Source organism: Microbacterium istanbulense, assembly GCF_037204145.1.
Taxonomy (GTDB): domain Bacteria; phylum Actinomycetota; class Actinomycetes; order Actinomycetales; family Microbacteriaceae; genus Microbacterium; species Microbacterium istanbulense.
Genome location: NZ_JBBDGN010000002.1, coordinates 284744 through 341015, shown reverse-complemented (window position 1 = coordinate 341015; position 56272 = coordinate 284744). Strand labels below are relative to the sequence as shown.

Annotated in this window: 50 protein-coding genes and 1 riboswitch (2 of these 51 cut by a window edge); of the genes, 23 read left to right on the top strand and 27 right to left on the bottom strand. The window is 69.9% G+C overall.

Going from position 1 to position 56272, the window contains the following annotated elements; genetic code table 11:
* The 7 genes from WDU93_RS04550 to WDU93_RS04520 all read right to left on the bottom strand — a co-directional run.
* Window positions 1-488, bottom strand: the 5' portion of a protein-coding gene (locus WDU93_RS04550; RefSeq protein ID WP_337318002.1) for a DUF501 domain-containing protein. 43 nt of this gene lie to the left of the window's left edge; the window shows 488 of its 531 coding nt (coding positions 1-488); it begins with the start codon at window positions 486-488; its stop codon lies beyond the left edge, outside the window.
* Between the two features lie 35 nt (window positions 489-523).
* Window positions 524-1069, bottom strand: coding sequence for an FtsB family cell division protein (locus WDU93_RS04545; protein ID WP_337318000.1), 546 nt, complete (start codon window positions 1067-1069; stop codon window positions 524-526).
* Window positions 1070-1107: 38 nt separating this feature from the next.
* On the bottom strand, window positions 1108-2388 hold the full coding sequence (eno, locus tag WDU93_RS04540; RefSeq protein WP_337317999.1) for a phosphopyruvate hydratase: 1281 nt from the start codon (window positions 2386-2388) through the stop codon (window positions 1108-1110).
* A 75-nt stretch (window positions 2389-2463) separates the two neighbouring features.
* Window positions 2464-3123, bottom strand: coding sequence for an O-methyltransferase (locus WDU93_RS04535; RefSeq protein WP_337317998.1), 660 nt, complete (start codon window positions 3121-3123; stop codon window positions 2464-2466).
* A gap of 4 nt (window positions 3124-3127) precedes the next feature.
* Window positions 3128-4084, bottom strand: a complete 957-nt coding sequence (locus tag WDU93_RS04530; protein ID WP_337317996.1) for a CPBP family intramembrane glutamic endopeptidase — start codon at window positions 4082-4084, stop codon at window positions 3128-3130.
* 2 nt (window positions 4085-4086) lie between these two features.
* Window positions 4087-5115, bottom strand: a complete 1029-nt coding sequence (locus WDU93_RS04525; RefSeq protein WP_337317993.1) for a DUF1648 domain-containing protein — start codon at window positions 5113-5115, stop codon at window positions 4087-4089.
* A complete protein-coding gene (locus WDU93_RS04520) occupies window positions 5112-5459 on the bottom strand; it encodes a GntR family transcriptional regulator (RefSeq protein ID WP_337317991.1) in 348 nt (115 codons plus the stop codon). The genes WDU93_RS04525 and WDU93_RS04520 overlap by 4 nt, the downstream gene beginning before the upstream one ends.
* 98 nt (window positions 5460-5557) lie before the next feature.
* On the opposite strand from WDU93_RS04520, the gene WDU93_RS04515 reads away from it, so the two are divergent.
* Entirely contained in the window at window positions 5558-6037 is a 480-nt protein-coding gene (locus tag WDU93_RS04515) for a PaaI family thioesterase (protein ID WP_337317989.1), read from the top strand.
* 23 nt (window positions 6038-6060) lie between these two features.
* Entirely contained in the window at window positions 6061-7290 is a 1230-nt protein-coding gene (locus tag WDU93_RS04510) for an APC family permease (protein ID WP_337317987.1), read from the top strand.
* Here the strand turns inward: WDU93_RS04510 and hisS are convergent.
* From hisS to WDU93_RS04495, 3 genes are all read right to left on the bottom strand, one after another.
* The gene (gene hisS / locus WDU93_RS04505; RefSeq protein WP_337318095.1) at window positions 7274-8521 is read right to left on the bottom strand and encodes a histidine--tRNA ligase; all 1248 of its coding nucleotides are present in this window, start codon (window positions 8519-8521) and stop codon (window positions 7274-7276) included. The genes WDU93_RS04510 and hisS overlap by 17 nt on opposite strands.
* 267 nt (window positions 8522-8788) lie before the next feature.
* The gene (locus WDU93_RS04500) at window positions 8789-9379 is read right to left on the bottom strand and encodes a nucleoside triphosphate pyrophosphohydrolase (RefSeq protein WP_337318092.1); all 591 of its coding nucleotides are present in this window, start codon (window positions 9377-9379) and stop codon (window positions 8789-8791) included.
* Between the two features lie 41 nt (window positions 9380-9420).
* Window positions 9421-10587 (bottom strand): Na+/H+ antiporter NhaA, encoded by a 1167-nt coding sequence (locus WDU93_RS04495; protein WP_337317985.1) that lies wholly within the window; start codon window positions 10585-10587, stop codon window positions 9421-9423.
* Window positions 10588-10652: 65 nt separating this feature from the next.
* Between WDU93_RS04495 and WDU93_RS04490 the strand changes: the two genes are divergently transcribed.
* Window positions 10653-13328, top strand: coding sequence for a phosphoenolpyruvate carboxylase (locus WDU93_RS04490; RefSeq protein ID WP_337317983.1), 2676 nt, complete (start codon window positions 10653-10655; stop codon window positions 13326-13328).
* A 45-nt stretch (window positions 13329-13373) separates the two neighbouring features.
* Complete coding sequence (gene gdhA, locus WDU93_RS04485; RefSeq protein WP_337317981.1) at window positions 13374-14741, top strand: NADP-specific glutamate dehydrogenase; 1368 nt, start codon at window positions 13374-13376, stop codon at window positions 14739-14741.
* Between the two features lie 21 nt (window positions 14742-14762).
* Here gdhA and WDU93_RS04480 read toward each other — a convergent pair whose 3' ends face one another.
* Window positions 14763-15365 carry a gamma carbonic anhydrase family protein gene (locus WDU93_RS04480; protein ID WP_337317978.1) on the bottom strand — a complete coding sequence of 201 codons (603 nt, stop codon included), beginning with the start codon at window positions 15363-15365 and terminating at the stop codon, window positions 14763-14765.
* A 199-nt stretch (window positions 15366-15564) separates the two neighbouring features.
* On the opposite strand from WDU93_RS04480, the gene WDU93_RS04475 reads away from it, so the two are divergent.
* The gene (locus WDU93_RS04475; protein ID WP_337317976.1) at window positions 15565-16422 is read left to right on the top strand and encodes an SDR family oxidoreductase; all 858 of its coding nucleotides are present in this window, start codon (window positions 15565-15567) and stop codon (window positions 16420-16422) included.
* Window positions 16423-16557: 135 nt separating this feature from the next.
* Here WDU93_RS04475 and mfd read toward each other — a convergent pair whose 3' ends face one another.
* Entirely contained in the window at window positions 16558-20154 is a 3597-nt protein-coding gene (gene mfd, locus WDU93_RS04470) for a transcription-repair coupling factor (RefSeq protein WP_337317974.1), read from the bottom strand.
* 82 nt (window positions 20155-20236) lie between these two features.
* Here mfd and WDU93_RS04465 point away from each other — a divergent pair, with 82 nt between their 5' ends.
* Window positions 20237-21100, top strand: coding sequence for an Fpg/Nei family DNA glycosylase (locus tag WDU93_RS04465; protein ID WP_337317972.1), 864 nt, complete (start codon window positions 20237-20239; stop codon window positions 21098-21100).
* Here the strand turns inward: WDU93_RS04465 and WDU93_RS04460 are convergent.
* Window positions 21093-22466, bottom strand: a complete 1374-nt coding sequence (locus tag WDU93_RS04460; RefSeq protein ID WP_337317970.1) for a DUF222 domain-containing protein — start codon at window positions 22464-22466, stop codon at window positions 21093-21095. The genes WDU93_RS04465 and WDU93_RS04460 overlap by 8 nt on opposite strands.
* A 116-nt stretch (window positions 22467-22582) precedes the next feature.
* Between WDU93_RS04460 and WDU93_RS04455 the strand changes: the two genes are divergently transcribed.
* The 7 genes from WDU93_RS04455 to WDU93_RS04425 all read left to right on the top strand — a co-directional run bounded on the left by WDU93_RS04455 (window position 22583) and on the right by WDU93_RS04425 (window position 27507).
* Window positions 22583-23002 carry an SRPBCC family protein gene (locus tag WDU93_RS04455; RefSeq protein ID WP_337317968.1) on the top strand — a complete coding sequence of 140 codons (420 nt, stop codon included), beginning with the start codon at window positions 22583-22585 and terminating at the stop codon, window positions 23000-23002.
* On the top strand, window positions 22999-23475 hold the full coding sequence (locus WDU93_RS04450; protein WP_337317966.1) for a MarR family winged helix-turn-helix transcriptional regulator: 477 nt from the start codon (window positions 22999-23001) through the stop codon (window positions 23473-23475). Before WDU93_RS04455 ends, WDU93_RS04450 begins: the two co-directional genes overlap by 4 nt.
* Window positions 23476-23513: 38 nt before the next feature.
* Window positions 23514-23652, top strand: a riboswitch (FMN riboswitch).
* Window positions 23653-23704: 52 nt separating this feature from the next.
* Complete coding sequence (gene ribD, locus WDU93_RS04445) at window positions 23705-24730, top strand: bifunctional diaminohydroxyphosphoribosylaminopyrimidine deaminase/5-amino-6-(5-phosphoribosylamino)uracil reductase RibD (RefSeq protein WP_337317963.1); 1026 nt, start codon at window positions 23705-23707, stop codon at window positions 24728-24730.
* Window positions 24730-25359 (top strand): riboflavin synthase, encoded by a 630-nt coding sequence (locus WDU93_RS04440; protein ID WP_337317961.1) that lies wholly within the window; start codon window positions 24730-24732, stop codon window positions 25357-25359. The genes ribD and WDU93_RS04440 overlap by 1 nt, the downstream gene beginning before the upstream one ends.
* Window positions 25356-26624 carry a GTP cyclohydrolase II gene (ribA, locus tag WDU93_RS04435; protein WP_337317959.1) on the top strand — a complete coding sequence of 423 codons (1269 nt, stop codon included), beginning with the start codon at window positions 25356-25358 and terminating at the stop codon, window positions 26622-26624. The genes WDU93_RS04440 and ribA overlap by 4 nt, the downstream gene beginning before the upstream one ends.
* Complete coding sequence (gene ribH / locus WDU93_RS04430; protein ID WP_337317957.1) at window positions 26621-27103, top strand: 6,7-dimethyl-8-ribityllumazine synthase; 483 nt, start codon at window positions 26621-26623, stop codon at window positions 27101-27103. The genes ribA and ribH overlap by 4 nt, the downstream gene beginning before the upstream one ends.
* 47 nt (window positions 27104-27150) lie before the next feature.
* Window positions 27151-27507 carry a Fe-S protein gene (locus WDU93_RS04425; RefSeq protein ID WP_337317955.1) on the top strand — a complete coding sequence of 119 codons (357 nt, stop codon included), beginning with the start codon at window positions 27151-27153 and terminating at the stop codon, window positions 27505-27507.
* A gap of 169 nt (window positions 27508-27676) precedes the next feature.
* Here WDU93_RS04425 and WDU93_RS04420 read toward each other — a convergent pair whose 3' ends face one another.
* The gene (locus tag WDU93_RS04420; protein WP_337317953.1) at window positions 27677-28708 is read right to left on the bottom strand and encodes a S66 family peptidase; all 1032 of its coding nucleotides are present in this window, start codon (window positions 28706-28708) and stop codon (window positions 27677-27679) included.
* Window positions 28709-28807: 99 nt separating this feature from the next.
* On the opposite strand from WDU93_RS04420, the gene WDU93_RS04415 reads away from it, so the two are divergent.
* On the top strand, window positions 28808-30691 hold the full coding sequence (locus WDU93_RS04415) for an ABC transporter ATP-binding protein (protein ID WP_337317951.1): 1884 nt from the start codon (window positions 28808-28810) through the stop codon (window positions 30689-30691).
* Between the two features lie 298 nt (window positions 30692-30989).
* Here the strand turns inward: WDU93_RS04415 and WDU93_RS04410 are convergent, their stop codons facing one another.
* Complete coding sequence (locus WDU93_RS04410) at window positions 30990-32861, bottom strand: phosphoenolpyruvate carboxykinase (GTP) (protein ID WP_337317949.1); 1872 nt, start codon at window positions 32859-32861, stop codon at window positions 30990-30992.
* Window positions 32862-32971: 110 nt separating this feature from the next.
* Between WDU93_RS04410 and WDU93_RS04405 the strand changes: the two genes are divergently transcribed.
* Window positions 32972-34414 carry a helix-turn-helix domain-containing protein gene (locus WDU93_RS04405; RefSeq protein WP_337317946.1) on the top strand — a complete coding sequence of 481 codons (1443 nt, stop codon included), beginning with the start codon at window positions 32972-32974 and terminating at the stop codon, window positions 34412-34414.
* A 298-nt stretch (window positions 34415-34712) separates the two neighbouring features.
* On the opposite strand, the gene WDU93_RS04400 is transcribed toward WDU93_RS04405, so the two are convergent.
* The 5 genes from WDU93_RS04400 to WDU93_RS04380 form a co-directional block, all read right to left on the bottom strand.
* On the bottom strand, window positions 34713-35501 hold the full coding sequence (locus WDU93_RS04400; RefSeq protein WP_337317943.1) for a thioesterase family protein: 789 nt from the start codon (window positions 35499-35501) through the stop codon (window positions 34713-34715).
* A 12-nt stretch (window positions 35502-35513) separates the two neighbouring features.
* Window positions 35514-36617 carry a winged helix DNA-binding domain-containing protein gene (locus WDU93_RS04395; protein WP_337317940.1) on the bottom strand — a complete coding sequence of 368 codons (1104 nt, stop codon included), beginning with the start codon at window positions 36615-36617 and terminating at the stop codon, window positions 35514-35516.
* 34 nt (window positions 36618-36651) lie between these two features.
* A complete protein-coding gene (locus WDU93_RS04390) occupies window positions 36652-38100 on the bottom strand; it encodes a glyceraldehyde-3-phosphate dehydrogenase (protein WP_337317936.1) in 1449 nt (482 codons plus the stop codon).
* A 108-nt stretch (window positions 38101-38208) separates the two neighbouring features.
* On the bottom strand, window positions 38209-39315 hold the full coding sequence (locus tag WDU93_RS04385; RefSeq protein WP_337317934.1) for a hypothetical protein: 1107 nt from the start codon (window positions 39313-39315) through the stop codon (window positions 38209-38211).
* A gap of 89 nt (window positions 39316-39404) precedes the next feature.
* Window positions 39405-39920 carry a hypothetical protein gene (locus WDU93_RS04380; RefSeq protein WP_337317932.1) on the bottom strand — a complete coding sequence of 172 codons (516 nt, stop codon included), beginning with the start codon at window positions 39918-39920 and terminating at the stop codon, window positions 39405-39407.
* 72 nt (window positions 39921-39992) lie between these two features.
* On the opposite strand from WDU93_RS04380, the gene WDU93_RS04375 reads away from it, so the two are divergent.
* The 4 genes from WDU93_RS04375 to WDU93_RS04360 all read left to right on the top strand — a co-directional run bounded on the left by WDU93_RS04375 (window position 39993) and on the right by WDU93_RS04360 (window position 44268).
* Complete coding sequence (locus WDU93_RS04375; protein WP_337317930.1) at window positions 39993-40586, top strand: TetR/AcrR family transcriptional regulator; 594 nt, start codon at window positions 39993-39995, stop codon at window positions 40584-40586.
* Window positions 40587-40663: 77 nt separating this feature from the next.
* Entirely contained in the window at window positions 40664-42661 is a 1998-nt protein-coding gene (locus WDU93_RS04370) for a primary-amine oxidase (RefSeq protein WP_337317928.1), read from the top strand.
* Between the two features lie 113 nt (window positions 42662-42774).
* Window positions 42775-43731, top strand: a complete 957-nt coding sequence (locus WDU93_RS04365) for an AraC-like ligand-binding domain-containing protein (RefSeq protein ID WP_337317926.1) — start codon at window positions 42775-42777, stop codon at window positions 43729-43731.
* Between the two features lie 21 nt (window positions 43732-43752).
* Window positions 43753-44268, top strand: coding sequence for a GNAT family N-acetyltransferase (locus WDU93_RS04360; RefSeq protein ID WP_337317924.1), 516 nt, complete (start codon window positions 43753-43755; stop codon window positions 44266-44268).
* Between the two features lie 36 nt (window positions 44269-44304).
* On the opposite strand, the gene WDU93_RS04355 is transcribed toward WDU93_RS04360, so the two are convergent.
* Window positions 44305-45210: an aminoglycoside phosphotransferase family protein gene (locus tag WDU93_RS04355; protein ID WP_337317923.1), complete on the bottom strand. Its 906-nt coding sequence runs from the start codon at window positions 45208-45210 to the stop codon at window positions 44305-44307.
* A 121-nt stretch (window positions 45211-45331) separates the two neighbouring features.
* Between WDU93_RS04355 and WDU93_RS04350 the strand changes: the two genes are divergently transcribed.
* A complete protein-coding gene (locus WDU93_RS04350; protein WP_337317921.1) occupies window positions 45332-45982 on the top strand; it encodes an HAD-IA family hydrolase in 651 nt (216 codons plus the stop codon).
* Between the two features lie 24 nt (window positions 45983-46006).
* Here WDU93_RS04350 and WDU93_RS04345 read toward each other — a convergent pair whose 3' ends face one another.
* Entirely contained in the window at window positions 46007-46804 is a 798-nt protein-coding gene (locus tag WDU93_RS04345) for an SDR family NAD(P)-dependent oxidoreductase (protein WP_337317920.1), read from the bottom strand.
* 43 nt (window positions 46805-46847) lie between these two features.
* Window positions 46848-47609, bottom strand: a complete 762-nt coding sequence (locus WDU93_RS04340) for an SDR family NAD(P)-dependent oxidoreductase (protein WP_337317919.1) — start codon at window positions 47607-47609, stop codon at window positions 46848-46850.
* 200 nt (window positions 47610-47809) lie between these two features.
* On the opposite strand from WDU93_RS04340, the gene WDU93_RS04335 reads away from it, so the two are divergent.
* From WDU93_RS04335 to WDU93_RS04325, 3 genes are read left to right on the top strand one after another with little or no spacing between them, the layout of a single operon-like run.
* Window positions 47810-49255, top strand: coding sequence for an APC family permease (locus tag WDU93_RS04335; RefSeq protein ID WP_337317917.1), 1446 nt, complete (start codon window positions 47810-47812; stop codon window positions 49253-49255).
* 38 nt (window positions 49256-49293) lie between these two features.
* Complete coding sequence (locus WDU93_RS04330) at window positions 49294-50124, top strand: molybdenum cofactor biosynthesis F family protein (RefSeq protein WP_337317915.1); 831 nt, start codon at window positions 49294-49296, stop codon at window positions 50122-50124.
* The gene (locus WDU93_RS04325; protein ID WP_337317913.1) at window positions 50121-51764 is read left to right on the top strand and encodes an amidohydrolase; all 1644 of its coding nucleotides are present in this window, start codon (window positions 50121-50123) and stop codon (window positions 51762-51764) included. The genes WDU93_RS04330 and WDU93_RS04325 overlap by 4 nt, the downstream gene beginning before the upstream one ends.
* Before the next feature lie 99 nt (window positions 51765-51863).
* Here WDU93_RS04325 and WDU93_RS04320 read toward each other — a convergent pair whose 3' ends face one another.
* The 4 genes in view from WDU93_RS04320 to WDU93_RS04305 are tightly spaced (each overlapping or abutting the next) and all read right to left on the bottom strand, a layout consistent with a single transcriptional unit that may run on beyond the window.
* The gene (locus WDU93_RS04320) at window positions 51864-54176 is read right to left on the bottom strand and encodes an arylsulfatase (protein WP_337317911.1); all 2313 of its coding nucleotides are present in this window, start codon (window positions 54174-54176) and stop codon (window positions 51864-51866) included.
* Window positions 54177-54965 carry an ABC transporter ATP-binding protein gene (locus WDU93_RS04315; protein WP_337317909.1) on the bottom strand — a complete coding sequence of 263 codons (789 nt, stop codon included), beginning with the start codon at window positions 54963-54965 and terminating at the stop codon, window positions 54177-54179. It abuts the gene before it with no gap.
* Window positions 54962-55798 (bottom strand): ABC transporter permease, encoded by an 837-nt coding sequence (locus WDU93_RS04310; RefSeq protein WP_337317907.1) that lies wholly within the window; start codon window positions 55796-55798, stop codon window positions 54962-54964. The genes WDU93_RS04315 and WDU93_RS04310 overlap by 4 nt, the downstream gene beginning before the upstream one ends.
* A protein-coding gene (locus WDU93_RS04305; RefSeq protein WP_337318090.1) for an ABC transporter permease crosses the window boundary here: on the bottom strand, window positions 55798-56272 show its 3' portion. It continues 302 nt past the right edge of the window; the window shows 475 of its 777 coding nt (coding positions 303-777); the start codon falls outside the window, past its right edge — the gene reads right to left on this strand; the stop codon is at window positions 55798-55800. Before WDU93_RS04305 ends, WDU93_RS04310 begins: the two co-directional genes overlap by 1 nt.

Sequence of the window (56272 nt, the reverse complement as noted above, 5' to 3'; positions counted from 1 at the left end):
GCGCAGCGCTCGGGCGACCAGGAGGCGCGTGCGAGCGCGGCGTCGCCAATCGGGTTGACTCCGGGACCTGCCGCCAGGGCGTGTCCCGCGAGGGCGTGCAGGCACTTCACGCGGGTGGGCATGCCTCCCGACGAGATGCCGTCGATCTCGGGCACGTCTCCGTACTGGCGACGGTCGTCGAGGAAAGACTCGTGCGCGGCGAGATACGCCGCCGCGACATCCTCGTCGTCGAGCATCTCGGCCAGCTCGGGCATCACATGCTCGGCCTCGAGGGTCGACATCGCTGCCGCCGCCGCCGGGTGGGTGAGGTAGTAGAAAGTGGGAAACGGGCTGCCGTCGGTCAGGCGCGGCGCGGTGGCGACGACCGTCGGGTTGCCGCACACGCAGCGGGCCGCGATGCCGACGACGCCGCGGGCCTCACGACCGAGCTGTGCGGAGACCACCGCGATCTCGGCGTCGGACGGGGTCGGGAAGGGCGGTCTGCTCACCCCTCCAGCGTACGGGAGGCTGGCTGGATGCGGCCTCAGCGTGCCGGGGCCTCGACCGCGTTCTGCGCGAGGCCGGCGGTGACGACGCCGCGCAGCAGCTGCGGCATCCAGTCGGACTCGCGCTCTTCGACCTCATCGCTGACGGGCCCCTGCTCGGGCGGCAGATCTGTGGCCTCGAGGTCGTCGTCGATGAGGTAGACGACCTCGCCGGGCTTCACGTAATAGAGCCGCTCGCGGGCCTTCGTGGTGATGAACGCCGGGTCGTCCCAGCGGGTGCGCTCCGCCTCGAGCGCCGCGATCTCATCCGTGGTCAGCTGCACCGATGATTCGAGGGCGGCGATGCGCTGGCGCTGCTCGAGGTAGGTGCCGAGCGTGGGCACGAGCACCCAGGTGCCCAGCACGACGAGCGAGAGCATGATCACGGCGAAGCCGGAGAGGCGGATGCCGCTGGTCCACTCCCGCACGTCGACCGAGCGTCGGGGGCGCCGTGGCTCCGCGGACGTGGCGGCGCGACCGGCAGGTTTCGCGGGCTTGGCGGGTTTCGCCGTGGATGCCGAAGGGGGAGCCGGGCGTCGGGCCATGGCTCCCCCTTCGTTCAGGTCGTACGGTTCAGCTGCGCTCAGCCGCGGAAGCGGGGGAACGCGGAGCGACCGGCGAACTCGCCGGCGTCGCCCAGCTCCTCTTCGATGCGCAGAAGCTGATTGTACTTCGCGACGCGCTCGGAACGAGCGGGCGCACCGGTCTTGATCTGACCCGAGTTGGTCGCGACGACCAGGTCGGCGATCGTCGTGTCTTCGGTCTCACCGGAGCGGTGCGACAGCATGGCCGTGTAGCCGGAGCGCTGGGCGAGGCTGACCGCGTCGAACGTCTCGCTGAGCGTGCCGATCTGGTTGACCTTGACCAGCAGCGAGTTGCCGACGCCGCGACGGATGCCCTCGGCGAGACGCTCGGGGTTGGTCACGAACAGGTCGTCACCGACGAGCTGCACCTTCGAGCCGAGCTGGTCGGTGAGCAGCTTCCAGCCTGCCCAGTCGTCCTCGGCGAGGGCATCCTCGATGGTGACGATCGGGTAGTCGTTGACCAGACCGACGTAGTACTCGATGAGCTCGGGGCCCGTCCAGTCCTTGTTGTCGAGGCGGTAGACGCCGTCGTTGAAGAACTCCGTGGCGGCGACGTCGAGACCCACGGCGATGTCGGTGCCGGGGGTGAAGCCCGCCTTCTCGATAGCCTTCAGCAGGAAGTCCAGGCCCTCACGGTTGCTGGGCAGGTCGGGGGCGAAGCCGCCCTCGTCGCCGAGGCCGGTCGCGTAGCCGGCGGCCTTCAGCTCGCTGCGCAGCACGTGGTAGGTCTCCACACCCCAGCGCAGGGACTCGCTGTAGGTGTCGGCGCCGATCGGGGCGAGGAAGAACTCCTGCATGTCGATGCCGTTGTCGGCGTGCTCGCCACCGTTGATGACGTTGAACAGCGGAACGGGCAGCAGGTGCGCGTTCGGGCCGCCGAGGTAGCGGAACAGCGGCAGGTCGGCCGAGTCGGCGGCGGCCTTGGCGACCGCGAGGCTCACGCCGAGGATGGCGTTGGCGCCGACGCGCTTCTTGTTGTCGGTGCCGTCGACCTCGATGAGGATCTCGTCGATGATGCGCTGCTCGCTGGCCTCGACGCCCTCGATCGCGGGGCCGAGCTCGTCGATGACGGCCTCAACGGCCTTGAGCACGCCCTTGCCGCCGTAGCGGCTCTTGTCGCCGTCGCGGAGCTCGTACGCCTCGAAGGCGCCGGTGGATGCACCGGAGGGGACGGCGGCGCGCTGCACGATTCCGTCATCGAGGAGCACCTCCACCTCAACGGTCGGGTTTCCGCGCGAGTCGAGAATCTCGCGTGCGCCTACAGCCTCGATCAGTGCCACGAATGTGCTCCTTGTTCAAGAGGAAAGGGGTTGGGTGGAGCGGCGTCGGTCCGCTCTCAGTGTAGCGATGCGCGCTCAGACGACTAGAGCGATCGCGACACCATCCCAACCCTTGAGTCCGACGGTCTGCAGGGCGGTCGCGTCGAACCGTGGATCCTCCCCCAGCATCTGCAGCGCATCGCGGGTTCCGATGACCATCGGATCGGTGCTGTCGGCGCGTGCGATCTCGCCCTCGCGGCCGATGTTGTCGAGGACGACGACCGTCCCGGGGTGGCCGAGACGCGCGGCCCAGTCGAGGTAGACGGTGTTGGATTCCTTGTCGGCGTCGATGAAGACAAGGTCGAACCCGCCGACGAGCGTCGGCAGCACGTCGGCGGCGCGGCCGACGCGGATCTCCACCCGGTCGCCGACCCCGGCAGCGTCGATGCTCGCTCGCGCGATGGCGGCGTTGCCAGCTTCGGCCTCGACCGTCACCACCCGCCCGTGCTCCCCCACCGCGCGGGCCATCCAGATCGTGGAGTACCCGCCGAGAGTGCCGATCTCGAGCACCCGACGGGCACCGCTGATCCGCACAAGCAGGTTCAGCAGCTTGCCGCTGACGGGAGCAACCTCGATGTCAGGCAGGCCAGCCGCCCGCTGCGCGCTGAGTGTGGCCTCCAGAGCCGGATCATGGCCGACGAGAGTATCGGCCAGGTAGTCATCGGCGGCACGCCAGTTCTCGGGTGTTGATCGCATGGTTTCAGCCAACCCCGCGCGAGCGGAGGCGGTCAAGCCCACCACCGGCGAGCGGCGGCTGGATCCGGAACTGCCCGGCCACCAGCAACACCACGATCACGAGCGCGCAGACGATCCACCCGGCCACGCCCAGCGGGCCGGCGAGCGCAAGGTCGGGTGCGCCGGCCGCGAAGAGCAGGACCATACCGCCTGCGGCGTTCAGGGCGCCGTGGGCGATCACGGCCGGCCACACCGACCCCGAGCGCAGACGCAGCCATCCCAGCAGCACTCCCCACATCACGCATCCGACGACCATGCTCAGCACGCCGGTGAGGTCGGTGCGGCCGAAGTTGTAGCCGAGCAGGATGACGGGCGTGTGCCAGACGCCCCAGATCGCGCCGCTGAGCAGCAGCGCAGGCCACGTACCGAGCGGACGCAGCGCTGGCAGCAGCCACCCGCGCCAGCCCAGCTCCTCGCCGAACGCGAAGAGACTGTTCACCAGCGCCCCCACCGGGATTGCCGCCAGTTGGGCACCGATGAGTAGCCCGATCGGCGGCATCGGCGTGCCGGCCGGCAGCACCTGTTCCAGCTGCCTGGCCAGGGCGGATGCTCCGGGGTCGATGATCACCCAGCCCAAGAGCCAGGCCACGAGCACGCTCGCCGCCACGATCACCGGCGGCACCAGCCACCCGGCGACCATCAGCCAGACCACGCGTCGTGCCGGGCGCAACGGCCACAGCCCCAGACCGCGGAGCCGGTCGCCGCGAGCGGGCGTGCGCCACAACCCGAGCACCACGAGCACGGCCAGCGCAGGGGTGAGCATCATGGCCGGTAACAACAGCGGCGCCAGCGGATGGGCGAGCCCATCGCCGAGCCAGAGCGGCAGACACACCAGCCAGGCCAGAACACAGGCCAGCACGGTGAAACCGGCAACGGCGCCCCAGGGCACCCGTCCGCTGGGCCTTCCGAAACCACCGTCCATGCTCACTCCTCTCGGCCGCGCTCCACGTCGCCTCGTTCCGCCGTGCGCCCGATCAGGGCGGCGAGCACGGCAGCCGCGTCGCCTGCCCCCTCGACGGTCGCCACGTATACCCGCCCGTCGTCGGCCGTCACCTGCAGGGCTTCCCCGGCGCGCAGCACGGCGCCCCGCCGGCCGTCCAGACCGATTCGCCACCCCCAGCCACCGAACTCTGCGAGCGGGGAGATGTGCACCGCGCGCGCATCGGCGATCCGAGCGAGCGGCAGCGAGACGCCGGGCCAGCCGAGCACCGAGCGCAGCACGAAACCGCCCGGTCCCACCCGGACACGGAATGTCAGCGTGGCCGCCATCGCGAGCGCAATCAGCACCGCGGTCACCGCCACCGGCCACCACGCGCCCACACCGGCCAGCAGCAGCGCCACGGCCGTCACCACCAGCACACCCAGCGTGAAGGCCAGCACGATCACACCGGCCCGACCGACCGTCGCGGTGCCGACCCACGCCACACGATCGCCCGAGCGCAGGGCGATCGGCCGCACGGTCTCAGCGCCGTCACCTAGCGAGGGCAGCACGCGCACTGATGGCTGCACGAACCAGGCCGCGGCGCCCGCCACCAGCGCCCCGCCGAACGCCACGCCCACCACGGGCAGCACGTCGGGAGCATCCGCGGCGTCGGTGAGCCCCCGCTGAATCCACAGCGACCCGGGGAAGGCGACAGCGAAGAACGCCGAGAGCCCGGCCGCGACGGCACCGAGGAACCGACCGGTGACGCCCCAGCTGTCACGCGACGAGGCGAGGACGGAGAGGGACAGTACGACCGGCAGAGCGAGCCCGACTCCGAGCAGCATCCAGACATACGCCCACGGCGTCGCGAAACCGTCGGCGCCCGACGTGCCCCAGTGCGTCGCAGCAGGGTCGGGCACGAGCGGGAGAAGGCCCAGCACGATGACGAGCGCCACGACCGACAGCACGACGGGCACGAGCACCCCGACGAGCAGGAAGGCGCGGCGGGCACGCCGAAGATCGGAGGTCATGAGGTCTCCTTCACGAGGGCCGCGAGGGCTGCGGGTGAGAGGCCAAGGCCGGCTGCGCGGCGGACGAGGTCTGCGACCTCGGCGCGGAGGGCGACGAGGGGCGCGGCGGCGACGGTGACGACCGCACCGCGGCCTCGGCGCAGATCGATGAGCCCCTCGTCGCGCAGCTGCTGGTAGGCGCGCAGCACGGTGTGCACGTTGATCTCCAGCGCCGCGGCGATCTCCTTGGCGGGGGGAAGCCGGTCACCGGGCACCAAAGAGCCGCCGGCGAGCTCGGCGCGCACGGCGCCGGCGACCTGCTCGAAGAGCGGCCGACTGCTCTCGGTGTCGATCTTGATCAGCATCGCTCCCCTTTCTCATAAAACTCTAGTTCAACTAGAACTATTGTCAACACCCTCACATCGAATCGCGCCGCCGTGCCGGGATCCGACATTCTGAGGCCATGCGCATCACCCCTCGCCGCCTCGCCGTGGGCATGAGTCTGTGGTTCCCGAACCTGTTCAGCGGTATCCGCGTCCGTCGTTTCAGCGACGACTGGACCCACGCGACGGTCGAACTGCACGTCAACCTGCTCACGCACAATTACGTCAAAACCGCCTTCGGCGGATCAATGTCGGCGATGACCGACCCCTACTTCTTCATGCTGGTGATGCATCAGCTCGGCCGTGACTACGTCGTGTGGGACACCCGTGGCGAGATCGAGTTCCTCAAGCCCGGCCGCGGCGTGCTCACGGCTGAATTCGAGGTGTCGAAGGAGCACGCCGACGACATCCGCCGCCGCGCGCACGGCGGCGAGAAGGTGCTCGAGTGGTTCGAGACGGTCATCACCGACCGCGAGGGTGACGTCGTCGCCAAGGTGCGCCGCGAAGTCTACGTGCGTGAGAAGCAGCGCGTGACGGCCGCGCGCGACGGCGTCCGTTAACCTCGGGATGCGACGATAGCGGGATGCCGCTCGCCCGCCGCCTGTCCCTCGCCGATGCCGTCGCCATCGGGCTCGGCTCGATGATCGGTGCCGGTGTGTTCGCGGTCTGGTCACCCGCACTCGGCGCCGCCGGCTCGGGCATCCTGCTCGCACTCGCCGTCGCCGCGCTCGTGGCCTTCTGCAATGCCACCTCCTCGGCGCAGCTCGCCGCCGTGCATCCGGTCGCCGGTGGCACCTACGCATACGCCCGTGCCGAGATCGGCCCGTGGTCGGGCTTCATCGCCGGCTGGTGCTTCGTGATCGGCAAGATCGCCAGCTGCGCGGCGATGGCGATGACCTTCGCCGCCTATGCGGCGCCCGCCGGTTGGCGCGTTCCGGTGGCCGTCCTTGCCGTGGCGGCGCTCGCGACCGTGAACTGTTTCGGCGTGACTCGCACGGCGCTGCTCACCCGCATCCTCGTGGTGTGTTCGCTGCTGGGGCTGGCCGTGGTCGTGGCCGCCGGTTTCACGGCGGCGCCCGCCGCCGCGCCCGCGCCGCTGGCGGACGCCACCGTGTACGGGGTGCTGCAGGGCGCCGGTCTGCTCTTCTTCGCCTTCGCCGGTTACGCGCGCATCGCGACCATGGGCGAAGAGGTCACCGACCCGTCGCGCACCATCCCCCGCGCGATCGTGCTGGCCCTCTCCGGCGCCGTCATCGTGTACGCGCTGGTCGCGGTCGTCGTCGTGCTCACCCTGGGCGCGGATGCGGTCGGCACGGCTCGCCCGCTGGCCGACGTCGTCGCCGCAGCCGGGTGGGAACCGCTCGCCCCCGTCGTGCAGGTCGCGGCGGCCGCCGCATCCCTGGGCGCGCTGCTGGCACTGCTGACCGGCATCGGGCGCACCACGCTGGCCATGGCTCGCGAGGGCGATGTGCCGCGCCTGCTGGCCGTGATCGACGAACGCTGGCAGGTGCCGCGCCGCGCCGAGATCCTCATCGCCGCGATCGTCATCGCCATCGTGCTGGTGGCCGACCTGCGCGGAGCGATCGGATTCTCGTCATTCGGCGTGCTGTTGTACTACCTGATCGCGAACGTCGCGGCCTTCCGGCAGCGGCAGGGTCGCCGCTATCCGAAGGCGCTGCAGGTCGTCGGCGCGATCGGGTGCGTGACGCTCGTGAGCACGCTCCCGCCGCTCGCCGCAGCGATCGGCCTGGGTGTCGTGCTTGTCGGTGTGGTCTACCGGATGGTACGCCGGGCGATCAGCCCAGCGGCTTGACCTCGGCGGAGCCGATCACGTCGCCGGCGCGCACGGTCACGAAGCCGGTGTAGCCGTCGGCCGCCGCACGCTCGAGCAGCCCCTTGAGGTTCTTCGTGCGGCGCTCCAGCCGCACCCGAGCCCCGGTCGACACCAGCGCCGCCTTGTGCGCCAGCAACTCGGCGACGGGCACGTCGGCGTCATGGATGAGCGCGATCGCCGGTGCGGCATCCGCCTCGCGCTCGGCGACGAGGTCGACGATGCGCTCGAAACCGATCGAGAAGCCGACGGCGGGCACCTGCTGGCCGAGGAAGCGGCCGATCATGCCGTCATAGCGGCCGCCACCGCCCAGCGAATAGCCGACGGACGGGTGCGCGAGCTCGAAGATCGTGCCGGTGTAGTAGCCCATGCCGCGCACGAGGAACGGGTCGAACACGAGGGGCACACTCCCCCGTGCCGCCTCGACAGCAGCACCCAGGCCGACCAGGTCGGCGACCACGTCGTCGGGCGCCCCCTCCGGCAGGGCCGCGCGGATCTGCGCCTCACCGTACGTGCCATGCTCGGCCTGCGGGCGGGCGAGGAAGCCGGCGAAGGCATCGACAGCGGTGGCCGTGGCGCCGCGCTCGCGCAGTTCGGCGGCGACGCCCTCGGCACCGATCTTGTCGAGCTTGTCGATCGTGATGAGCACACCGGGGCGCTCATCCTGCGTGAAACCGAATGAGCCGAGCATCCAGTCCAGCGCGCGGCGGTCGTTCACCCGGATCGTGCCGCCCTCGAGGCCGAGCGCGTCGAGCGTGTCGAGTGAGGCGACCATGAGCTCGGCCTCGGCACGTGCCGAGTCGTCGCCGATGATGTCGATATCGCACTGCACGAACTGGCGGTAACGCCCCTTCTGCGGGCGTTCGGCGCGCCACACCGGGCCGATCTGGATGGAACGGAACACTCCGGGCAGCTGACCACGGTTGGTCGCGTAGAAGCGGGCAAGCGGCACCGTCAGGTCGTAGCGGAGTCCGAGGTCGGACAGCGCCGCGGGGTCGTCGGCAGCCTCACGGATGCCGTCGGCGTCGAGACCGCGGCGCAGGATGTTGAACGAGAGCTTCTCATTGTCGCCGCCGATGCCGGCATGCAGCCGGTCGTACTCCTCGACCACCGGGGTCTCGATCTCGTCGAAGCCGTGCGCCCGGTAGCGGTCACGGATGACGGCGAGCACGCGCTCGCGACGCGTCTTGTCAGCGGGGAGGAAGTCGCGCATCCCGCGCGGAGGATTGACCGTTGCCACGGTTCCATCTTTCCAGGTCGCGCGCCGGCGCTTCGACAAGCTCAGCGACCCACAGGGCCCCGGTCCCTGAGCGAGCGCAGCGAGACGAAGGGCAGCGACCCACGGGGCCCGGTCCCTGAGCGAGCGCAGCGAGACGAAGGGCAGCGACCCACGCGGTCGGTCCCTGAGCGAGCGCAGCGAGACGAAGGGCGCGAACCACGGGGCCCCGGTCCCTGAGCGAGCGGAGCGAGACGAAGGGCCTCACTCCGCGGCGCGCACCTCGGCCTCCAGCGCGCGCAGACGCTCACGCAGCGCACGTTCGGCATCCCAGCCCTCCGCCCGCGCCTGCGCGACGAGGGCGAGCAGCGCGTCGCCGAGCTCGGCCTCCGACGCCGCGACGGGCGGCGCCTCGCCAGCGGTGACGCCGACGGAGGCTGCCCGGCCGAGCACCTTCTGCGCCCGAGCCAGCGCCGGCATCCCTGAGGGCACGCCGTCGAGCACGCTGGAGCGCTCCCGCTTCTCCGCAGCCTTCGCCGCGTTCCAGTGCACCAGCACCTCTTCGGGGGTTGTTGCCACAGCGTCCGCGAACACGTGCGGATGCCGACGCACCATCTTCTCGGTCAGCGCGCGGGCGACGTCATCGATGTCGAACGGGTCGTCGGGATGCTGCGCGGCCACGGCCGAATGGAACAGCACCTGCCAGAGCAGGTCCCCGAGTTCCTCTTGCAGCTCCGCCCGCGACCCGGCCTCGACCGCGTCGATGACCTCGTGCGATTCCTCGATCAGATACGGCACGAGGTCGCGGTGCGTGATCTGCTGTGACCAGACGCAGCGCTCGCGCACCAGCCGCATGGTCTCGGCGGCATCGCGCAGCGGGTCGGTCACGGCGTCGCTCACTCGACGGCCGCGGAGAGCCGGCGATAGTGCCGGGCGCGCAGCGAGACGATGACGCCCGAGAGCACGAGGGCCAGGAGCGATCCGGCGAGCACACCGAGGATCGCCTCGTCGCGCAGCAGCTTGTCGGAGGCGAACGCGAGATTCGCCAGCAGCAGCGACACCGTGAACCCGATACCACCCAGCGCGCCGGCGGCCAGCAGATCGGGCGTCTCGAGTGTGGGCTTGGTGCCGCGCGGGCGGATCTGCATGGCGATCCAGCCGAACAAACCGATGCCGAGGATCTTGCCGACGGGCAGCGCGATGAGGATGCCCCAGAAGGCCGGCGACAGTTCGCTCGGCGAGACGCCGGGGATCACGACGAAGGCCGCGACGAAGGCGAACACCGGCAGGATGAAGCCGTTCACCGTGGGCTCGAGGCCATGGCGCACCCGCTCAGCGGGCACCGGCGCCATGATGAGGCCGAGCATCACACCCGCGATCGTGGCGTGCACGCCCGAAGCGGCCACAAGCCCCCACACGACCACGCCGACGATGCCCATCGTCACGGCGATGCCGGCGTGACCGGTGGCGTGCAGCCAGCGGCTGAGCAGACCGAACACGACCACGCCGAGCACGCCGAGTCCGAAGAAGATCCAGTTCACGTCGTGCGCGAAGAGTGCGGCGATGAAGATGATGCCGATGATGTCATCGAGGATCGCCAGCGCCAGCAGGAACACCCGCACGGCCGAGGGCAGGCCCTTGCCGAACATGGCCAGCACGCCCAGCGCGAAGGCGATGTCGGTGGCGGTGGGGATCGGCCAGCCGGATGCCGTGGTCTCGCCGCCCGCGATCAGCAGGTACACGGCGATCGGCACGATCACGCCGCCAGCGGCGGCGATCGCGGGCTGGAGAGCCTTGCGCGGGCTGTTCAGCTCGCCGTGAGTGAGTTCGTGCCGCAGCTCGATCGCGACCACGAGGAAGAAGATGGCCAGCAGGCCGTCCGACACCCAGTGTGCGACCGAGAGGTCGAGGCTGGTGCCGGGAACCGCGATGTGCGCATCAAGCACACCTGCGATCGCATCGTGGGTGGGCAGATTGGCCAACAGGAGGCCCAGAGCCGCTGCAAGGAGCAGCAGCATGGCCGGGAACTGCTGACCGCGGAGGGGGTTCGCCGAGATACGCATCCCCTCCATGCTACCGAGGCGTCATTTGGTCAGGGCATTGGGCAGGTCCGGTCTACTGTCGAACCATGTCCCCCGAGCTCACGAACACCGAAGCCATCCGGGTCATCACCCGATTCGAAGCATCCGACGGCATTCCCGAGGCGATGCGCGCCGACGTGCGCATGCTGGGCGGACTGCTCGGTCAGGTGCTGCGCGAGTCGGGCACGCCCGGCCTCTTCGAAGACGTCGAACGTCTGCGCCTCGCGACCATCCAGGCTTTCGACGAAGAGACCGACGACGCCTTCCAGCGCGCGGCGGCGATCGCCGAGTCGTTCACCATCGAGCGGGCAGACGAGGTCGCACGCGCCTTCACCTGCTACTTCCACCTCGTCAACCTCGCCGAGGAGCACCAGCGCGTGCGGGTGCTGCGGGAGCGCGCCGGTCAGCCGGGGCGAGAGGATGCCGTCGACACCGTCGCCACCGCCTACGCCCAGCTGCGCCGCGAGGTCGGCGATGACGAGGCTCGCCGCCGCCTGAACGGCCTGCGGTTCCAGCCCGTGTTCACCGCGCACCCCACCGAGGCACGTCGCCGGGCGGTGTCATCCAGCATCCGCCGCCTGTCGGAACTGCTCACGCAGCACGACGCGGCGAGCGCCGACGGGTCCGAGGAGCGCCGCGCGCTGCGCCGGATGCTCGAAGAGGTCGACACGCTCTGGCGCACGGCGCCGCTGCGCCAGCAGAAGCCCACGCCGACCGACGAGGTGCGCACCGTGATGGGCGTGTTCGACGAGACGCTGTTCACCACCGTGCCCCACGTGTACCGCCGCATCGACGATGCCCTGCAGGGTGACGCGGCCGGCTCGGTCGCCCCGGTCGTGCCCGCGTTCGTGCGCATCGGCTCCTGGGTCGGCGGTGACCGCGACGGCAACCCGTTCGTGACGGCATCCGTCACCCGCGAGGCCGCCGCGATCGCCTCGGATCACGTGCTGCGCGGTCTGGAGCGGGCGATCGAACGCATCGGCCGCACGCTCACGCTCGACGCGGACGACACCCCGCCCAGTGCCGAGCTCGTGGAGCGGTGGGAGTCGTTCGTCGAGGCCGCCCCAGAGCTCGCCGGCGAGATCGCCGCCCGCTCCCCCGAGGAGCCCCACCGCCAGGTGCTGCTCTTCCTCGTCCACCGCGTGCACGCCACGCGCACCGGCGGCGACGACGCGTACGCGGCCCCCGAGGAACTGCTCGCCGACCTTCGCACCGTGCAGGACTCGCTCGTGGCCGCGGGCGCCGCCCGGCACGGTTTCGGCGGCATCCAGCACCTGATCTGGCAGGTCGAGACGTACGGCTTCCACCTCACCGAACTCGAGGTGCGTCAGCACTCCAAGGTGCACGCGCAGGCGTTGGCCGAGCTCGACGCCGGCGGTGAGCGCAGCGCACAGACCGACGAAGTGCTCGAGGTGTTCCGGGCGATCGCCGACATCCAGCGACGCTACGGGCTGCGTGCGGCCGGCCGGTATGTCGTGTCATTCACCCAGTCTGCTCAAGACCTGCGCAACGTGTACCGACTGGCCACGTATGCGCTCGGCGACGACGCCCCGGTGCTCGATGTCGTTCCGCTATTCGAGACGTTCGCCGACCTGCAGGCGGCGCCGGGGATCCTCGCCGAGACGGTGACGTTCCCCGAGGTCGCGGCGCGGATGGCCCAGACCGGCAATCGCCTGGAGGTCATGCTCGGCTACTCCGACTCCTCGAAGGATGTCGGGCCGGTGGCGGCCAACCTCGCCCTGTACGAGGCCCAGCGGCTGATCGCGCAGTGGGCGCAGGAGTCGGGCATCGAGCTCACCCTGTTCCACGGTCGTGGCGGCGCCCTGGGTCGCGGTGGCGGGCCGGCCAACTCGGCCATCCTCGCCCAGCCCCCGCATTCCGTCGACGGGCGTTTCAAGCTCACCGAGCAGGGCGAGGTCATCTTCGCCCGCTATGGCGAGCCGGCGATCGCGATGCGTCACATCGATCAGGTCGCCGCCGCGACGCTGCTCGCGTCGTCGCCGACGGTGGAAGAGCGCAACAGCGGCGCGGCCGAGCGGTTCGCCGAGGTGGCGCGGGTGATGGATGCCGCATCCCGCGACCGCTTCTTCTCGCTCGTCGGGGCACCGGGCTTCGCGCCCTGGTTCGCCACGGTCACCCCGCTGGAAGAGATCGGGCTGCTCGCGCTGGGCTCCCGCCCGGCCCGCCGCGGACTCTCGGTGGAGTCGCTGGAAGACCTGCGGGCGATCCCGTGGGTGTTCGCGTGGACACAGGCGCGGATCAACCTCGCCGGCTGGTTCGGTCTCGGCACGGCGCTGGATGCCGTGGGCGATGAGGCGCTGCTGCGCCAGGCGTATCAGGAGTGGCCGCTGCTGCACACCCTGGTGGACAATGTCGCGATGAGCCTGGCGAAGACCGATGAGCGCATCGCGCGCCAGTACCTGGCGCTCGGCGACCGCGACGATCTCGCCCAGCTCGTGCTCGACGAACTGGAGCTGACCCGTTCGTGGGTGATCCGCCTCACCGGCGGCGACCGCCTGCTCGAGAACAAGCCGGTGTTGCAGCGGGCCGTGCAGTTGCGCAGCCCGTACGTGGATGCGCTGTCGCTGCTGCAGTTGCGCGCCCTGCGCGCGCTCCGCCAGGCGGACGCCGCCGACCAGGACCTCCCGACCGATCCGGAGCTGCAGCGACTGCTGCTGCTGTCGGTCAGCGGCGTCGCCGCCGGTCTGCAGAACACCGGCTGATCCCAGCCGCCACTCCCCTTCATCCCTTCTCGAGAAAGTGTTCACGTGACCGAGACCACCGCAGCCTTCCGCCCGCTTCCCGCCGCCGTCCAGCCCGTGTTCGAGACGGTACTCGCACGCAGCCCGCACGAGCCGGAGTTCCAGCAGGCCGTGCACGAGGTGCTGGGCTCGATCGCTCCGGTTCTCGAACGCAACCCGGAGTATGTCGACGGCGGCATCCTGGAGCGACTGGTCGAACCGGAGCGGCAGATCCTGTTCCGGGTGCCGTGGGTCGATGACGCCGGGCGCCTGCAGGTGAACCGGGGGTACCGCATCCAGTTCTCTTCGGTGCTCGGCCCGTACAAGGGCGGTCTGCGGTTCCACCCGTCGGTGAACCTGTCGATCATCAAGTTCCTCGGGTTCGAGCAGATCTTCAAGAACGCGCTCACCGGTCAGGGCATCGGCGGCGGTAAGGGCGGATCGGACTTCGACCCGCACGGCCGCTCGGATGCCGAGATCATGCGGTTCTGCCAGTCGTTCATGAACGAGCTCTACCGGCACCTCGGCGAGCACACCGACGTTCCCGCTGGCGACATCGGCGTGGGCGGGCGCGAGATCGGCTACCTGTTCGGCCAGTACCGCAAGATCACCAACCGCCACGAGTCGGGCATGTTCACCGGTAAGGGCACCGGCTGGGGTGGCGCAGAGGTGCGTACCGAGGCCACCGGCTACGGCGCCGTCTTCTTCGCCGAGGAGATGCTCGGCGTGCACGGCGACTCGCTCGCCGGCAAGCGGGTGAGCGTGTCGGGCTCGGGCAACGTGGCGATCTACGCCATCCAGAAGGCGACCCAGCTCGGCGCGACGGCGGTGACGGCATCGGATTCGTCCGGGTACGTGGTCGACGATGCGGGGATCGACCTCGACCTGCTCCGCCAGCTCAAAGAGGTCGAGCGCGCGCGGATCGTCGAATACGCCCGCCGCAGGCCGAGCGCCCGCTTCGTCGAGGGCGGCAGCGTGTGGGAAGTGCCAGTCGACATCGCGGTGCCGTCGGCGACGCAGAACGAACTGAGCGCGGCGGATGCCGAGGCGCTGATCTCGAACGGCGTGCGCGCCGTGTCGGAGGGCGCGAACATGCCGACCGTGCCGGATGCCGTGGATGCCTTCCAACGTGCCGGTGTGCTGTTCGCACCGGGCAAGGCGGCGAACGCCGGCGGCGTGGCGACCTCGGCGCTGGAGATGAGCCAGAACGCCTCGCGTCAGCGCTGGAGCTTCGGCGACAGCGAGAACAAGCTGCGCGAGATCATGGGCGACATCCATGCCGCCGCGTTCGAGGCCGCCGAGCGTCACGACACCCCGGGAGACTACGTCGCCGGCGCGAACATCGCCGGCTTCGAGCGGGTCGCGGGCGCGATGCTCGCGCAGGGCGTGATCTGAGCAGATCCCGCCCTGCGGTGGCTATTCGATGACGGGACGATCGTCGGCGTGACGCGCCAACGAGCTGCCATAGCGTTCGGTGAGCTGCACCATCAGGTCGGGGGTGTCGCGGTCGACACCGAACACGTGGCCGGGGAAGTCGAGCTCGGGCTGGGCGGCGGCGATCTCGTCGGCCCGATCGGGCGAGAACAGCTGCACCGGGTCGCCGGTGGCGACCCACCCGATCGGCACGACGGTGCCCTCGGGGACGACGGCGCGTCGCTGGACGATGGCGTTCACGCGCACCTCACAGCGCGCTCCCACCCTGGCGCCGTTGAACACCCGCGCACCGGAGGCGAAGAAGACCTCTTCGCCGACGGTCGCGCCGGCGATGCTGGCGAGGGTGCCGACGAGCGTGTGATCGCCGATGTGCACGGCGTTGGCCGCGGTGGCACGGATGAGCGCGTTCTCCATCACGATCACATGCTCGCCGAGGGTGATCGGGCCGCCCTCGGCGGTGACCACGGCTCCGTGCAGCACCTGGCAGTGCGGGCCGATCTCGACATCGCCCGAGATCACGGCGGTGGGAGCGACGACGGCGGTGTCATGGACGCGGGGCTTCGACCCCAGGTGCTCGTACAACATGCCGCCAGACTAGCGACGGCCCCTGCCGCGCACCACGGATGCCGGCGCGCTTCGCGCGGGAATGTGCGCTTCGCGCGGACGGATTTCGGCATCAGCTCCGCACGAAGCGCACATCTCCGCATCTGACGCCCGCTAAGCTCGCCCTCATGAAGCGCTGAATCCGTCCCCGATCACATCCACGCACGGACAAGGTTCACTCATGCGCTCTTCTTTCGACCTCCCTCTTTCCGGCCGCACGGCCCTGATCACCGGTGTCTCGCGCCGGAAAGGCATCGGGTTCGGCACCGCCAGGGCCCTCGCCGCGGCCGGGGCCAGTGTGTTCTTCCACCATCACCGCCCACACGACCTGGATCAGCCCTGGGGCGGGGATGACCTCGCCGCCGTGCGCGAGGACATCTCGGCCTGCGCCGCCGCGGGCGCGCGCGTCGGCGACGCGGCTGCCGACCTCCGCGACTTCTCGACGATCGAGCCGCTCCTCGATGCCGCGGCGTCGCTCACCGGCACCCTCGACATCCTCGTCTGCAACCAGGCGTTGAGCGGTGACGATGGGAGCATCTTCGAGATGACGGGAGACCGTCTGGATGCGCACTGGCAGGTGAATGCCCGCGCAAGCCTGCTGCTCACCGCAGGATTCGCTCGGCGTGCGCGCGCCCGGCTGACCGCGGCTGGCATCGAGCGTCCGTTCGAGCAGGCGACCGGCCACGTCATCTGGATGACTTCGGGACAGGCCCACGGGCCGATGGCGGGGGAAGTCGCCTATGCCACGAGCAAGGCGGCTCTCGCGGGTATCACGAAGACGGTCGCCGCTGAGCTACTCGATGCGGGCATCCTGCTGAACACCGTCAATCCCGGTCCGGTGAACACCGGCTATCTCGACCCCGAGACCGCCGACCGCGACGTGAGCTGGGTGCCCGGGTATCTCGCCGGCACGCCCTTCGGTCGGTTCGGTCGGCCTGAGGACCCGGCACGCCTGATCGCGTGGCTGTGTTCGGATGCCGGTTCGTGGATGGTCGGGCAAGTGCTCACCAGCGACGGCGGATTCTCGCTCCATCAGTAGACCGCGCGCCGCGGGCGCACGGAGGTGGGCGCTTCACGCGGGAATGTGCGCTTCGCGCGGACGGATTTCGGCATCCGCTCCGCGCGAAGCGCGCATCTCAGCGTCTGACGCCTCCGGGCCGATGCCTGCGCGGGTTCAGACGCTGGACGGCTCCTTGGCGGGCTCGGGGAAGATCGCGGTGAACAGCTGCCCGACCCAGGCGAGGAGCTCGGCGGCGGGCAACGGATCCATCCCCACACCGACCGGAGCGGGCACCGTCGGCATCGGGATGACCAGGGCCTCGCCGCCCGAGACGAGCTTCGCCTTCGGGTACAGCCGCTGCAGACGCACCTTCATCGAGTCCTCGAGACGCGCCGGGGCGATGCGCAGGTTCGAGCCCATGGCGACCACGTCGGCGAGCCCCGCTCTGGCGGCACGGCGCCGCAGGCGCGCGATGGCGACGAGCCCCTCGGCCTCGGCGGGCGGCGTCCCATAGCGGTCGGTGAGCTCTTCGATCACCAGGTCGATCGCGTCGTCCGCCGCGGTCGCGGTGGATGCCGTCGCCAGCTTCTGATACGCCTCCAGGCGCAGTCGTTCACTGTCGATGTAGTAGTCGGGGATGCGGGCATCCACCGGCAACTCGAGCCGCAGCTCCTGCCCGGTCTCGACCTCGTCGCCGCGGAAGGTGGCGACCGCCTCGCCGATCATCCGCAGGTACAGATCGAATCCGACACCGGCGATGTGCCCGGCCTGCTCGGCGCCGAGCAGGTTGCCCGCACCGCGCAGTTCGAGATCCTTCAGCGCCACCTGCATGCCGGAGCCGAGTTCGTTGTTGACGGCGATGGTCTGCAAACGGTCGGCGGCGGTCTCGCTGAGCGGCTTCATGTCGTCGTACAGGAAGTACGCGTACGCACGCTCACGGCCACGACCCACGCGCCCGCGCAGCTGATGCAGCTGCGACAGGCCGTACTTGTCGGCGCGATCGATGATGATCGTGTTCGCGTTGGAGATGTCGAGGCCGGTCTCGATGATGGTGGTCGAGACGAGTACGTCGTACTTGCGCTCCCAGAAGTCATCGACGACCTGCTCGAGCTGATGCTCGCCCATCCTGCCGTGTGCGACGGCGATCCGCGCCTCGGGGACGAGCTCGGCGAGTTCGGCGGCGACGCGCTGGATCGACTGCACGCGGTTGTGCACGAAGAACACCTGACCCTCGCGAAGGATCTCGCGCCGGATCGCGGCCGCGATCTGCTTGTCGCTGCGCGCCCCGACGAAGGAGAGGATCGGATGCCGGTCCTCCGGCGGCGTCTGCAGCGTCGACATCTCCCGGATGCCGGTGACCGCCATCTCGAGCGTGCGCGGGATCGGGGTGGCGCTCATGGCGAGGATGTCGACGTTGGTCTTCATCTTCTTGAGGGCGTCCTTGTGCTCCACACCGAAGCGCTGCTCCTCGTCGATGATCATCAGACCGAGGTCTTTGAAGATGACCTGGTCGGTGAGGATGCGGTGGGTGCCGATCACCATGTCGACCGACCCGTCGAGGAGTCCCTGCAGCGTGAGCCGCGCTTCCTTGTCGGTCTGGAACCGCGACAACGGCCGCACCTTCACAGGGAATCCGGCGAAACGCTCGGTGAACGTCTCGAGGTGCTGCTTGACGAGCAGGGTCGTCGGCACCAGCATCGCGACCTGCTTGCCCTCCTGAATCGCCTTGAACGCGGCGCGCACCGCGACCTCGGTCTTGCCGAAGCCGACGTCGCCCGAGAGCAGGCGGTCCATCGGGATGGGCCGCTCCATGTCGGCCTTGATCTCGTCGATCGTCTGCAACTGATCGTGGGTCTCGGCGAAGGGGAAGGCCTCTTCCAGCTCACGCTGCCAGGGGGTGTCCGGCCCGAAGGCGTAACCCTTGGCACTCATGCGGGCCGAGTAGAGCTTGACCAGCTCGACGGCGATGTCGCGCACGGCCTTGCGTGCCTTGCCCTTGGCGGCCGACCAGTCACTGCCGCCCATCTTCGAGAGCGTGGGTGCTTCGCCGCCGACATACTTCGACAGCAGGTCGAGCTGGTCGGTGGGCACGTACAGCTTGTCGCCGGGGTAGCCGCGCTTGGCCGGCGCGTATTCGAGCACGAGGTAGTCGCGGGTCGACTTGGTGGCGTTGCGACCGCCGGTGGACACCTCGCGCTGGGTCATCTCGACGAACCGGCCGATGCCGTGCGTGGTGTGCACGACGAAGTCGCCGGGCTTGAGCTGCAGCGGGTCGACGACGTTCTTCCGCCGTGAGGCGAGCTTCTTGACGACCCGCTGGTCGCCGCCGATCGTGCGGCCGTAGAACTCGTTGTCGGTGAGCACCGCAATCCGAGCATCCGGCACCTGGAAACCGGCCTCGATCGACCCGGTCGTGAGGGTGACGACCCCGGCTTCAGGGTTGTCGGCGAGATCGGCGACGATGCGCGCGGCGACGCCACGGTCGCTGAGCACGTCGCGGGCGCGCTCGACGAGCCCCTGACCGGAGGCGACGATGGCGACCCGCCAGCCGTCTTGCACCTTGGCCTCGACGAAGGCGATCGCGCCGTCGACGTTGCCGTGGAACGACGGGATGATCGAGGCGTCGAGGTTCGCGGCGTCCTCGTCGTCGCCGGCGAAGGTGCTCAGCCGCCACCAGACCCCGTCGCGTGCGTGCACGACCTCGCGGAGGGCGGCGACGGAGAGGAAGTCGCCGGCGTCGAGCCGGGCGCCCAGCAGCGCCGATGTGTCGACCGGGGCGTCGGCGCCGGAGGTCGCGGCGCTCCAGGCCGCGTCGAGGAACTCACGGTTCGTCTCGCCCAGGTTCTGCGCGCGTGCCGCGGCACGCTCGGGGTCGACGACGGCGGTCGCGCTGCGCTCGGGCAGGTAATCGACCAGCGACACAAGCGGTGCGGCGACGAGCGGCAGCAGCGATTCCATGCCCTCGACGGGGATGCCCTCGGCCATCTTCTCGAGCATGCCGGCGATCGCGGGGAAGGATCCGACGAGGGATGCCGCACGCTCGCGCACCTCGTCGGTGAGCTGCAGCTCACGGCTGGCGGGCAGCGAGACGATGTCGATGTCGCCGGGCAGCGAGCGCTGGTCGGCGACGGAGAACGCGCGGATCTGGTCGACCTCGTCGCCGAAGAACTCCACGCGCACGGGGTGGTCGGCCGTCGGCGGGAAGACGTCGAGGATGCCGCCGCGCACGGCGAACTCGCCGCGACGGGAGACCATGTCCACGCGCGAGTAGGCGCGTTCGACAAGCTGAGAGACGGCATCCTCCAGTTCGATGCCGCGGCCGCCGATACGCAGGTCGAGGGGTGCGGCGTCGCCGAGGTTCGCGGCGACCGGCTGCAGAGCGGCCCGGACGGACGCGACGACGACGATCGGCCGCTCACCGTTCCAGGTGCGGAGTCGGCGCAGGGTCTCCAGTCGCCGTCCGACCGTGTCGGGGCTGGGGCTCAGGCGCTCGTGCGGCAGCGTCTCCCACGCCGGAAACGTCAGAACCTCGGCATCACCGAGGTACGCCTGCAGTGCCGCGGCAAGGCTCTCGGCGCGGCGCCCCGTGGGCGTGATGGCGAGCACGGATGCCGGAGCACCGCTGTGTGCACGCTTGTCGAGGAGTCCGGCGAGCACCGGCGCATCCAGCCCGTCGACAAGTGAGACGTCGGCGTCGGTCTGGGCCCAGGTGAGGGCGTCACGGTAGAGGTTCGCCTCTTCCAAGGCGCGCAGAATCCCTGGAACAGTCACCGCAGAAGTCTAGTCCGCACCACCTACACTGGCGCGGTGCCGAGGGTGGAGCGGCGAGCACGGCGGGTGGCAGGATGAGGGCATGCCGGAGATGCCGGAGGTGCAGGGCCTCGTCGACTTCCTCGCAGGACGCGCGGTGGGCCATTCGATCACGCGCACGAGCGTGGGTGAGATCGCCGCGCTGAAGACGTACGATCCGCCGATCGAGGCGCTGAAGGACGCCGAGATCACGCGGGTCTCGCGCGCCGGCAAGTTCGTCGTGGTGACCTGCCGCGACGACCTCCATCTCGTGTTCCACCTGGCGAAGGCCGGATGGTTGCGTTGGTACGAGAAGCTGCCGACGACGCTCATCAAGCCGGGACGCAGCCCGATCGCGCTGCGCGTCGCCCTGGACGACGGCGCCGGGTTCGACCTCACCGAGGCCGGCACCAAGAAGTCGCTCGCCGTGTACGTGGTGCGCGACCCCGCCGACGTGCCGGGGATCGCGCGTCTCGGTCCCGATCCGCTCGATCCGGAGTTCACGCGGGCGGCATTCGGCGCGCTGTTGGCGGACCGGCGTACGCAGATCAAGGGCGTGCTGCGGGATCAGTCGATCATCGCGGGCATCGGCAACGCGTACAGCGACGAGATTCTGCATGCGGCGAAGATGTCGCCCTATGCGGTCGCCGCGAAACTGGACGCCGGCGAGGTCGATCGGCTGTTCGCGGCGATGCAGGCGACGCTGACAGATGCCGTGACGGCCGCCTCGGGCAAGCCGCCGGCGGATCTGAAGGATGCCAAGCGGCGCGGCATGCAGGTGCACGCCCGACGAGGCGAAGCGTGCCCGGTGTGCGGCGACACGGTACGCAGCGTGTTCTTCGCCGACCGGTCGCTGGAGTACTGCCCGACATGTCAGACCGGCGGCAAGGTGCTCGCCGACCGCCGGCTGTCGCGGCTGCTCAAGTAGCTCGAGCGGCCGCGTCGCGCCGCTCAGGCGGCGATGTCGTAGCGGGCTCGCCCGCCCAGCCGTGGGCGCCGCAGCGGATCGACGTAGGGCGGTGGAATGAACCGCGACCGGTAATCCCGGCGCCGTCGATGCGGATTTCCCAGCCGTTGTCGTGGGTGCGGTGATGGCAGCTCTCGCAGAGGAGAACGCCATTGTCGAGGTCGGTCGCGCCGGCATCCCGCTGCCACCAGCGGATGTGATGCGCCCGGGTGAGCTCGGGATCGAGTCCGCACATCGCGCAGCCGCCGTCGCGCGCGACGAGCGCCCTGCGCTGGGCCCCGGTGAAGAGGCGGCGTTCCCGGCCCCAGTCGAGAATCTCACCATCGCCGCCGAGTACCCACGGGATCGCGCCGCCGGACGCCGCCATCCGGCGGGCGGCGGCGATACTCACCGCGCTGTCGAAACCGTCGATCGTCGCGCAGCCTGCGCCGGATTCGAGATCGGTCAGGTCGACGCGCACGATCACGGTCGCTCCACCCAACGGCAGTTCGTCGGATTCGCACCCGACGGCGTGCGCACAGATCTCGCTGAGCGCATCGGCCTGCAGCATCGGAACGGTGCGTCGATCCGCATCAGGTGCGCCGGGCTCAATGGCATCCTTGCGCGCACGGAACACGGCGCTGACGATCCCCTGGATCGCGGTCTTGACCGGGGCGCCCGCAGCGATGTCGAGTTTGGCGTTGATGTGCAACATGCCGTCGCGTTCGAACATCGTCAGCGACCGGGCCGCCCGCGCCTCCTCTTCGCGCGGCGCGACCCCATCTGGGTCCAGCCACGCCTCCGCACGGGTGATGAGCTTGCGCACCTCGTCCATCGACAGCCCCGGCGCCCGTTCCACGAGCAGCACCTCAGCCTCGTGAACCCGCGCCGCGCCGACTTTCACCCACACCCGGTCCAACAGGCAGATGATCGCCGCCGCCACGGCAGCGCTCACAGCTCCCCGCCCCAGCGCAGCCCGCACCGCCGGGTACTTCGCCGGGAGCACCTCGCCCGACAGATTCGACCGTGGTGCGGTCGCCTCCCCCACCCGCACCAGACGCGCCGCGTCCCCGGTGCTCCCGCCACCGGTCGCCGCGATCAGAGCGGGCACTCCGCGGAACCCCTGCTCTTTCGCCAGACTCCCCGCCCCCAGCTCCGGCCGCGACTCGTGCGCGATACCCGCCGCGAGCTCGGCGTGCAGCGCGTCCAACCGGCGCCGCACCACCCCCACCGCATCATTCGCCGCGATCAACCGTCCCCGAGACAAGCTCTGCGCCGAGCCTGCGTCACCCCACGCAGCATCGAGGGCATCGATCGCCTCGTACAGCGGAGTCAGGTGTTCGGACATGACTCCATTCTACGTCAATATTCGAAGATATGTACGAGAATACTGGAACAACACAAACCGGACCCGACCTCCAGGTCGGCCTTGATCTTCATACAGTAAGCGCGCATACTACTTTTATGACGACCCTCAGCCATCACCGCGCCGAACTTCCCCACTCCGCCTCGACTGTCTTTGCGCTGTGGGCCGATCCCCGCGCCTGGGCGAAGTGGGATCCGGATGTCACGGCGGTCGAGTTCGACGGCGACGTCCGTATCGGAGCGCAGGGTCGCATGCGTCCGGCATCCGGCCCGTCCACCACCTTCACGATCACCCGGCTCGAAGCCGATCGGCGCGTCACCACGACATCCCGCCTCCCCGGCGCCACCCTCACGTTCGACCACCTCGTCGAGCCGAGCACCGCCGGTTCCGACGTCGAGGTACGGATCTCGGTCGACGGTGCTCTCGCCCCGCTCTGGCGCCGACTTCTCGGTCGCACCTTCGCACTGACGGCAACCCAGAACATCTCCGGCCTGTCACAGCACCTCGTCTCGCGATGACCGACGACGCCCTCCACTCCCGCTTCGCCGGCCCAGACCAGAGCCCCGGGTTCCTGCTCTGGAGGGTGACCAACGCCTGGCAGCGGGCGATCCGCGCGGCCCTCGCCCCGCACGGGCTCACTCACGTGCAGTTCGTTCTTCTGGCCACCATCGTCTCGCTGCATCCAGCGCCGGTCACTCAGCGTGAGCTCGCCGATGCCGCCGCGACCGACCCGATGATGACCTCGCAGGTCGTGCGCGCCCTGGCCGCGCGTGGCCTCATCGACCGCCACTCGCACCCGACCGACCGTCGCGCCGTCTCCCTCCGCGCGACCACCGAGGGGCTCCGCGCCGTCAACAGCGCGATACAGACGGTCGAAGACGCCGATGCCCAGTACTTCTCGGCCCTCGGAGCGCAGCACGAGGGTTTCCGCGATCTGCTCCTCACACTCGACACCCCCAGCCGAAACAACGGAGCGTCACACCGGGAATGAAATCCCCGCAGACACGTTGGGTAGACTTCAGAGCATCAACGTGCTCCGGGGTCGGTGTGAATCCGAACCGGCGGTGACAGTCCGCGAACGCCTGATCCCAGGCGCCGATCCGGTGGAAATCCGGAACCGACGGTGATGCGAGCGACAGCTCGCTAGTCCGGATGAGAGGAAGCACAGGGCGCGCACGCGCGCGTTCCGCGATCCCCGAAGCCTCAACGAAGGACGACGGATGGCCGTGAACGACGCAGAACGCGACGCGATGTCGCGGGCGCTCGCACTGGCGACCAACGGGCCGCGCGGTCTCAACCCGCAGGTCGGCGCCGTCATCCTCTCCCCCACCGGCGAGGTTCTCGCCGAAGGCTGGCACCGAGGCTCGGGCACGCCCCACGCCGAGGTGGACGCGCTCGCGCAGCTCACCGCCGAACAGACCCGCGGGGCAACCGCCGTCGTCACCCTCGAACCGTGCAATCACACCGGCCGCACGGGCCCCTGTGCGCAGGCGCTCATCGACGCCGGCGTCTCTCGCGTCGTCTACGCCGTCGACGATCCCGGCGACCATTCCAGCGGCGGCGCCGACCGCCTGCGCGCAGCCGGTGTCGACGTCGACGCCGGAGAGCAGACCGCCGCGGCAGGCATCCTCATCTCCGACTGGCTCGAGGTGCAGCGCCTCGGCCGCCCGCACGTCACCGTCAAGTGGGCGCAGAGCCTCGACGGCCGTGCGGCAGCATCCGACGGCACGAGCCAGTGGATCACCGGGCCGGAGGCGCGCGCCGATGTGCATCGCCGCCGTGCGGCATCCGACGCGATCGTCGTCGGCACCGGCACCGTGCTCGCCGACGATCCCGCCCTCACCGCCCGCGACGGCGACGCACTGTACGCCGAGCAGCCGGTTCCGGTGGTGATCGGGTCTCGGCCCACCCCGGCGGATGCGGCGCTGCACGCCCACCCGAAGGCGCCGCTGTTCTTCGCGTCGCACGATCTGGCATCCGTATTGGAGGAGCTCCGCACGCGCGGCATCCAGCGCGTCTTCGTCGAAGGCGGCCCGACCCTCGCCAGCGCGTTCATCGCGGCCGGGCTCGCCGACACGGTGCTCGCCTACGTCGCGCCTGTACTGCTCGGCGGCTCACGCCTCGCCCTCACCGACATCGGCGTCGACACGATCGCCGATGCCCGCCGCCTCACGGTCGACGAGTGGATGCCGCTCGGCGACGACCTGCTTGTGATCGCACACCCCACCGCCCCGGAAGGAGCCTGATGTTCACCGGAATCATCGAGGAGATCGGCCAGATCGCCGCCATCACCCCCGCAGGCGACGGCTGGCGACTCACCGTCCGCGCCCCGAAGGCCGCAGCCGACGCCGTGCACGGCGAGTCGATCGCCGTCGGCGGCGTGTGCCTCACGGTGGTCGACTCCACGGCCGACACCTTCGACGCCGACGTGATGAAGCAGACCCTCGACGTCTCCGCGCTGGGCGACGTCGTGGTCGGTTCGACCGTGAACATCGAGAAGGCCATGCCGATCGGCGCTCGCTTGGGCGGACACATCGTGCAGGGCCACGTCGACGGCACCGGCACCGTGCTCGAGGTGCGTCCGGGCGACCAGTGGCGCGTCATCCGCATCAGCCTGCCCGCTGACCTCGCCCCCCTCGTCGTCGACAAGGGCTCGATCAGCGTCGCCGGCACCTCGCTCACCGTCAGCGCGGTCAGCGCGCCGGATGCCGCTCAGGCCTGGTTCGAGATCTCGCTCATCCCCGAAACCCTCGTGGCCACGACCCTCGGCGCCCTCACCGTCGGTGACCGCGTCAACCTCGAGACCGACATCCTTGCCCGTCACGTCGAGCGCCTGCTCGCGTTCCGCACCGCTCCGGAAGGAGGCTCGCGATGAGCCTGTCCACCATCACCGAGGCCCTCGACGCCCTGCGCGCCGGGCGCCCGATCATCGTCGCCGACGATGAGAACCGCGAGAACGAGGGCGATGTCATCCTGTCGGCCGAACTCGCCACCCCGGAATCGGTGGCGTGGATGGTCCGCTGGTCGTCGGGTTTCGTCTGCGCACCGATGCCGGCCGACCTCGCCGATCAGCTGAACCTGCCCCCGATGGTCGAGTCCAACGAAGACGCCCGCTCCACCGCGTACACGGTCAGCGTGGATGCCGCCAGCGGCGTCACCACCGGCATCAGCGCGAGCGACCGCGCCCACACGCTCAACGTGCTGGCCGACCCGTCCTCGACCGCGACGAGCATCATCCGGCCCGGACACATCCTGCCGCTGCGCGCGGTCGACGGTGGCGTGCGCGAGCGCAGCGGCCACACCGAGGCGGCTGTCGAGCTCATGCGTCTGGCCGGTCTGCAGCCGGTCGGCGCGATCGCCGAGGTCGTCGCCGAGGACGGCAGCATGATGCGCCTGCCCGGCCTGATCGAGCTGGGCGCCCGCGACGGCGTACCGGTGATCACGATCGAGCAGCTCATCGCGCACCTGAACGAGCACGAGCCCGTCGATGCCACCGCGGCCCCGCAGAGCCGCCGTCGGGTGAGCCTGCGGGCGGATGCCACCGTGCCCACCGACCACGGCTCGTTCCGCTTCCTCGCGTACAAGGACCGGGTGACCGGCACCGATCACATCGCGGTCGTCTCGGGCGAGCTCGGTGACACCGCCCTCGTGCGCGTGCACTCGGAGTGCCTGACCGGCGAGGCGTTCGGTTCGCTGAAGTGCGAGTGCGGCCCGCAACTGCAGGCGGCCCTCGACTCGATCGAGCAGGACGGCGGCGTCGTCATCTACATGCGCGGCCACGAAGGACGCGGCATCGGGCTGATCAACAAGCTGCGCGCCTACGCCTTGCAGGAGGAAGGTCTCGACACCGTCGACGCCAACCTCGCCCTCGGCCTTCCCGCCGACGCCCGCGACTACGCGGCGGCAGCCGGCATCCTCTCCGATCTGGGCGTGTCGAAGGTGCGCCTGCTGACCAACAACACCGACAAGGTCAAGCAGCTGCGCGAGCTGGGCCTCGACGTGATCGAGCAGGTGCCGCTGATCGTCGGCGTCGGCCCCAACAACCACCAGTACCTCGAGACCAAGCGCGACCGCATGGGCCACATCATCGGCGAAGCCGAGCTGGCCGACGCCCTCGCCACCGGAAAGGACCACGCATGAGCGGCGCCGGAGCACCCACCACGTCCACCCCGATCGACGGGCGCGGCCTGCGCGTCGTCATCATCGCCGGCACCTGGCACGAGACGATCACGAACGGCATGATCGTCAGCGCCCAGCGCCTGCTCGACGAGGCGGGTGCAGCCCACAGCCTCGTGCGCGTTCCCGGCTCGTTCGAGCTCGCCGTGGCCGCGCAGGCGGCGTTCGCGGGCGGGGCCGATGCAGTGGTCGCCCTCGGTGTGATCATCCGCGGCGGCACCCCGCACTTCGAGTACGTGTCGGCGGCGACCACCGACGGCCTCACCCGGGTGTCGCTGGATGCCGGGAAGCCGGTCGGTTTCGGCGTGCTCACCCTCGACGACGAGCAGCAGGGCCTCGATCGTGCCGGCCTGCCCGGCTCGAAGGAGGACAAGGGCGCAGAGGCCGCGGACGCCGCCCTGCGCACGGCCCTGGTGACCCGCGAGCTGCGCGCCGGGAGCTGAGGTTCGCCTCACTGGTATTCCGTCACCAGGGGCAATAGCGTGAGGGCATGGAGACCCTGCGCCACATCGTGCTGTTCATCCACCTCATCGGCTTCGCGACGCTGTTCGGCGCGTGGGCCGTCGAGGCCTTCGGCGGAAAGCGGCGCATCACGAGCCTGATGCACATCGGCGTGACGATCGCCGCCGTCGCCGGCCTCGCCCTCGCCGCCCCGTGGGGGCTCGCCGAGGGCGTGGAGCTGAACTACGCGAAGGTGGGCACGAAGCTCGTCATCGTACTGGTGATCGGCGCGCTGCTCGGCATCGGTCAGGGCCGCCAGCGCAAGACAGGCGCGGTTCCGCCCGCGATGTTCTGGGGCATCGGCATCCTCACCCTCGTCAACGCCGGTATCGCCGTTCTCTGGTGAGCTGACCGACCTGTCGGGCTCTGCTGACGTCGCCCGGCCTGCGGGGCTGAACGGGTGATCTCGCGCCGGCTCGGCGTGTCAGACGCTGCGGCAGCCGCGACACGCCGCTACAGCGGAAAACCACCCGTTGCGCCCCGCAGCGGCGATCCCGGATGCCCCGGCGCGGCGCTCAGAACGACGCGACGACCCGGCGCGCCGCACGGTCGAGGGTCATCTCGCCGCCGTAGGGCAGGATCCATTGCGGCCGGGTGTGCCCGAACGGCACTCCGACGCACACGACGGCCTCGGGGTCGTAACGCGTCACCTGCGTCATCACCGCATCACGCTGAGCGGCGCGCAGCGCAGCGCCGGCGGCAGGGCTCGGGTTCACATCGAAAGTGCTGACCGGCGGGCGGGCGACCAGCACGCCTGACACCGCCGCAAGCAGACCCCGCTCGCCGAAGGCACGCAGCTGCTCGGCGACCGCGTCGGCCGGGGTGAGTCGTTCGCTCGTCTCGATCAGCAGGATGCTGCCGTGAAGCTCCGCATTCGTCGGCAACCGGTCGGCGAGCGCGAGCTGACTGAGCACTTCCAGGCATCCGCCCCACGTCGGCCCGCTGACCCGGCGCTCGGGCCCGGCCCAGCTCCAGTCACCCGTGGCCGCGCGGTCGCCGAACTCGGTGAGGGCGCGCGGATCCTCCCAGCGACGACCGTAGTCCTCAGACATGCCCGGCTCGGTGATCTCGACATCGCCGCCGTCGAGCAACGCGGCGCGCAGCGAACGCAGATGGATGCGGTCGATCTCCGGCCCCGCCCCCAGATGCACCTGGGTCGAACCGCCGTGGAACGCCGAAATCCCCAGGCGCCACAGCCAGTTGAGGATGTTGGTGTTGTCGCTGTAGCCGACGAAGGGCTTCGGGTCGGCCACGGCGAGCGCCGGGTCGAGGTGCGGGGTCACCGTGATCTGGTCGTCGCCGCCGATCGTCGCGAGGATGCCGCGGATGCCGGGATCGGCGAAGGCCGCGTTGACATCGGCCGCGCGGGCCTCGGCGCTCGCACCGAGCAGTCGCGTGGTCGGATACTCGACCGGCACCAGCCCGGTCTCGGCCGCGAGTCGGCGCATTGCCTGCTCGTGCAGGGCTTCCGAGACGGCGGGCGCGGCGAAGGCGGGCGAGAGCACGGCGATGCGGTCGCCGGGCGCGAGCTTGGGGGGACGCAGCATCCCTCCATCCTGTCAGCGCCCTCCCCGGTCAGCGTCCGATGCCGCACTCGACCCGGAACGGCGAGACAATAGAAGCAACCCCACAGAACGAGGTCTCGCATGTCCAGCACGGCGCCGACGCGCCGACGCGGACGCGGCGCGCAGCAGGATGGCCCGCGCGCCACGTTCCGTCAGCTCCTCCCCTTCCTCTTCGAGCACAAGCGCACCCTCGTGGTCGTCGCGGTGCTCAGCATCATCGGTGCCGCGACGTCGCTCGTGCAGCCGCTGCTGGTCGGTCAGGTCATCGATCGGGTGCAGAACAACGTGCCGCTGGGGACTCTCGTCTGGTTGCTGATCGGCTTCGTCGTCGTCTCGTCGATCATCTCCGGCTACCAGCACTACCTGCTGCAGCGCACCGGCACGGCCGTCGTCTACTCCAGCCGGCGACAGTTGATCCGTCGCATCCTGCATCTGCCGATCAGCGAATTCGACGCCAGGCGCACCGGGGATCTCGTCTCGCGGGTCGGCACAGACACGACGCTGCTGTACGCCGTGCTCACGCAGGGCCTGGCGGATGCCGTCGGCGGGGCGATCCTCTTCCTCGGCGCCCTCGTCGCCATGCTGGTGATCGACCCCGTCCTGCTCGCCCTCATCGTCGTCGTGATCGGCGTCTCGGTCGTCACCGTGGTGCTGCTCAGCGGCCGCATCCGCACCGCCTCAGCTGCGCAGCAGGAGAAGGTGGGCGAGCTCGCATCCGGTGTGGAGCGCGCGGTTTCGTCGATTCGCACGGTGCGCGCCTCGGGAGCGACCGAGCGCGAGACGGAAGCCGTGCAGGGCCTCGCCTCCGACGCCTACGGCCTGGGTGTGCGCATCGCGAAGATCTCGTCGCTCGTCGTGCCCGTCGCCGGCATCGCCATGCAGGTGTCGCTGCTGGTCGTGCTCGGCGTCGGCGGGTTCCGCGTGGCATCCGGCGCGCTGACGATCGCATCGCTGGTGACGTTCATCATGTTCTTGTTCATGCTGATCATGCCGCTCGGGCAGGCGTTCGGGGCGATCACGTCGGTGAACCAGGCGCTCGGCGCGCTGGGGCGCATCCAGGAAGTGCTCGATCTGCCCACCGAGGAGCAACACGACACGGCAGACGCCCTCGCCGTCGCGACCGCCGTCGCCGGAGCTCCCGCCCTGGAGTTCGCCGACGTGCGCTTCCGCTACCCCGAGAACGTCGTGGCAGCACGCCAGGCCGCCGCGAAAGAGGCGCAGAACCTACTCGTCGACGCCCACCTGGATCGCGGCACCGAGGAGGCACCCGCACCCGCCCCCGCGCACGACGTGCTGCGCGGCGTCTCCTTCACCGTGCCGCGCGGGGCGCGCGTCGCCCTGGTCGGCCCGAGCGGCGCGGGCAAGAGCACCGTCCTGAGTCTGATCGAGCGCTTCTACGACCCGACCGGCGGCAGCATCCGTCTGCACGGTCACGACCTGCGTACGTACCCGCGTGCTGAGCTGCGCGCCCACTTCGGCTACGTGGAGCAGGACGCACCGACACTGGCCGGCACACTGGCCGACAACCTGCGTCTCGCGTCGCCGGATGCCACGGATGCCGAATGCGAACGCGTTCTGCGCGCCGTGAATCTCGGCGAGGTGCTCGAACGCAGTCCCCTGGGTCTGCAGGCGCCCGTGGGTGAAGACGGCGTGATGCTGTCGGGCGGCGAGCGTCAGCGGCTCGCGATCGCGCGGGCGCTGCTGACGGATGCCCCGATCCTGCTGCTCGACGAGTCGACGTCATCGCTCGACGGCGTGAATGAGCAGCGGATGCGCGAGGCGATCGAGCAGGTGCAGGCGGATCGCACGCTCGTGGTGATCGCGCACCGGTTGTCGACCGTCGTCGACAGCGATGTGATCGTCGTGCTGCAGGACGGTGAGGTCGCCGGGATCGGCACGCACAGCGAGCTCGTGGAGCAGGTGCCGCTGTACCGCGACCTGGCCCGCCACCAACTCCTCGCCTGACCCCCGCTCCCCCTCGCCCTCTCCCCCTCGCCCGTCTTTCTCCGCCGCGTCTCGCACGCACGTCTACCTCCGCCGAGACCCCGGTTTCGCGTCGAGACCCCGGGCTGCGGATGCCCGCAAGGCGGGGTCTCGGCGACAGCCCGGGGTCTCGGCGAAGGTGACGTGGGGCGTGGGCGCGGGGCGTGGGGCGTAGGGGGCGGGAGAGACAGGGGCGTGAGGGGCAGAGGAAACGCGACGGCGGGATGCCGGGACCACTCAGCCATGTGTCGTCCCGACATCCCGCCGTCGCGGGTCTGAATCAGCGCGTGGCGCTGAGGCGGTAGCGCAGAGCCTCGAGCTCGCTGCGCAGTGCCGCCGGCAGGTGGTCGCCGAAGATGCCGTAGAACTCCTCGGTGGAGTCGGCCTCGGCCGACCAGGCGGCGGTGTCGACCTGGAAGAGCTCGTCGAGGTCGGCCTGCGGGATGTCGAGACCCTCGAGGTTGAGGTCTTCGATCCGCGGCAGGCGGCCGATCGGGCTGTCCACGGCGTCGACCTCGCCCGAGATGCGACGGATGACCCAGTCGATCACGCGCGAGTTGTCGCCGAAGCCGGGCCACAGGAACCGGCCGTCTTCGCCGCGGCGGAACCAGTTGACCTGGAAGATGCGCGGTGCGCGGTCGAAGCGCAGACCGCGGCCGACCTTCAGCCAGTGTCCGAAGTAGTCGCCCATGTTGTATCCGCAGAACGGGAGCATCGCGAACGGGTCGCGACGCAGCTCGCCCAGGGTGCCCTCGGCTGCAGCGGTGCGCTCCGACGAGATCGTCGAGCCGAGGAAGACGCCGTGCGTCCAGTCGGTCGCCTCGACGACCAGCGGCACGTTCGTCGCACGACGGCCACCGAAGAGGATGACATCGAGCGGCACGCCCTCGGGCGCTTCCCAGTCCTCGGCGATCTGCGGGCACTGCGATGCGGCCACGGTGAAGCGCGAGTTCGGGTGCGCGGCGGGGCGTCCCGAATCCGGCGTCCACGGGTTGCCCTCCCAGTCGGTGAGGTTCGCCGGCGGGGTGTCGGTCAGACCCTCCCACCAGACGTCGCCGTCGGGACGCAGCGCGACGTTCGTGAAGATCGTGTTGCCCCACAGCGTCTCGACGGCAGTGACGTTCGTGGCCTCGCCGGTGCCGGGTGCGACGCCGAAGAAGCCGGCCTCGGGGTTCATGGCGTACATCCGGCCGTCCTCGCCGGGGCGGATCCAGACGATGTCGTCGCCGAGGGTCTCGACCTTCCAGCCGGGGATGGTCGGGCGCAGCATGGCGAGGTTCGTCTTGCCGCAGGCCGACGGGAAGGCGGCCGCCACGTGGTGCGCCTTACCCTTCGGGTCGGTGACACGGATGAGCAGCATGTGCTCGGCGAGCCAGCCCTCGTCGCGGGCGATCACCGAGGCGATGCGCAGCGCGAAGGCCTTCTTGGCCAGGATCGCGTTGCCGCCGTATCCGGAACCGTACGACCAGACCTCGAGCGTGTCGGGGTACTGGACGATGTACTTGTCGTCGTTGCACGGCCAGGCGACATCCTTCTCGCCCGGGGCGAGCGGGGCACCGACCGAGTGCACGGTCTTGACCCACGGTGCGCCTTCGGCGATCTGGCGGGTGACGGCGTCACCCACGCGGGTCATGATGCTGATGGATGCCACCGCGTACGCGCTGTCCGTGACCTGGACGCCGACGTAGGAGAGCGCGCCGCCGACGGGGCCCATCGAGAACGGCACCACGTACATCGTGCGACCGCGCATGGACCCTTCGAACAGGCCGCTCAGCTTCTCGCGCATCTCCGCGGGGTCGGCCCAGTTGTTCGTGGGGCCGGCATCCTCTTCCTTCTCGGAAGCAATGAAGGTGCGACCCTCGGTGCGGGCGACGTCGCTCGGGTGCGAGCGGGCGAGGTACGAGCCGGGGCGCCACTCGGGGTTGAGCTTGATCAGCTTGCCTTCGTCGACCATCTCGCGCAGCAGCGCGTCGTTCTCGGCGCGGGAGCCGTCGACCCAGTGGATGTGCGCGGGCTGCGTCAGCTCGGCGATCTCGGCGACCCAGGCGCGCAGGTCGTCCATGGCCGGAGCCTCGTAGGCCGGCGCCGCACCGTATTCGCGCGCCGGGGTGACGGCGGGGACGCGGGGGGCGAAGGTCTCGGCGAGTGCCATGTCTGCTCCTTATCGAGAGGGATGCTGTACATCCATCTTCTTCGCGGATTAGACACACTTTCGGTCGATTCGACGTGAAAGAAGGTGCTTTCTTTCGCTATGCTCAAGGAATGCCGAGCACCGGACTGGAACTCACGACCCTGGGTCATCGCATCCGCCACCACCGCACCTCGCGCGGACTCACCCTCGATGAGCTCGGCGCCCAGGTGGGGATCGCCGGATCGCAGCTCAGCCTCATCGAGAACGGCAAGCGAGAACCGAAGCTCTCGCTGCTGCAGGCGATCGCCGAGGCCACCGGCACCGAGGTGGCCGACCTCATCTCGGGCGAGCCGCCGAACCGCCGCGCCGCGCTCGAGATCGAGCTCGACCGCGCCCAGACCAGTCCGGTCTTCCGGCAGCTCGGCATCACACCGGTGCGCGTGACGAAGGGCATGAGCGATGAGACGATCGAGTCGATCCTCGGCCTGCACCACGAACTGCACCGGCGTGAACGCGAGGCGATCGCCACACCCGAAGAGGCGCGCCGCGCCAACACCGAGCTGCGCCTGCGCATGCGTGAGCAGGGCAACTACCTCGCTGACATCGAGGCCCTCGCCGAGAAGCAGCTCAAGGCCGCGGGCCACGGCACCGGGGCGCTCACCCACCGGACCGTCAGCCTCATGGCGGAGAAGCTCGGCTTCGAGCTGCTCTACGTCGACGACCTCCCGCACTCCACGCGCTCGGTCACCGATCTCGAACACGGCCGGATCTACCTGCCCCCGGCATCCATCCCCGGCGGGCACGGCCTGCGCTCGATGGCGTTGCAGGCCATGGCCCACCGTCTGCTCGGGCACACGCCGCCCACCGACTACGCCGACTTCCTGCAACAGCGGCTCGAGATCAACTACTTCGCGGCGTGCGCGCTGATCCCCGAGACCGCCGGGGTCGCGTTCCTGCAGCAGGCGAAGAAGGACCGCAACCTCGCCGTCGAGGACTTCCGCGATGCCTTCGGCGTGACCCACGAGGCCGCAGCCATGCGCATGACGAACCTCATGACCGAGCACCTCGACATGCGCCTGCACTTCCTGCGCGTTGACGAGAACGGCGCCATCACCCGCGTGTACGAGAACGACGACCTGCCGCTGCCGATGGACATCACCGGCGCCGTCGAAGGACAACCCGCCTGCCGCTGGTTCTCGGCCCGCGCCGCATTCGAACAGCGCAACCGCACGACCGAGTACTACCAGTACACCGACACACCCTCGGGCACGTTCTGGTGCTCGACCCAGACCGGCTCGACCAGCGCCGGGGGCTTCTCGATCACGGTCGGAGTCCCCTTCGACGACGCCCGCTGGTGGCGCGGACGCGAGACCACGCACCGCGCGCACTCGACCTGCCCCGACGAGTCGTGCTGCCGCCGTGCACCGGCAACGATCACCGACCGGTGGCAGGGCAAGGCATGGCCGAGCGCCCGCGTGCACACCCACATGTTCTCGCCGCTCCCCCGCGGCGCCTTCCCCGGCGTCGACGACAACGAGGTGTATTCGTTCCTCGATCGGCACGCCGGGGAGTGACGGCGGACGGATCCGGATGCGGACGCTGTGGGAGCCGGCATCCGGATCCGAATTTCGGCGAGACCCTCAAAATTCGGACGAATCCGGGCCAAACACCCGAGATTCGGCGGGGGGTCCGAAATTCGGATGCCCGAGGCGGGCCCTTCGACAGGCTCAGGGACCCAGAGTCGGGCCCTTCGACGAGCTCAGGGACCCAGAGGGGGCAGGCTTGGGGCCCTTCGACAGGCTCAGGGACCCAGCGGCGGGCCCTTCGACGGGCTCAGGGACCACCCTTCGACAAGCTCAGGGACCGAGGGGCTCAGGGGGCGGTCGGGCGGGGGCGGACGGTCAGGGTCTGCGATGAGGTGCCGACCGGGCCGCGCTCGTCGTTGAGGATCGTCTCGGTGAGGCCGGTTCCGTCGGCGCCGAAGACGACGGTGGTGTCGAGACCGATCCACTCGCCGACCGGTTCGCGGAACAGGCTCGCGGTGAGGTCGACGTTCGGGTACAGCGCCTGCTCCGGCGGCACGCGGGTCGCGATGCCGTTGGCGAAGTCGGATGCCCCGAGCAGGCGTGCCCGCGCGGAGACCCGCTCACCCTCGAGGATCGGCACACGCGGCCGCAGCCAGCAGTGTGCGCGCCCCGGCTCGATCCGCTGACGCCGCATCTCGACCGAGCGCACGGCCCCGCCCGGCCAGACCTCATCGAACCCCGGCCCATCCACGACATCACGTCCGGGCATCACCGGCAGCGGAGACCCGGCGAGCGCACCGGTATCGCCGGTCTGCAGCATCCATGCCCGCAGCACGAGTGCCGAACGGTCATTCTGAGTGACAGTGGCCTCGACGAGCTCGATCGTGCGTCCGGGCCGCAGCACGCGGATGTCGACGTCGAACGCGGCCATCGGGATCACCCCGAGGATGTCGTAGCTCGCCCGAGCGAGCACGAGCGGGGCATCCGGCCGGCGCCGGGCATGGTCGGTCTCGACGAGGTGGGCGAGCAGTCCGAACACCGGTGAGACGTGCTGCTCGTCTTCCTTCCAGGCTCCGCCGACGTGCTCGGTGGGGACGAAGGAGGTCTCAGACTGGCGCAGGAAGTAGCTCGACACGTGATTATTCTGTCAAGAGAGTCGGCGAGCCCCGGCGCGTCGTGCACCGTGGCCCGCCGCCGCACGGCTCACCGGGCAAGAAAGGAGCGGAACCGCTCGACCGCGGCATCCGCCTCGTTGGCATCGTGCTCGGCCGCGAAGAGCTCGACCCCCGCGCCGCGCCCTCCTGCGGCAGACCACACCCCCCGCCACCCTGCCGCGGTCGAGCAGGACCGGTCGCACCATGCCGTTCTTGCCGGGGCCGACGGCGGCGAGGTGTTCCGGGGGGCAGACGGCCGTGCGGTCGCCGTAGGCGATGTAGTACTCGTCGAAGGCGCCGAGTGCGCGCATCCGCGTGGCGGCATCCGACCTACGGGGTCGTACGGCGCCGACGAACTGCCCCTCCGACACCTCGACGACCCGTCCCGTCGCCCGCAACGCCGCCTCACGGGCGACCCCGAGGGTGAGACCCGACCACCAGGCGAAATCGGCGGCGCCGGCGGGCCCGTGCCCCTCGATGTACCGCACGAACAGCTCGCCGAGCGGGTCGGCCGGAGCATCCGACTCGGCGATGTGGTCTTCCACGCGCACGAACAGCTGCTCGCGCCGCACAGCGCCTGGCGCGCCGGCCAACGGCGCCTGGCACAGGACACCGGCGATGGTGAGAGCCGAGAGAACGTGCACGCCGCGCTGGGCGCGCGGGTCGATCCCCGCCGCCTCGAACGCCGTGAAGGCGACCGCGCGCGTCACACCGCCGTCGCGCAGGCCGGGGCGCAGGGCGCGTTCGGCGCGGGCGAGCAGGTCGTCGTCGATTCCGAGCTCACGATGGCGCGCCGCCGCCTGTCGCCGCTGCCGCTCGGCGGTGACCGAGAGCACCCAGCCCAGATCCCGGGCGGGGATGATGTGCAGGGTGCCGCGCATGGTCCACGCGCGCACGAGGTCGCCACGGGCGAAGGCGGCATCCACCTCGCTCAAGCCCGGAGTTCCTCGGGTGCGGCAGGCGAGCGCCCACCGACCGGCCAACAGATCCTGGCTCTGCACGGCGAGCATGTGCGCCGCCGCCTCCGTCACGGTCGCGGCGGGCGCCGACAACCGGTGTGATCGCAGCCGTTCATCGACGAGGGCGGGCGTGGTCATGCGACCATCATGCCCGCCCCCACCGACAGTCGTGTCAGCCCTGCAGAGTCACCTCGCGGCGCACCGGGAGGACGACCGGGTGCGACCCCGCCATGACCTCGAGCACGCGGATGACCTGGCACGAGTAGCCGTACTCGTTGTCGTACCAGACGTAGAGCACGACATCGCGGTCGTTCGCGATGGTGGCGAGTCCGTCGACGATGCCGGCGCGGTGCGATCCGACGAAATCGGTCGAGACGACCTCGGGGCTCTCGACATAGTCGATCTGCTGACGCAGCTTCGAGTGCAGCGATGCGCGGCGCAGGTAGTCGTTGAGCTGATCCTTCGTCGCGGGGTTCTCGAGCGTGAGGTGCAGCACCGCGAGCGAGACGTCGGGGGTGGGCACGCGGATCGCCGACCCGGTGAGCTTGCCCTCGAGTTCGGGCAGCGCCCTGGCGACAGCCTTCGCGGCGCCCGTCTCGGTGATGACCATGTTCAGCACGGCCGAGCGACCACGACGGTCACCGGAGTGGAAGTTGTCGATGAGGTTCTGGTCGTTCGTGAACGAGTGCACCGTCTCGACGTGTCCGCGCACGATGCCGTAGGCCTCGTCGACCGCCTTGAGCACCGGCGTGATCGCGTTGGTCGTGCACGACGCCGCCGACAGGATGCGGTCGGAGTCTTCGATCGTGGCGTCGTTGATGCCGTGCACGATGTTCTTCAGCGCACCCTTGCCAGGAGCGGTGAGCAGCACACGCGCGGCGCCCTTCGCCTCGAGGTGGCGGCTCAGGCCCACCTCGTCGCGCCAGCGGCCGGTGTTGTCGACGACGATCGCATCGTGGATGCCGTAGGCGGTGTAGTCGACCTCGGCCGGGTCATTCGAGTAGATCACCTGCACGCGGGTGCCGTTGGCGATGATCTGCGAGTTCTCCTCGTCCACGTCGACGGTGCCCTCGAAACGGCCGTGCACGGAGTCCCGTAGCAGCAGGGAGGCACGCTTGACGAGGTCGTTCTCCGACCCGCGGCGCACGACGATCGCGCGCAGGCGCAGACCGCTGCCGCCGCCGGTGTGGGCGATGAGGATGCGGGCGAGCAGGCGTCCGATGCGACCGAAGCCGTACAGCACGACGTCGGTCGGCTCGGCCGGCGTCGCGCCGAGCGCGGGGGCGAGCACCTCGCGCAGGTATTCGTCGAGGGGCCGGTCGCCGGTCGCATGCTCTTCGACGAGACGGGCGACGTCGAGCGACGAGGCGCCGGGCGCCAGGTCGCGCAGGGCTTCGAGCACCGTGAGGATGTCGGCGACGGCGAGCTGGCCGTGGCCCAGCTGCGCGACGCGCTCATGCACCTCAAGGATGCCGGTGGTGGAGAGGCCGAGCAGGCGATGACCGTGCAGCGACGTGACGACGTCATGCTCCCGGTTCAGTGCGCCGATCAGCGGGATCATCCGCTCGGCGAGCTCTTCGTTCTGCGTCCATTCGTCGCGGTGCGCCGCGAAATCGTTCATCTGCGTCCTTGCATGGGTGCGTGCGCGCGGGGGTCTCCCGGCGCGCGGTTGCCGGGTGAGCATCGGGGGATGCCTCCCAGCGTACGCGGGGCGCGCGGCGACGCCGAATCAGGGAGTGCTCAGGCTCGCGTCCTCGGCCGGCACCTCCGCCGCCGGCTGCGTACCCGCGGCCGACGCGACCCGCAGGAACACGATGATCCAGCTGAAGATGAGGATGCCGGCGATGAGTTCGACGGCTGTGAGGTTGTAGTAGCCGGTGACGAAGAAAACCGCCAGCAATGCGACGACCGCGACGTAGATGTAGCCGAGGGCGTAGAACGTCTTCGGCAGCGTCGGCAGCAGCTTCGGCAGCGCGAAGATGAGCGCGGCGTACACGACGGCCATGCCGGTGGCGACCGAGTTGTGCACGAGGAAGAAGCGGTCGACGGGGAACAGCGCGACGCAGGCGAGCAGGATGCCGATCAGCACGAGCGCCGTGCGCACCAGTCGCCGGTTGCGCCGCAGGTGCGGCTGGTCGACCGGCAGACCGTCGGTCGCGTAGCGCCCGATCGTCGTGACCATGATCCCCGAGATCAGCAGGGTGATGTTGAACGCCGGCGCAGAGACGTTGCTCGACATGCCGAGCGCCGAGAGGTTGTCGCGCCACCAGTGCGGGTCGCCCGCATTGAGCATCGCGGTGAAGGCGCCCATGACGAGGAAGATCGCGAGGGTCAGCGAGAGCGACATCGGTGTCAGCGAGGCACCACCGAGGAACGCCACGTAGCCGGTGAGGGCGAAAGCGACGCCGACGAGCGCGGCGCCGGGAAGAGCGAACACCGGGGCGTCGATGAAGCTCAGCTCGAGCAGCTGAGCGATGCCGAGCCAGCCGAGCAGGGCGATCGCCGCGTAGGCGAGCGCGATGGCGATGAGGTCGTACCAGCGCAGGCGCTCGGACGACGCGAGGAATCCGTCACGCGGGTCGCCCTCGGCGGCATCACGCGGGCGCACCGCGACCCTTCCGAGGATGAACGCGACGCCGGCCACGATCGCACCGCCGATCGCGGCGTACCATCCGATCGACCACGGGCCGGTGATCGCCAGTTGATGCCCCCAGAACAGCAGCAGCGACACCGGGAAACCGACGACGAAAGCGAGAGCGCCGAGCATCAGCGCGACGGTCTCCAGTGCCTCGCGCGACCGGGCAGGGCGTGCGAGTTCGGCCAGGGCGATGAGCACGCGCCTTCTGAATCTGTGCATCTCGTACCAGCCGTCGTCTCGGCCGCCTCCTGACGACACTCTAGGTCGCGAGGGCGCCTGCCGTGTGGTCACACGAGAACATGCCAGCCCCACATCAGCAGAAGCCCCGCCGTCATCGTCCAGACCTCGACTCTCAGCAGCACCACCGACGCACCAATCGCCTCAGACGCTCGTGCCGCCCAGACCGACCACGCGGTCACCGCGAGCACGGCCGCGCCGCTCAGCAGCGGGAGTCCCACTGTCACGCCGTGCCCGGTGTGCGCGGCCCCCGCACCCTGTGCCGCACCGGTCAGCAGACACAGAGTCATCGCGAGGGCACCGATTGCGCGGTGGCAGCAGCCCGCCGCCTCGGGTCGTCCGCGCAGGCCGACGGTGCCGATCATGGCGGAGAGCACCCACAATGCGGCGACGGCGATCACCGGCACCGTGACCCCGGGCAGGGCGAGCAGCAGCATCCCCACCGCCATGCTCACCGCCGCCTGCCTGCCCTGCCACGGTACGGCGCGCGAGACCACGGCGCACACGGCGGCCGCGGCCGACGCCGCGACCATCAGCGCCATCGCGGATGCCGAAGCAGAGTCCATCTGCCGATGATATTGAGCGTGCGCTCAAAATCAAAGAGGCGATCTCGATCTCCTATGGGCGAGGATGGGAGCATGCCCCGCGTCGTCGATCATGATGAACGCCGTCGAGCGATCGCCGGCGCCCTGCTCGCCGTCGCCGCGCGCGAGGGACACGAGAGTGTGACATCGCGGGCCGTGGCCGCCGAGGCCGGTATGGCGACCGGCGCCCTGTGGCACTACTTCGCCGGCTTCGACGATGTCGTCCGCGCGGCCGCAGCCGAGGTCACCCGGCGCACCGACGCCCGCATCCGGTCGGCCGTGGAGGGACGCGCCGGCCTCGACAAGGTCCGCGCCGCCATGGGCGAGGTGCTCCCGCTCACCGACGAGACGCGCACCGAAGCGGCCGTCGTGGTCGGCTTCTGGGGGCGGCTGGCCGCCCACGCCCAGACACCGGATGCCGGTGCGCCGACGCTCTCGCTGTGGCAGGACGTGCTGCGCGAGGGACTGTCCGAGGCCGTGGACTCGGGCGAGCTGCGCGCGGACACACCCCAAGAGGATCTGCTCGCGCTGCTGCGCTCGATCACCTACGGGCAACAGATCGCTCACGTGACCGCGCCCGAGAGCGCCGCGCAGCATGTGCGCGTGCTCGAGAGCATCCTCTCCCCCTGGCGCACACCCACATCCTGACCCTTGCCCCACCCGCCGTTCCGGCGTAACATCAACGCAACCCGTTTATTGAGCGCTTGCTCGAAATAGTGAGGTCGATGATGTCCCACCACCACGCACCCGCCACCGACGACGCGATCGGCGTCCCGCACCCGCACGATCCCCTCACCGGCCCCGAGATCGCCACCGCCAGAGCGATCCTCGACGCCGCCGGACTGCTCGGCGAGAGCGTGCGCGTGCCGATGCTGCTGCCTGACGAGCCCACGCGCGAAGAGATGGCGTCGTGGCGGCCCGGCTCGCCCATCGACCGCCGCGTCGATGTGACACTGCTCGACACCGCCACCGGCCACGCCACCGACGTGATCGTCTCGCTCACCCGCGGCGAGGTGCTCAGTGCCGAGAAACTGCCCACCGACGCACCTCCTTACGGCCAGCCGCAGTACCTCTTCGAGGAGTACGAGCGCGCCGAACGGATCGCCAAGGCCTCGCCCGAGTGGCGTGCCGCGATGACGCGGCGCGGCCTGGAGGAGCACATCGAGCTGGCCTTCTGCGCCCCCCTCGCACCGGGCTACACCGGCCGCGATGACGAGGTCGGGCGCCGGGTCATCCGCTCGTTGACGTTCCTGCGCTACGACGAGCACGACTCGCCGTGGGCGCACCCGGTCGAAGGACTCATCGTGCACATCGACCTCACCGCCGACGCCGTGATCCGCGTCGAGGACATCGGCGATGTCCCCGTTCCCGCCGGCCACGGCAACTACTACCCGGAGGTGCAGGGCGAGGCCCGCACCACCCTCAAGCCGATCGAGATCACCCAGCCCGACGGTCCGAGCTTCCAGGTGTCCGGCTCTCTCGTCGAGTGGGAGAACTGGGCGATGCGGGTGAGCTTCAACGCGCGTGAGGGGCTGGTGCTGCACGACGTCACCTTCGACGGGCGCAGCGTGCTCAGCAGGGCCAGCGTGCCCGAGATGGTCGTCCCCTACGGCGACACCGCGCCCGGACGCTTCTGGATCAGCTACTTCGACGCCGGCGAGTACCTGCTCGGCAAGAACGCCAACCACCTCGAACTGGGCTGTGACTGCCTGGGTGTGATCCGCTATCTCGACGGCTACGTCGCCGACGACCACGGGCACCCTGTCCGCATCCCGAACGTCATCTGCATGCATGAAGAGGACTACGGCATCCTGTGGAAGCACACCAACCTCGAAGGCCGCGCCGACGTGCGCCGCTCACGACGGTTCGTGGTCTCGTACTTCTCCACCATCGGCAACTACGACTACGGCTTCTACTGGCACTTCTACCTCGACGGATCGATCGAAGTGGAGGCCAAGGCGACGGGCATCGTCTTCGTCGGCGCCGGGGAACCCGGTGTGCCGCAGAAGCACGCGACCGAGCTCGCGCCCGGCGTGTTCGCCCCCGTGCACCAGCATCTGTTCTGCGCCCGCCTCGACGTCGCGATCGACGGCGAGCAGAACCGCCTGGTCGAGATCGACGCGCAGCGCATCCCGATGGGGCCGGACAACCCCTTCGGCAACGCCTTCACGTGGTCGGAGACGCCGCTGCGCACCGAGGTCGAGGCACAGCGCGAGGCCGATTCCGCGGTCGCCCGCACGTGGGAGGTGCAGAGCACATCACGCACCAACGCGGTCGGACGACCGACCTCGTACCACCTCATCCCCGAGCCGACCGCCCTGCTGATGGCCGATCCGGCCTCCTCTGTCGCCGCACGCGCCACCTTCGCGACGAAGCACCTGTGGGCGACCCGCTACGAGAAGGGCGAGATCTGGCCCGGTGGCCGATACCCCAACGCGCATCAGGGCGGCTCCGGCCTGCCGGAGTACACCGCGGGAAACCGGTCGATCGACGGTGAAGACCTCGTCCTGTGGCACACCTTCGGTCTGACGCACTTCCCCCGCCCGGAAGACTGGCCGATCATGCCGGTCGACTACGCCGGCTTCTGGTTCAAGCCGTACGGCTTCCTCGATCAGAACCCGGCGATGGACGTGCCCGAGTCGTCACAGGCACACGGTGGCGCCGCGTCATCGGCCGGCGCGGGATGCTGCGGAGGCGGCGAAGCCTGCACCTGCGGCCACTGAGATCTCCGGTGTCGCGGCGGGAGCAGAGCGCTCCTGCCCCGCCGCGGCACCGGTGCTACAGTGCCGACACCGAGTGAAAACAGCGTTGTTCCACCATCCCGAGGTGATCTGCCGTGACCGGAGTACCCACCGCACCCGCCGAGTCCGTCTCGACGCTCGTCGCGCGCGACATCGCCACGTTCCGTGCGGCGGTCTCTGACTCGTTCGTGCCGCTGCAGGTCTCCAGTAGCGGGGCCGATCGGTTCCGCAGCGTGATTCGCGGCGCCGCCGTCGACGAGGTGCATGTGACCGACCTGCGCGCCACACCGCACGTGGTCGAACGCACACCGGAGCTGATCGCCCGAGGCGATCGCCCGTACTTCAAGCTGAGCCTGATGCTGGCCGGCACCGGGCTGCTCGTACAAGACGGACGCGAGGCCGTGATCGCCCCCGGCGACCTCGCCGTGTACGACACCGACCGCCCGTACTCGCTGGTCTTCGACGAGGACTTCCGCACCATGGTGGTGATGTTCCCCAAGCACCTGCTCAGCCTGCCGCCCGACCTCGTCGGGCAGCTCACCGCGGTGCGGATCTCGGGGCAGGACGGCCTGGGCAGTGTCGTGGTCCCGTACCTGTCGCAGCTCGCGACGAATCTCGATCAACTCGCCGGCCTCACGGGTGCCCGGCTCGCACACAGCGCCCTCGATCTTGTGACGACCGTCTTCACGCGCGAGCTGGGCCTCGATGAGATCTCAGCCGACCCGCATCGAGCCCTCATGCAGCGCATCCGCGCCCACATCGACCGCCATCTCGCGTCGACCGAGCTGTCGCCGGCGACCATCGCCGCCGCGCACTACATCTCCACCCGGCACCTGCACGGACTGTTCCAGGAGCAGGGCACCACGGTGTCGACGTGGATCCGTACCCGGCGCCTCGAGCAGTGTCGCCGCGACCTGCTCGACCCGATGCTGGCCGACCGCCCCGTGGCCGCCATCGCCGCACGCTGGGGCTTCGTCGATGCCGCACATTTCAGTCGCGCCTTCAAAGCCGCCTACGGGGTCTCGCCGAGCGATTACCGCGCCGGGAGATGACAGTTTCTCCAAATGGTGCTGATGCTTCGCTTTCCTGAACCCGCCGACGAGGCGGCGTGCCGTCGCCTGCATGGGCAGCTGGCCGCGGACAACTTCGAGTTCCTTCAGACGGACGGAACCTGGGAGCAGATCTGCGCAATCGTCCGTCGCGAGCATGAAGGCATCGACATCGACCCAGGACGAGTCCGTAGCAGCTGGCTCATCGCCGACGTGGACGGCGAGGTGGTAGGGCGGGTGTCAATTCGCCACGTGCTGAACGAGTTCTTGCTAAACGAAGGCGGACACGTCGGATATGCGGTTGGGCGCGAGTTCCGCCGCCGCGGGTATGCGACGGAGATTCTTCGTCTCGCTGTCGCGGACCTTGCCGAGCGGGGTGTCGAACGCGTGCTCGTGACGTGTGACGACGCGAACGTCGCATCCGCTGGCGTGATCGAGAAGCTCGGCGGAGTCCTGGAAGACGTTCGTCCCGGCCGACACCAGACGCTCAAGCGCCGCTATTGGATTACCACGACCTCGCCCGGCTCCACAGAACTCTGAAACTGCTCAGCTGCCGGAGTGCCTTGCCGCTCTTTCCTACTCCGTCGCCAGGTCGGCCGCGTCGCTCAGCACGGCATCGCGTGCGCGCCCGTACTTGGTGAGCATCGCTTCGGGAGAGCTGATGAGCGCCTTCCACAGCGCCCACGCGGCTCCTCGTAGCCAGGCATCCTCGGGCAGTCCCAGCCGCTCGCGCAGTTGAGCACGTTCGCGAGAACTGCAGCTCAACCATGCGAAGGCGAGGTCGCAGGCGGGGTCGCCGACGCACGTCTGGCCGAAGTCGATCAGCGCCGCCAGGCGGCCGCTGCCATCGAACAGCATGTTGCCCGGCGCCACATCGCCGTGCACCCACACCGGCGGTTCGGTCCACGCGGTAGCCACGGCCTGGTCCCACAGCGCCCGACATCCCTCAGCCTGGCGTCTGCCCAGGAGCGCGAGCCCGCTCTGTACTTCCTCGCCAACCACGCTGAGGTGACAGCCGCGGTATGCGGAGGCGCTTCCTGCCCATGGGCCTCCGGCCGTGTCGCAGCCCTGCAACTGGCTCAGAGCGTCACCCACACTCGTGATGGCGCTCTCTCGCTCGCGCGCGCCGACGGCGAGCAGGGTGTGCCCCTCGATCCACTCACGAACAGACCACGGCCGGTTGAAGGCCGCCGACGGGGCTCCGGTCGCGACGACCCGGGGGATCGTGACTCGATACCGGGAGCCGAGGGTCGCGAGGGTCTGCTGCTCTCGGACGAGCCCGGCGACATAGCCGTCAGCGCTCGGGAGCCGGACAGCCATGCGGTCGCCCAGCCGGAAGGTGCGGTTGTCCCAGCCCTGCATTTCCACCGGGCGGATCGGCAGCTCCGACCACTGTGGGAACTGATCTGACACCAGGGAGCCGACCAGCGAAGACGTGATCTCTTCAGAAGAAGACGTGATCTCTTCAGAAGTGGCAGGCATCGCGCCAGCTTAGTCGGCGGCCCGGCGATCACTTCTTTCCCTCGCGTGGCACAGAAGGCGGGAGATACCACCCCGACGTCGTGAGAACGGACACGATGGCCGCCGCCGATAGGGTGGCGACATGATCGTGACTCTGCGCGCCCGAGCCGTCCTGCTCGATATGGACGGCACCCTGGTCGATTCGACGGCCGTGGTCGAGCGACTCTGGCTCGACTGGGCACGACCGCACGGTCTGGAGCCGGAACGGGTGTTCAGCGTCGTGCACGGGCGCCAGGGCCACCAAAGCATGGCGATCCTGCTTCCCGAGCGCGACCATGCGATCAACCTCGTCGAGAACGCGCAGATGCTGGCCCGTGAGGCCGGCGACGTCGACGGCGTCGTCGCGATCCCCGGGGCGGCGGAGCTGCTCACCGCCCTGAGCGGACACCCGCACGCGATCGTGACCTCGGCCGACGTCGCGCTGATGACGGCGCGGATGGATGCCGCAGGGCTGCCGCTGCCCGACGTGCGGATCACCGCGGAGAGCGTGTCGGCCTCGAAGCCCCACCCGGAGGGCTTCCTCGCCGGGGCCGCGGCCCTCGGCCTCGAGCCGATCGACTGCGTCGTCTTCGAGGATTCCGAGGCCGGCATCCAGGCGGGCCTCGCCGCCGGCATGCGCGTGGTCGGTGTCGGCCCGCACGCCGCCGCGCCTCACCCGACCTTCGCGGTGCCTGACCTCACGCACGTGCGGGTGAGCGCGTCAGACGACGGGCTGAACATCACGCTCGACTGAACGCACACGCGTGAAGCGTGCGGGTCACATCCCCGCGCGGTCGAACGCGATGGTCGGCACATCGACGATGTGGGATCCGCCGTCGGCGACGATCACGGCCCCGGTGATGTACGACGACTCCGACGACCCCAGGAAGCGCACGACGGCGGCGATCTCCGCCGGCTGCGCCGGCCGTCGCAGCGGCACATCCGCGGTGACGGCCGCGTACGCCGCGTCCCGCGAGGCGAGACCGGCATGTGCGGCGAACTCATCCATCTCCTCATCCGCCATCGGCGTCTGCACCCATCCAGGACACACTGCGTTCACCCGCACTCCCGCGCGCCCGTAGTCGCGCGCGAGCGACCGGGTGAGGCCGATCAGCGCGTGCTTGCCGACCGTGTATCCGGCCACGGAAGGTCCGGCGAACAGGCCGGCCAGCGACGACACCACCACGATCTGACCCTTCGCCTCGGTCAGGGCGGCGAGCGCCTCGCGGGCCATCACGAAGGCGGTCGTCAGGTTGGCGCGCAGCGCGGCCTCCCAGGCGGCGTCGTCGGTCTCGCCGACCGGAGCGAATCCGTGCCCTCCCGCGTTGGCCACCAGCACGTCGATGCGCCCGAAGCGGGCCAGCACCTCGGCGACGACGGCCGCGGCTGCCGCGCCGTCGGCGGCATCGGCGACGATCGGGTGCGCCCCGGCCGACTGCTGCACGCGTGCGAGCGGTTCGGGTCGTCGGCCCACCACGACGACGTGCGCGCCTTCATCCGCGTATCGGCGGGCGATGGCCGCGCCGATCCCCGTGCCGCCTCCGGTGACGACGACCACCCGTCCCGATTGGGCCATACCTCTGCCTCGTGTCATCTGTGTCGTCCTCTCCCCCGCCGCCTCAGGCGGGAAATCCCGACCGGGCGCTGTACCCGAAGTCGCTGACCAGGGCCGAGCCGTTCACCGCACGCGCACGCGGCGACGCCAGGTAGGCGACGTGCGCCGCCACCTCCTCGGCGCCCTGCACGGGGAAGCCCGCCGTGTCGAAACCATCGTCTGCGGCGAGGTCGCTGCGGCTCATCGGTGTATCCACCACCGACGGCGACACCGCGACAACGCGGATGCCGTCGGGCGCGAGATCGACCGACAGCGCCCTGCCGAACTGCACCAGCGCCGCCTTCGACGCGCAGTACGCCGCCATGCCGGGGGATGCCACCGCCGCCGAGTCGCTGGCGAGAAGCACGACGGATGCCGCATCGGCGGCGCGCAGTGCGGGCAGCGCCGCCCGCAGCGCCAGGAACGCACCGGTCACGTTCACCGCGAACACCGCATCCCAATCGGCGCGCGAGGTCTGCTCGATGCCCTCGCCCACCGGTCCGGAGATGCCCGCGCAGCAGACGACCGTGTGCACGTCTGCGGACCAGGCGACGACGGTGTCCACGGCAGCGGACACCTCGCCTTCCACGGTCACGTCGGCGGTCACGATCAGGCAGGGCGCGGCGGCGCTGCGCAGCATCCGGGCGGTCTCCTCGAGCCCACCGCGGTCGCGATCGAGCAGCGCAACACGCATCCCCTCCGCGGCGAGCGCGACGGCGACGGCACGGCCGATGCCGCTGCCTGCGCCCGTGACGAGCGCCGTGCGACCGGCGAGCGCGAGCTCCATGGTTCCTCCCGGTGTCTCCTGGCACCACCTTGACGGCTGCGACGGCCGGCGTGGGAAGGGTGTGCGCGCTGGCACCACCGCCCTTCGCTCACGGTCAAGTGCCGTGACCGGCCGAGGAGCAGACTCACAGCACGGCCTTCCCGGGGCCGGCGCGCACCGCGCAACCCAGACAGCACTGTCACCCGAGCGAAGGAGCCGACGTGACCACATCCGCACAGCCGCAGGAGCACACCGCCCTGCGCTCCGGCGCCCTCGGCGTCGCCGGGATCGTCTTCCTCGTGCTGGCAGCGGTCGCACCGCTCACCGGCATCGTCGTGGTGGCCTCGCTCGCGATCGCGCTGGGCAACGGCGGCGGCACGCCCATGGCGTTCTTCCTCGTCGCGGCGATCCTGCTGCTGTTCGCCGTCGGCTACGCGCAGATGTCGAAGCAGCTCGTCAACGCAGGCGGCTTCTACGCCTTCGTCGTGAAGGGCCTCGGCCGCACCGGCGGTCTGGTCGCCGGCCTCATCGCCACGCTCGGCTACAACTTCTTCGTCGTCGGCACGATCGGCACCAGCGGCTTCTTCATGCAGACGATCATCCGCGACCTCACCGGCCTCGACGTGCACTGGATCGTCTGGGGACTGGCATCCATCGCCGCATGCTTCGTCCTCGCCCGCATCGGCGTCGATTTCTCGTCGAAGGTGCTCGGCGTCTGCCTCGTGCTCGAAGTGCTCATGCTCGTGATCTTCGACATCTCGGTGCTCGTGCAGACCGGATACGACGCCGCCGCGTTCAGCCCCGAGTGGGTCTTCTCGGGCTCGCTGCCCATCGGGCTGCTGCTGGCGGCGACCGGCTTCCTCGGGTTCGAGGCGACGGCCCTGTTCAGCGAAGAGGCCAAGCAGCCGCTGCGCACGATCCCCCGTGCGACCTACACGGCGATCGCCTCGATCGGCATCATCCTCGGCGTGACGACCTGGGCCGTCGTGAGTGCGACCGGCGTCGCTCAGGCGCAGGCCACTGCGCTCGAGCACCTGCCGACCGGCGACCTCATCTTCATGCTGTCGCAGCAGTACCTCGGTGGCCCGCTGACGACGGTGATGATGATCCTGCTCCTGGTGAGCCTCTTCGCCGCGATGCTCGCCTTCCACAACTCGGCCACCCGCTACCTCTACTCGCTCGGCCGTGCCGGCATCCTGCCCCGCGCCCTCGCCCGCACGCGCGCCAACGGCACGCCGCAGCTGGCCGGCATCGTGCAGGCGTCGTTCGCGGCGGTGGTCGCCATCATCTTCGCCCTCGCCGGAGCCGACCCGATCGTCACCCTCGTACCGGCGATGCTCGGCTTCGGCACCCTGAGCGTGCTGATCCTGCAGGGACTCGCGGCGATCTCGATCGTCGTCTACTTCCGCCGCCAGCACGACCCTCGGTGGTGGAAGACCTTCGTCGCGCCCGGCATCGGCTTCCTCGGTATCGCCGCCATCTCGGTACTCGCGGTCTGGAACTTCGACATCGTCGCCGGCTCCTCGGAACTGGCGATCCGACTCATGCCGCTGCTGCTCGTGCTCGCCCTCATCGGCGGCATCATCTACGGCGCCTACCTGCGGCGCGCGCGGCCGGCTGTCTACGCCGGCCTCGCCGACGATCTCGAGCAGTTCAGCACCCGCTGAGCCCGACCTCTTCCCGCCCCCACCGACCTGGAGAGACCATGACCACGATGAACCCCGCCGACACCTCGACCTGGCTCCCCCTCGACGGGCTCGCCCCCGGCTTCGACGCGAACAAGGCACCACTGTCGACAGCTCTCTCCGGCAGCGAGGTGAACATCACCGACACGGATGGCGCCCGCATCCAGCACCGCTTCACCGCCGACGAGGTGACCTGGCGGCTCGATCCGGTCGACGGTCCGTCGCAGGCCGGCACCGACCCTTACGAGGCGTTCGAGGTCGACGAAGACCTCTTCTTCGTGCAGTTCCACCACCAGGACGCCCCCACCGAGGCCGTGTCGCTGGTGGTCGACCGTCGTCACGGGCGGGCGCTGTCGATCGTCAGCAGCATCGGCGAACCGGCGCCGGGGCGCACCAGGGTCGGCCACGCGTTCGCCGCGTCGACCATCGACGATGCGGCGGTGACGGGCGTCGAGCCGGCGCCGACCAACACGCTCATCGGGCGCCGCGTCGAGTGGGTGTACAGCAGCGAGCACGCCTACGAGCACGTCTATCTCTCGCCCCGCTGGTACTCGTGGCAGTGCCTGGCCGGCCCGGAGCGTGGGCTCGCCGACACCGATGAGAACACGGTGTGGGAGGTGCGGCCAGGCATCTACGTGTTCACCTGGCGCGAGAAGGTCATCCCGTGCGCGTCGGTGACGATCGCCGACCACCGCGACGCCGGCGCGATCCGCTCACACGGCGTGCTGTTCGGACTCGACGAGACGGGCACCGTACCGACCCACTTCACCTTCGGCGCGCACGGACGCCTGCTCTCCACGACGCACCACGCGCCCGAGCTGGAGCCGGCCTTCTTCGGCGTCGCATCATGACGCGCGTCGCCGACCTCATCGTCACGGCGCGCACCATCCGCACCGCCGACCGCGACCGCCCCGTCGCCGAGGCGATGGCGGTCGCCGACGGCCGCATCCTCGCGGTCGGCGACGCGGCATCCGTGGGTGTGCACCGCGGGCCGCAGACACGGATGCTGGATGTCGGGGATGCCGCCGTGTATCCGGGCTTCGTCGACGTGCACAACCATCACGCCTACGCAGGACGCACCGATCTGTTCGAACTCTCCCTGCCGGCGGGACTGCCGCTGGACGCCATCCTCGACCGGGTGCGCGCGAAAGCGGCCGAACTGCCGGAGGAGGCGTGGATCGTCGGCGGCGCGGTGCCGACGACGCTGCTGCCGCAGCTGCAGAACACCGCCAGCCGCCTTCTGCTCGACGAGGCCGCCGGGGGGCGTCCGGTCGTGCTCGTGGAGGACTCCCGTCACAACCGCTGGGCCAACTCCCGTGCATTGGAGTTGGCCGGCATCACCGCCGGCCGCATCCCTCCCGGCGGGGTCACCGTGCTCGACGCCGACGACGGCACGCCCACCGGCGTGCTGCTGGAGGCCGCCGGTATCCCCGTGCAGGAGGCGTACGACCGCAGCGGAGGGCTCACCCCCGCACAGCACGTCGCCGCGTCGCGCCGCGGCGTCGAGCTACTGAACTCCTACGGCATCACGAGCTTCCAAGACGCGGGTGTCTCAGTCGACACGCTGTCGGCGCTGGCGGCGCTCGATGGCGCCGGCGAGTTGGATGCCTGGGTGGTGTCGTCGCTGCTCATCAACGACGACATCTTCGGGGTGAGCCCGATCGGCGCCGACCTCATCGCGCGCGGCGAGGAGTTCCGCACCCCGCACCACCGACCGGACTTCGTGAAGATCTTCCTCGACGGGGTCCCGCCGGCGCGAACCGCCGCCTTCCTCGAGCCGTACCTGCCCGATGCCACCCACGGTGCACACTTCCACGGCGAGACGACGATGAGCTTCGACGAACTGTACGACTGGTTGCGTGCCGTCGCGGCGCGCGGACTCGGTGCCAAGGTGCACTGCACGGGTGACGGCTCGGCCCGCCTCGTGCTCGATGTCGCCGAACGCCTCCGCGGCGAGGGCGTGACGACACCGATCCAGATCGCGCACGGACAGTTCCTCGCCGAAGACGACATCCCGCGGCTGCGGGCGCTGAGCGTCGCCGCGGACATCTCGCCGTTCATCTGGTTCCCCGGGGAGATCCCGCAGGCCCTGGCCGAGGTGCTGGGCGACCGCGCCGCAGACGCGCAGCCGAACCGCGCACTGCTCGATGCCGGGGCGGTGGTCGCGGGTGGATCGGACTGGCCGGTCAGCGCGTCGCCGAACACCCTGGAGGGGCTGCAGGGCCTGGTGACCAGGGCCGACCCGCTCGGTCGCGCACCAGGCGTGCTGGGGCCAGAACACGCCATCACCGCCGCAGAGGCGCTCGAGGTGTTCACGATCAACGCGGCGACGGCGATGGGTCTCGGCGACGAGACCGGATCGCTCACGGCCGGCAAGTCGGCCGACTTCGTGGTGCTCGCCCGCGACGCGATCGCAGGACCGGCGGATCAGATCGTGCACACCCCGGTGCTGGCGACCTGGTTCACCGGCCGCCAGGTCTACGGCGACTGAGCGCGCCGCACCGAGAGCAGATCGGCCCCGATGCAGCGCGCATCGGGGCCGATCGGTAAGGGCGTGGCGGACAGGGGGGGCTTCCCGCCACGCCGGCCTTCAGTCGGCGAGCGCCTGCACGGCGCGACCGACGGCACGGAGGATCGTCGGATCCTCGGCGGAGCGCGCCCCCGGCACATACCGCACCCGGACGATCTCGCCACCGGTGAACGGGAACGTGCGGTACTGCTCGTACAGCGCCCAGTCGACGGGGCCGCCGTAGTCGTACCCCACGCTGATGCCGGTGAACGGTGCCATGCCGAGCAGCATCGGCACGCCGGCGATCGCCGCCTGCTCGACGCCGTCGCACTCGACCGACACACGGCACCGCAGATCATCCTGTTCGCGGACGCGCACGACGACCCGCTGCGCACCAGGGTTCAGCGCGGCGCCGCGCGCCCTGTGCATGACGCCGTAGGCGTTGTAGACCAGCACCGGTGCCCCGTGCTCCACGGCGAGGAGGTAGCCGCCGCCCTGGTCGCCGTGGGCCACGAGCACCCCGGATGCCTCGGGCGTGAGGTCGACGTCGATCTCGATGTCGAACGAACGCAGCACCGTCAGCTTCGCCGAACGGAAGCGTTCCAGCGGTGGACGGAACGGGATCAGCTCGACCGGCTCGGACAGCGGCTCCTCGGTCGCGGGACGGAAGCGGAAGAGGTCGCCGGTGTCGTCGAGCGGGAACACGGTGTTGCGCCATGCCTCCGTGCGCCAACGTTCGGCCATCGCCGCGACCCGCTCAGGGTGCGCCTCGGCCACGTCGCGGGTCTCGGTGGGATCGGCGGCGAGGTCGTACAGCTCCCAGACCCCGCCGGCCGCTCCCTCTGCGGGGGTGGGGCGCGTCACGGACACCGCCTTCCACCGCCCCTCGACGAGGGCACGACGCCCGACGCATTCGAAGTACTGTCGCTCGCGCCCCTCGGCCGCCGGATCGGCGAGCACGGATACCACGCTGCCGCCGTCCATCGGCAGGGCGGGAGCACCTGCGCGCTCGGTGAGCGGGGCGACCCCGCTGAGCTCGAGCAGCGTGGGTGCCAGATCTGCGACGAACACGAACTGGTCGCGCAGGCCGCCGGCCAGGGGCGCGGCGCGCCACGACAGGATCAGCGGCGCGTGCACCCCGCCCTCGTACGTCGATGATTTGAAGGAGCGGAACGGGGTGTTCGACACCCGCGCCCACCCGGTCGGATACTGCGCGAACAGCCGCGGCCCGCCGATCTCGTCGGGGTCGCGGGGCACGTCGGTCTCCCATCCGTCCATCGGCTCGACATCGCTGCCGAACTGAGCGAAGTAGCTGCGCGTGCCGCTGCGTCCGCCTTCGGCGCTGCCCCCGTTGTCGCTGGCGATGACGACGATCGTGTTCTCCCGCTCGCCGCTGCGTTCGAGGCGGGCCAGGAGGCGTCCGACGCTCTGATCGATCTCGTCGACGGCGGCCGCGTAGACCTCCATGTGGCGCGCGAAGAGCCGACGTTCTTCGTCGCTGAGGTCGTCCCACGCCGGGATCCGGTCGCCGTCGGCGAGGGGGTCCGCTGGCAGCGTCGCGTGGTCGGGGACGATCCCGCGTGCGCGCTGGCGGGCGAAACGTTCGGCGCGCAGGGTGTTCCAGCCGGCCTCGTAGCGACCGCGGTACTTGTCGATGTCGACGTCCTTCGCCTGGATCGGACCGTGCACGGAGGTGTGCGCGTAGTAGAGGAAGAAGGGCTTGTCGGCGTCGGAGGTGCGCAGCTCGTCGATCATGCCGATCGCGCGGTCGGTGAGCTCGTCGGTGAGGAAGAACCCGTCGGGGAACTCGCGGATGTCGACGACGGAGTTGTCCTGCACCAGGCGGTGCGGATGGTGCAGCGCGGTAAACCCGTCCATGCTGCCGAAGTAGCGGTCGAACCCGCGCTGCAGCGGCCAGGATGAGCGGTCGGCGCCGTCGTGCAGACGTGATTCGAGGGTGAGATGCCACTTGCCGACCATGAACGTGGCGTATCCGCCCGCCCGCAGGGACTCGGCGATCGTCGGCGCCTGGGCGGGCAGTTCGCAGGTGAACCCGGGGTACCCGGGATCGATGTGCGCGACGAACCCGAACCCGGCACGGTGCGGGTTGACTCCGGTGAGCAGGGCGGCCCGCGCCGGGGAGCACATCGGGGCGGTGCGGTAGTTGGTGAACACCCACCCGTCGGCGGCCAGTCGGTCGATGTGCGGGGTGTCGATCTCACTGCCGAAGGGGCCGAGGTCGCTGAAGCCGAGATCGTCGACGAGCATGACGATGATGTTGGGCGCTTTCTCTGGCGCCCGGTGCGGCGCGGGCCACCACGGCTCGGATGCCGAGGTGAACTCCCCCACGCGCCCGGCGAACGCCTCATACCCCCTGCCCTCCGGCGCCGCCATCTAGCCGGCCTTTCGGATCTGCTCGAAGATCTCGCTGCGCAGCTCGGCGAACGCCGGCAGGGCGCGGGTGATGAGCTGGTCGCGCGGGCCTCCGAAGTCGATCTCGATGATCTCGGTGACCCTCGCCGGGCGTTCGCCCAGCACCACGACCCGGTCGGACAGATAGACGGCCTCGTCGATGTCGTGGGTGACGATCACGATGGTCATGCCGAACTGCTCGCGGATACGCAGGCACAGGTCTTCCAGCTCGAAACGGGTCTGGGCATCCACCGAGGCGAAGGGCTCATCCATCACGAGTACCTCGGGCCGGTAAGCGATCGCACGCGCGATCGCGACGCGCTGCTGCATCCCGCCCGACAGCTGCCACGGGAACTTCGCCTCGGCACCGGCGAGACCGACGGCCGTGAGCGCCGAGGTGATGCGCTCCTCGCGCTCCTGCGCCGAGAGCTTCAGGTGCTGCAACGGCAGGCGCACATTCTTGGCGACGGTCAACCAGGGCATCAGCGACCGGGTGTACTCCTGGAAGACCAGGGCCATCGTCTCGGGCGGCCCGTCGATCTCCTCGCCGTCGATCGACGCACTGCCCGCGGTGATGCTCTGCAGTCCGGTGAGGCACTTGAGCAGCGTCGTCTTGCCGATGCCGGAGGGCCCGACGATGCAGCAGACCTCGCCGACGCGCACGTCGAAGGTGAGGTCGGCGATCACGGGGACGGCGCCGTTCTTGGTCTGATACGACTTGGCCAGGCCCCGCACGCTGAGGCGGACAGGGGCGGAATCGGTGATGGTCATGCGTTCTTCTCCTGCTGTTGGGAGGCGATGTACCAGCGCAGTACGCGACGCCGGAAGAGGGTGAACAGGGCGGTCGCCGCGTAGCCGATGATGCCGAGCACGAGGATGCCGGCCCACATGTCGGGGATCGCGAACGACTGCTGGGCGAGCAGCGTGGCCGCGCCCAGACCGGTGGACGAGCCGAGCATCTCGCTGGCGATCATCACCACGAAGGCGGTGATGAGGCTGACCTGCATCCCTGAGAGGATGCGCGGGCTCGCGGCCGGCAGCGTGACGGAGAACAGCCGTTCACGCCACCCGAGGCGATACACCCTGCTCACCATCTCGAGGGTCGGTTCTCCGGCGCGGACGCCGTCGATCGTCGAGATGAGGATCGGGAAGACGGCGGCCAGCGTGATCGCCACGATGCGGGTCTCGTTGCCGAACCCGATCAGCGACACGAAGATCGGCACCAGCGCCACCGGCGGGATGGCACGGAAGAAGTGGATGGTCGGCTCGACGAACCAGCTCAGCGGACGCACGAGCCCCAGCGCGAGGCCGAGCACGACACCGATCACGGTGGCGAGCAGAAACGAGAGGGTGAGGTTGCCGACCGACGAGCCGACGTTCACGACGAAGGCCGGCGTCTGCACCAGCTGCCCGAGGCGTTCGAGGATCACCTGCAGCGGAGGGAAGAACGTGTTGGTCGATCCCGCAGAGGCGAACCACCACAGGGCCAGCAGCAGCACAGGAACGGCGATCTCGGCGCCGATCAGCAGCCACCGTGGCGTGCCGCTGCGCTGTTGGCGGCGGGCGATCTTCGTCCGCGTCTGGATGGAGGAGGTGAGAGTCATCACACGGCCTGCTTCCGGTATTGGGGGTGCCAGTGCAGCAGCCGCCGCTCGCCCCACTGAGTGAGCCCCTGGATCAGGAGTCCCAGGACGCCGAGGATGAGCACGTAGGCGAACAGCTGCGCCTGGTTGCCGGAGATCTGCGCGAGCAGCAGGCTCTGACCGAGACCGGGGCCACCGCCGAGGAGCCCGGCGACGACCGCGACCACGAGCGCCGTCGGAGCCGAGACACGGATGGCCGTGCCGATATACGGCAGCGCGCTGGGCAGGACGATGCGACCGAGGATCTCCCCCTTGCCCATGCCGTACGACTGTCCCGTCGCCTTCGCGACGGGATCCGTGTCGAACACGCCTGCCGAGGTCTGCACCGCGATCGCGATGAAGCATCCGAAGAACACCAGGAAGATGCCCATGTTCCAGGTCGGTCCGAGCACCAGCACGACGATCGGCAGGATGACGATCGGTGGGATGGGCTTG

What these genes read in the sequence shown, in the direction of transcription:
- WDU93_RS04460 (WP_337317970.1), bottom strand. Translation starts at nt 22,466, where the DNA reads ATGTCCGAACACCTGACTCCGCTGTACGAGGCGATCGATGCCCTCGAT.
- WDU93_RS04530 (WP_337317996.1), bottom strand. Translation starts at nt 4,084, where the DNA reads ATGGACGGTGGTTTCGGAAGGCCCAGCGGACGGGTGCCCTGGGGCGCC.
- WDU93_RS04380 (WP_337317932.1), bottom strand. Translation starts at nt 39,920, where the DNA reads ATGGACTCTGCTTCGGCATCCGCGATGGCGCTGATGGTCGCGGCGTCG.
- WDU93_RS04510 (WP_337317987.1), top strand. Translation starts at nt 6,061, where the DNA reads ATGCCGCTCGCCCGCCGCCTGTCCCTCGCCGATGCCGTCGCCATCGGG.
- WDU93_RS04355 (WP_337317923.1), bottom strand. Translation starts at nt 45,210, where the DNA reads ATGCCTGCCACTTCTGAAGAGATCACGTCTTCTTCTGAAGAGATCACG.
- WDU93_RS04345 (WP_337317920.1), bottom strand. Translation starts at nt 46,804, where the DNA reads ATGGCCCAATCGGGACGGGTGGTCGTCGTCACCGGAGGCGGCACGGGG.
- ribH (WP_337317957.1), top strand. Translation starts at nt 26,621, where the DNA reads ATGAGCGGCGCCGGAGCACCCACCACGTCCACCCCGATCGACGGGCGC.
- ribA (WP_337317959.1), top strand. Translation starts at nt 25,356, where the DNA reads ATGAGCCTGTCCACCATCACCGAGGCCCTCGACGCCCTGCGCGCCGGG.
- ribD (WP_337317963.1), top strand. Translation starts at nt 23,705, where the DNA reads ATGGCCGTGAACGACGCAGAACGCGACGCGATGTCGCGGGCGCTCGCA.
- WDU93_RS04405 (WP_337317946.1), top strand. Translation starts at nt 32,972, where the DNA reads ATGCCGAGCACCGGACTGGAACTCACGACCCTGGGTCATCGCATCCGC.
- WDU93_RS04450 (WP_337317966.1), top strand. Translation starts at nt 22,999, where the DNA reads ATGACCGACGACGCCCTCCACTCCCGCTTCGCCGGCCCAGACCAGAGC.
- WDU93_RS04490 (WP_337317983.1), top strand. Translation starts at nt 10,653, where the DNA reads ATGTCCCCCGAGCTCACGAACACCGAAGCCATCCGGGTCATCACCCGA.
- WDU93_RS04425 (WP_337317955.1), top strand. Translation starts at nt 27,151, where the DNA reads ATGGAGACCCTGCGCCACATCGTGCTGTTCATCCACCTCATCGGCTTC.
- WDU93_RS04465 (WP_337317972.1), top strand. Translation starts at nt 20,237, where the DNA reads ATGCCGGAGATGCCGGAGGTGCAGGGCCTCGTCGACTTCCTCGCAGGA.
- WDU93_RS04520 (WP_337317991.1), bottom strand. Translation starts at nt 5,459, where the DNA reads ATGCTGATCAAGATCGACACCGAGAGCAGTCGGCCGCTCTTCGAGCAG.
- WDU93_RS04420 (WP_337317953.1), bottom strand. Translation starts at nt 28,708, where the DNA reads ATGCTGCGTCCCCCCAAGCTCGCGCCCGGCGACCGCATCGCCGTGCTC.
- WDU93_RS04515 (WP_337317989.1), top strand. Translation starts at nt 5,558, where the DNA reads ATGCGCATCACCCCTCGCCGCCTCGCCGTGGGCATGAGTCTGTGGTTC.
- WDU93_RS04500 (WP_337318092.1), bottom strand. Translation starts at nt 9,379, where the DNA reads ATGCGGCTGGTGCGCGAGCGCTGCGTCTGGTCACAGCAGATCACGCAC.
- WDU93_RS04340 (WP_337317919.1), bottom strand. Translation starts at nt 47,609, where the DNA reads ATGGAGCTCGCGCTCGCCGGTCGCACGGCGCTCGTCACGGGCGCAGGC.
- WDU93_RS04360 (WP_337317924.1), top strand. Translation starts at nt 43,753, where the DNA reads ATGCTTCGCTTTCCTGAACCCGCCGACGAGGCGGCGTGCCGTCGCCTG.
- WDU93_RS04415 (WP_337317951.1), top strand. Translation starts at nt 28,808, where the DNA reads ATGTCCAGCACGGCGCCGACGCGCCGACGCGGACGCGGCGCGCAGCAG.
- WDU93_RS04475 (WP_337317976.1), top strand. Translation starts at nt 15,565, where the DNA reads ATGCGCTCTTCTTTCGACCTCCCTCTTTCCGGCCGCACGGCCCTGATC.
- WDU93_RS04395 (WP_337317940.1), bottom strand. Translation starts at nt 36,617, where the DNA reads ATGACCACGCCCGCCCTCGTCGATGAACGGCTGCGATCACACCGGTTG.
- WDU93_RS04455 (WP_337317968.1), top strand. Translation starts at nt 22,583, where the DNA reads ATGACGACCCTCAGCCATCACCGCGCCGAACTTCCCCACTCCGCCTCG.
- hisS (WP_337318095.1), bottom strand. Translation starts at nt 8,521, where the DNA reads ATGCGCGACTTCCTCCCCGCTGACAAGACGCGTCGCGAGCGCGTGCTC.
- WDU93_RS04375 (WP_337317930.1), top strand. Translation starts at nt 39,993, where the DNA reads ATGCCCCGCGTCGTCGATCATGATGAACGCCGTCGAGCGATCGCCGGC.
- WDU93_RS04480 (WP_337317978.1), bottom strand. Translation starts at nt 15,365, where the DNA reads ATGTTGTACGAGCACCTGGGGTCGAAGCCCCGCGTCCATGACACCGCC.
- WDU93_RS04525 (WP_337317993.1), bottom strand. Translation starts at nt 5,115, where the DNA reads ATGACCTCCGATCTTCGGCGTGCCCGCCGCGCCTTCCTGCTCGTCGGG.
- WDU93_RS04370 (WP_337317928.1), top strand. Translation starts at nt 40,664, where the DNA reads ATGATGTCCCACCACCACGCACCCGCCACCGACGACGCGATCGGCGTC.
- WDU93_RS04535 (WP_337317998.1), bottom strand. Translation starts at nt 3,123, where the DNA reads ATGCGATCAACACCCGAGAACTGGCGTGCCGCCGATGACTACCTGGCC.
- WDU93_RS04410 (WP_337317949.1), bottom strand. Translation starts at nt 32,861, where the DNA reads ATGGCACTCGCCGAGACCTTCGCCCCCCGCGTCCCCGCCGTCACCCCG.
- WDU93_RS04350 (WP_337317921.1), top strand. Translation starts at nt 45,332, where the DNA reads ATGATCGTGACTCTGCGCGCCCGAGCCGTCCTGCTCGATATGGACGGC.
- WDU93_RS04495 (WP_337317985.1), bottom strand. Translation starts at nt 10,587, where the DNA reads ATGCGTATCTCGGCGAACCCCCTCCGCGGTCAGCAGTTCCCGGCCATG.
- WDU93_RS04310 (WP_337317907.1), bottom strand. Translation starts at nt 55,798, where the DNA reads ATGACTCTCACCTCCTCCATCCAGACGCGGACGAAGATCGCCCGCCGC.
- WDU93_RS04390 (WP_337317936.1), bottom strand. Translation starts at nt 38,100, where the DNA reads ATGAACGATTTCGCGGCGCACCGCGACGAATGGACGCAGAACGAAGAG.
- WDU93_RS04325 (WP_337317913.1), top strand. Translation starts at nt 50,121, where the DNA reads ATGACGCGCGTCGCCGACCTCATCGTCACGGCGCGCACCATCCGCACC.
- WDU93_RS04440 (WP_337317961.1), top strand. Translation starts at nt 24,730, where the DNA reads ATGTTCACCGGAATCATCGAGGAGATCGGCCAGATCGCCGCCATCACC.
- WDU93_RS04315 (WP_337317909.1), bottom strand. Translation starts at nt 54,965, where the DNA reads ATGACCATCACCGATTCCGCCCCTGTCCGCCTCAGCGTGCGGGGCCTG.
- WDU93_RS04320 (WP_337317911.1), bottom strand. Translation starts at nt 54,176, where the DNA reads ATGGCGGCGCCGGAGGGCAGGGGGTATGAGGCGTTCGCCGGGCGCGTG.
- WDU93_RS04330 (WP_337317915.1), top strand. Translation starts at nt 49,294, where the DNA reads ATGACCACGATGAACCCCGCCGACACCTCGACCTGGCTCCCCCTCGAC.
- WDU93_RS04545 (WP_337318000.1), bottom strand. Translation starts at nt 1,069, where the DNA reads ATGGCCCGACGCCCGGCTCCCCCTTCGGCATCCACGGCGAAACCCGCC.